This is a genomic window from Nonomuraea sp. ATR24, from assembly GCF_041950485.1.
GTDB classification, from domain to species: Bacteria; Actinomycetota; Actinomycetes; order Streptosporangiales; family Streptosporangiaceae; genus Nonomuraea; species Nonomuraea ceibae.
This window is the reverse complement of the sequence record NZ_JBGNUU010000005.1, coordinates 53,066-107,585: the sequence shown is the minus strand read 5'-3', so window position 1 is coordinate 107,585 and position 54,520 is coordinate 53,066. Positions and strand designations below refer to the sequence as shown.

Annotated in this window: 63 protein-coding genes and 1 tRNA gene (2 of these 64 cut by a window edge); 30 read left to right on the top strand and 34 right to left on the bottom strand. The window is 69.4% G+C overall.

The features are described 5' to 3' along the window. The 4 genes from ACBI99_RS14670 to ACBI99_RS14655 all read left to right on the top strand — a co-directional run. On the top strand, positions 1-237 hold the 3' portion of the coding sequence (locus ACBI99_RS14670) for an MFS transporter (RefSeq protein WP_375072491.1). It extends 912 nt beyond the left edge of the window; the window shows 237 of its 1,149 coding nt (coding positions 913-1,149); its start codon lies off the left edge, out of view; it ends in the stop codon at positions 235-237. A 17-nt stretch (positions 238-254) separates the two neighbouring features. Further along, complete coding sequence (locus ACBI99_RS14665) at positions 255-662, top strand: hypothetical protein (RefSeq protein ID WP_219511766.1); 408 nt, start codon at positions 255-257, stop codon at positions 660-662. A gap of 223 nt (positions 663-885) precedes the next feature. After that, entirely contained in the window at positions 886-1,509 is a 624-nt protein-coding gene (locus tag ACBI99_RS14660; protein ID WP_357584487.1) for a sigma-70 family RNA polymerase sigma factor, read from the top strand. Continuing rightward, positions 1,493-2,251 (top strand): hypothetical protein, encoded by a 759-nt coding sequence (locus tag ACBI99_RS14655; RefSeq protein WP_375072490.1) that lies wholly within the window; start codon positions 1,493-1,495, stop codon positions 2,249-2,251. The genes ACBI99_RS14660 and ACBI99_RS14655 overlap by 17 nt, the downstream gene beginning before the upstream one ends. On the opposite strand, the gene ACBI99_RS14650 is transcribed toward ACBI99_RS14655, so the two are convergent. Further along, positions 2,220-3,050 carry an undecaprenyl-diphosphate phosphatase gene (locus ACBI99_RS14650; RefSeq protein ID WP_308126082.1) on the bottom strand — a complete coding sequence of 277 codons (831 nt, stop codon included), beginning with the start codon at positions 3,048-3,050 and terminating at the stop codon, positions 2,220-2,222. The genes ACBI99_RS14655 and ACBI99_RS14650 overlap by 32 nt on opposite strands. Positions 3,051-3,204: 154 nt before the next feature. On the opposite strand from ACBI99_RS14650, the gene ACBI99_RS14645 reads away from it, so the two are divergent. Genes ACBI99_RS14645 through ACBI99_RS14635 form a run of 3 tightly spaced genes read left to right on the top strand, consistent with a single transcriptional unit; the run spans position 3,205 to position 3,852 of the window. Beyond that, complete coding sequence (locus tag ACBI99_RS14645) at positions 3,205-3,462, top strand: sigma-70 family RNA polymerase sigma factor (RefSeq protein ID WP_308126083.1); 258 nt, start codon at positions 3,205-3,207, stop codon at positions 3,460-3,462. Then, entirely contained in the window at positions 3,459-3,626 is a 168-nt protein-coding gene (locus ACBI99_RS14640; RefSeq protein ID WP_219511776.1) for a hypothetical protein, read from the top strand. Before ACBI99_RS14645 ends, ACBI99_RS14640 begins: the two co-directional genes overlap by 4 nt. Before the next feature lie 28 nt (positions 3,627-3,654). Beyond that, complete coding sequence (locus tag ACBI99_RS14635) at positions 3,655-3,852, top strand: hypothetical protein (RefSeq protein ID WP_375072489.1); 198 nt, start codon at positions 3,655-3,657, stop codon at positions 3,850-3,852. Here the strand turns inward: ACBI99_RS14635 and ACBI99_RS14630 are convergent. Further along, positions 3,837-4,643, bottom strand: a complete 807-nt coding sequence (locus ACBI99_RS14630; protein ID WP_219511779.1) for an NAD(P)H-binding protein — start codon at positions 4,641-4,643, stop codon at positions 3,837-3,839. The two genes, ACBI99_RS14635 and ACBI99_RS14630, sit on opposite strands and share 16 nt — an antisense overlap. Before the next feature lie 74 nt (positions 4,644-4,717). Here ACBI99_RS14630 and ACBI99_RS14625 point away from each other — a divergent pair, with 74 nt between their 5' ends. From ACBI99_RS14625 to lipB, 4 genes are all read left to right on the top strand, one after another. Beyond that, on the top strand, positions 4,718-5,638 hold the full coding sequence (locus ACBI99_RS14625; RefSeq protein WP_219511781.1) for an AraC family transcriptional regulator: 921 nt from the start codon (positions 4,718-4,720) through the stop codon (positions 5,636-5,638). After that, positions 5,635-6,141, top strand: a complete 507-nt coding sequence (locus ACBI99_RS14620) for an HAD domain-containing protein (RefSeq protein WP_308126084.1) — start codon at positions 5,635-5,637, stop codon at positions 6,139-6,141. The genes ACBI99_RS14625 and ACBI99_RS14620 overlap by 4 nt, the downstream gene beginning before the upstream one ends. 62 nt (positions 6,142-6,203) lie before the next feature. After that, positions 6,204-6,386 (top strand): PspC domain-containing protein, encoded by a 183-nt coding sequence (locus tag ACBI99_RS14615; protein WP_049565582.1) that lies wholly within the window; start codon positions 6,204-6,206, stop codon positions 6,384-6,386. A 19-nt stretch (positions 6,387-6,405) separates the two neighbouring features. After that, positions 6,406-7,038, top strand: a complete 633-nt coding sequence (gene lipB / locus ACBI99_RS14610) for a lipoyl(octanoyl) transferase LipB (RefSeq protein WP_219511782.1) — start codon at positions 6,406-6,408, stop codon at positions 7,036-7,038. Positions 7,039-7,066: 28 nt separating this feature from the next. Here the strand turns inward: lipB and ACBI99_RS14605 are convergent, their stop codons facing one another. From ACBI99_RS14605 to ACBI99_RS14595, 3 genes are all read right to left on the bottom strand, one after another. Next, the gene (locus ACBI99_RS14605) at positions 7,067-8,596 is read right to left on the bottom strand and encodes an amino acid permease (RefSeq protein WP_219511784.1); all 1,530 of its coding nucleotides are present in this window, start codon (positions 8,594-8,596) and stop codon (positions 7,067-7,069) included. Between the two features lie 97 nt (positions 8,597-8,693). Beyond that, complete coding sequence (locus ACBI99_RS14600; RefSeq protein WP_357584475.1) at positions 8,694-9,230, bottom strand: type 1 glutamine amidotransferase domain-containing protein; 537 nt, start codon at positions 9,228-9,230, stop codon at positions 8,694-8,696. Positions 9,231-9,239: 9 nt separating this feature from the next. After that, entirely contained in the window at positions 9,240-9,593 is a 354-nt protein-coding gene (locus tag ACBI99_RS14595) for a DUF2809 domain-containing protein (protein WP_357584473.1), read from the bottom strand. Positions 9,594-9,621: 28 nt separating this feature from the next. Between ACBI99_RS14595 and ACBI99_RS14590 the strand changes: the two genes are divergently transcribed. The 6 genes from ACBI99_RS14590 to ACBI99_RS14565 all read left to right on the top strand — a co-directional run bounded on the left by ACBI99_RS14590 (position 9,622) and on the right by ACBI99_RS14565 (position 17,069). Further along, entirely contained in the window at positions 9,622-11,250 is a 1,629-nt protein-coding gene (locus ACBI99_RS14590; protein ID WP_357584471.1) for an ABC-F family ATP-binding cassette domain-containing protein, read from the top strand. A 120-nt stretch (positions 11,251-11,370) separates the two neighbouring features. After that, positions 11,371-13,176, top strand: a complete 1,806-nt coding sequence (locus ACBI99_RS14585) for an ABC transporter substrate-binding protein (RefSeq protein WP_219511791.1) — start codon at positions 11,371-11,373, stop codon at positions 13,174-13,176. Next, the gene (locus ACBI99_RS14580) at positions 13,173-14,219 is read left to right on the top strand and encodes an ABC transporter permease (RefSeq protein ID WP_219511794.1); all 1,047 of its coding nucleotides are present in this window, start codon (positions 13,173-13,175) and stop codon (positions 14,217-14,219) included. Before ACBI99_RS14585 ends, ACBI99_RS14580 begins: the two co-directional genes overlap by 4 nt. Next, a complete protein-coding gene (locus ACBI99_RS14575) occupies positions 14,216-15,097 on the top strand; it encodes an ABC transporter permease (RefSeq protein ID WP_219511796.1) in 882 nt (293 codons plus the stop codon). The genes ACBI99_RS14580 and ACBI99_RS14575 overlap by 4 nt, the downstream gene beginning before the upstream one ends. After that, a complete protein-coding gene (locus ACBI99_RS14570) occupies positions 15,094-16,068 on the top strand; it encodes an ABC transporter ATP-binding protein (RefSeq protein ID WP_219511798.1) in 975 nt (324 codons plus the stop codon). Before ACBI99_RS14575 ends, ACBI99_RS14570 begins: the two co-directional genes overlap by 4 nt. Further along, entirely contained in the window at positions 16,065-17,069 is a 1,005-nt protein-coding gene (locus ACBI99_RS14565) for an ABC transporter ATP-binding protein (protein ID WP_364167518.1), read from the top strand. The genes ACBI99_RS14570 and ACBI99_RS14565 overlap by 4 nt, the downstream gene beginning before the upstream one ends. Here the strand turns inward: ACBI99_RS14565 and ACBI99_RS14560 are convergent. The 3 genes from ACBI99_RS14560 to ACBI99_RS14550 form a co-directional block, all read right to left on the bottom strand. After that, on the bottom strand, positions 17,048-17,884 hold the full coding sequence (locus ACBI99_RS14560; RefSeq protein WP_375072488.1) for an NAD(P)H-binding protein: 837 nt from the start codon (positions 17,882-17,884) through the stop codon (positions 17,048-17,050). The genes ACBI99_RS14565 and ACBI99_RS14560 overlap by 22 nt on opposite strands. Positions 17,885-17,956: 72 nt before the next feature. Continuing rightward, the gene (locus tag ACBI99_RS14555; protein WP_219511804.1) at positions 17,957-18,586 is read right to left on the bottom strand and encodes a maleylpyruvate isomerase N-terminal domain-containing protein; all 630 of its coding nucleotides are present in this window, start codon (positions 18,584-18,586) and stop codon (positions 17,957-17,959) included. A gap of 16 nt (positions 18,587-18,602) precedes the next feature. Further along, complete coding sequence (locus tag ACBI99_RS14550) at positions 18,603-19,367, bottom strand: nucleotidyltransferase domain-containing protein (protein WP_219511806.1); 765 nt, start codon at positions 19,365-19,367, stop codon at positions 18,603-18,605. Positions 19,368-19,460: 93 nt separating this feature from the next. Here ACBI99_RS14550 and ACBI99_RS14545 point away from each other — a divergent pair, with 93 nt between their 5' ends. Beyond that, a complete protein-coding gene (locus ACBI99_RS14545) occupies positions 19,461-20,216 on the top strand; it encodes an SDR family oxidoreductase (protein WP_219511808.1) in 756 nt (251 codons plus the stop codon). A 14-nt stretch (positions 20,217-20,230) separates the two neighbouring features. Here the strand turns inward: ACBI99_RS14545 and ACBI99_RS14540 are convergent, their stop codons facing one another. Then, a complete protein-coding gene (locus ACBI99_RS14540) occupies positions 20,231-21,652 on the bottom strand; it encodes an MFS transporter (protein WP_357584465.1) in 1,422 nt (473 codons plus the stop codon). Positions 21,653-21,752: 100 nt separating this feature from the next. On the opposite strand from ACBI99_RS14540, the gene ACBI99_RS14535 reads away from it, so the two are divergent. Beyond that, positions 21,753-22,247, top strand: coding sequence for a helix-turn-helix domain-containing protein (locus ACBI99_RS14535; RefSeq protein WP_364167501.1), 495 nt, complete (start codon positions 21,753-21,755; stop codon positions 22,245-22,247). 9 nt (positions 22,248-22,256) lie between these two features. Here the strand turns inward: ACBI99_RS14535 and ACBI99_RS14530 are convergent, their stop codons facing one another. Next, positions 22,257-23,195 (bottom strand): ribose-phosphate pyrophosphokinase, encoded by a 939-nt coding sequence (locus ACBI99_RS14530; RefSeq protein WP_219511812.1) that lies wholly within the window; start codon positions 23,193-23,195, stop codon positions 22,257-22,259. Between the two features lie 18 nt (positions 23,196-23,213). Next, positions 23,214-23,840 carry an HAD family hydrolase gene (locus ACBI99_RS14525; protein WP_375072487.1) on the bottom strand — a complete coding sequence of 209 codons (627 nt, stop codon included), beginning with the start codon at positions 23,838-23,840 and terminating at the stop codon, positions 23,214-23,216. A gap of 97 nt (positions 23,841-23,937) precedes the next feature. Between ACBI99_RS14525 and ACBI99_RS14520 the strand changes: the two genes are divergently transcribed. Beyond that, on the top strand, positions 23,938-25,737 hold the full coding sequence (locus ACBI99_RS14520; protein WP_219511817.1) for an alkyl/aryl-sulfatase: 1,800 nt from the start codon (positions 23,938-23,940) through the stop codon (positions 25,735-25,737). On the opposite strand, the gene ACBI99_RS14515 is transcribed toward ACBI99_RS14520, so the two are convergent. Together ACBI99_RS14515 and ACBI99_RS14510 are read right to left on the bottom strand one after the other, a co-directional pair. After that, positions 25,676-26,158: a hypothetical protein gene (locus ACBI99_RS14515; protein WP_219511820.1), complete on the bottom strand. Its 483-nt coding sequence runs from the start codon at positions 26,156-26,158 to the stop codon at positions 25,676-25,678. The genes ACBI99_RS14520 and ACBI99_RS14515 overlap by 62 nt on opposite strands. Positions 26,159-26,182: 24 nt before the next feature. Further along, positions 26,183-27,589 (bottom strand): cytosine permease, encoded by a 1,407-nt coding sequence (locus tag ACBI99_RS14510; RefSeq protein ID WP_219511823.1) that lies wholly within the window; start codon positions 27,587-27,589, stop codon positions 26,183-26,185. Positions 27,590-27,640: 51 nt separating this feature from the next. Between ACBI99_RS14510 and ACBI99_RS14505 the strand changes: the two genes are divergently transcribed. Further along, positions 27,641-29,026 (top strand): MFS transporter, encoded by a 1,386-nt coding sequence (locus tag ACBI99_RS14505; RefSeq protein WP_375072486.1) that lies wholly within the window; start codon positions 27,641-27,643, stop codon positions 29,024-29,026. 13 nt (positions 29,027-29,039) lie between these two features. Here ACBI99_RS14505 and ACBI99_RS14500 read toward each other — a convergent pair whose 3' ends face one another. Further along, a complete protein-coding gene (locus ACBI99_RS14500) occupies positions 29,040-30,008 on the bottom strand; it encodes an NAD-dependent epimerase/dehydratase family protein (protein WP_375072485.1) in 969 nt (322 codons plus the stop codon). Positions 30,009-30,186: 178 nt separating this feature from the next. Here ACBI99_RS14500 and ACBI99_RS14495 point away from each other — a divergent pair, with 178 nt between their 5' ends. Beyond that, a complete protein-coding gene (locus tag ACBI99_RS14495; protein WP_357584454.1) occupies positions 30,187-31,554 on the top strand; it encodes an ATP-binding protein in 1,368 nt (455 codons plus the stop codon). Here ACBI99_RS14495 and ACBI99_RS14490 read toward each other — a convergent pair. Beyond that, complete coding sequence (locus tag ACBI99_RS14490; protein WP_219516898.1) at positions 31,538-33,319, bottom strand: bifunctional UDP-sugar hydrolase/5'-nucleotidase; 1,782 nt, start codon at positions 33,317-33,319, stop codon at positions 31,538-31,540. The two genes, ACBI99_RS14495 and ACBI99_RS14490, sit on opposite strands and share 17 nt — an antisense overlap. 108 nt (positions 33,320-33,427) lie before the next feature. Between ACBI99_RS14490 and mshD the strand changes: the two genes are divergently transcribed. After that, a complete protein-coding gene (gene mshD, locus ACBI99_RS14485) occupies positions 33,428-34,402 on the top strand; it encodes a mycothiol synthase (protein ID WP_308126145.1) in 975 nt (324 codons plus the stop codon). On the opposite strand, the gene ACBI99_RS14480 is transcribed toward mshD, so the two are convergent. The 3 genes from ACBI99_RS14480 to dcd all read right to left on the bottom strand — a co-directional run bounded on the left by ACBI99_RS14480 (position 34,335) and on the right by dcd (position 36,696). Then, positions 34,335-35,339: an inorganic phosphate transporter gene (locus tag ACBI99_RS14480; RefSeq protein WP_219516887.1), complete on the bottom strand. Its 1,005-nt coding sequence runs from the start codon at positions 35,337-35,339 to the stop codon at positions 34,335-34,337. The genes mshD and ACBI99_RS14480 overlap by 68 nt on opposite strands. 4 nt (positions 35,340-35,343) lie before the next feature. Then, positions 35,344-35,961, bottom strand: a complete 618-nt coding sequence (locus ACBI99_RS14475; protein WP_219516885.1) for a DUF47 domain-containing protein — start codon at positions 35,959-35,961, stop codon at positions 35,344-35,346. 159 nt (positions 35,962-36,120) lie between these two features. Continuing rightward, positions 36,121-36,696, bottom strand: coding sequence for a dCTP deaminase (gene dcd, locus ACBI99_RS14470; protein WP_219516870.1), 576 nt, complete (start codon positions 36,694-36,696; stop codon positions 36,121-36,123). Positions 36,697-36,808: 112 nt separating this feature from the next. On the opposite strand from dcd, the gene ACBI99_RS14465 reads away from it, so the two are divergent. Then, a tRNA-Gly gene (locus ACBI99_RS14465) sits at positions 36,809-36,879 on the top strand. A 106-nt stretch (positions 36,880-36,985) separates the two neighbouring features. Here the strand turns inward: ACBI99_RS14465 and ACBI99_RS14460 are convergent. The 10 genes from ACBI99_RS14460 to ACBI99_RS14415 form a co-directional block, all read right to left on the bottom strand. Then, positions 36,986-38,329 (bottom strand): tyrosine-type recombinase/integrase, encoded by a 1,344-nt coding sequence (locus ACBI99_RS14460; protein WP_375072484.1) that lies wholly within the window; start codon positions 38,327-38,329, stop codon positions 36,986-36,988. Continuing rightward, on the bottom strand, positions 38,329-38,535 hold the full coding sequence (locus tag ACBI99_RS14455; protein ID WP_225271124.1) for a helix-turn-helix domain-containing protein: 207 nt from the start codon (positions 38,533-38,535) through the stop codon (positions 38,329-38,331). The genes ACBI99_RS14460 and ACBI99_RS14455 overlap by 1 nt, the downstream gene beginning before the upstream one ends. Before the next feature lie 12 nt (positions 38,536-38,547). After that, on the bottom strand, positions 38,548-40,077 hold the full coding sequence (locus ACBI99_RS14450) for a replication initiator (protein ID WP_375072682.1): 1,530 nt from the start codon (positions 40,075-40,077) through the stop codon (positions 38,548-38,550). Between the two features lie 29 nt (positions 40,078-40,106). Beyond that, the gene (locus ACBI99_RS14445; protein ID WP_219516852.1) at positions 40,107-40,259 is read right to left on the bottom strand and encodes a hypothetical protein; all 153 of its coding nucleotides are present in this window, start codon (positions 40,257-40,259) and stop codon (positions 40,107-40,109) included. Beyond that, entirely contained in the window at positions 40,256-41,665 is a 1,410-nt protein-coding gene (locus ACBI99_RS14440; RefSeq protein ID WP_375072681.1) for an FtsK/SpoIIIE domain-containing protein, read from the bottom strand. The genes ACBI99_RS14445 and ACBI99_RS14440 overlap by 4 nt, the downstream gene beginning before the upstream one ends. 88 nt (positions 41,666-41,753) lie before the next feature. Further along, entirely contained in the window at positions 41,754-42,056 is a 303-nt protein-coding gene (locus ACBI99_RS14435) for a hypothetical protein (protein ID WP_375072483.1), read from the bottom strand. After that, positions 42,053-42,328 (bottom strand): hypothetical protein, encoded by a 276-nt coding sequence (locus tag ACBI99_RS14430; RefSeq protein WP_219516841.1) that lies wholly within the window; start codon positions 42,326-42,328, stop codon positions 42,053-42,055. The genes ACBI99_RS14435 and ACBI99_RS14430 overlap by 4 nt, the downstream gene beginning before the upstream one ends. Further along, positions 42,328-42,741 carry a plasmid replication, integration and excision activator gene (locus tag ACBI99_RS14425; protein WP_375072482.1) on the bottom strand — a complete coding sequence of 138 codons (414 nt, stop codon included), beginning with the start codon at positions 42,739-42,741 and terminating at the stop codon, positions 42,328-42,330. Before ACBI99_RS14425 ends, ACBI99_RS14430 begins: the two co-directional genes overlap by 1 nt. 256 nt (positions 42,742-42,997) lie before the next feature. Then, positions 42,998-43,729, bottom strand: coding sequence for a GntR family transcriptional regulator (locus ACBI99_RS14420; RefSeq protein WP_246646640.1), 732 nt, complete (start codon positions 43,727-43,729; stop codon positions 42,998-43,000). A 184-nt stretch (positions 43,730-43,913) separates the two neighbouring features. Next, positions 43,914-44,204, bottom strand: coding sequence for a hypothetical protein (locus ACBI99_RS14415; RefSeq protein ID WP_375072481.1), 291 nt, complete (start codon positions 44,202-44,204; stop codon positions 43,914-43,916). Between the two features lie 314 nt (positions 44,205-44,518). Between ACBI99_RS14415 and ACBI99_RS14410 the strand changes: the two genes are divergently transcribed. Both ACBI99_RS14410 and ACBI99_RS14405 read left to right on the top strand, forming a co-directional pair. Beyond that, positions 44,519-45,388 carry a DUF5919 domain-containing protein gene (locus tag ACBI99_RS14410; RefSeq protein ID WP_219516828.1) on the top strand — a complete coding sequence of 290 codons (870 nt, stop codon included), beginning with the start codon at positions 44,519-44,521 and terminating at the stop codon, positions 45,386-45,388. Continuing rightward, complete coding sequence (locus ACBI99_RS14405) at positions 45,385-46,209, top strand: inositol monophosphatase family protein (RefSeq protein ID WP_219516826.1); 825 nt, start codon at positions 45,385-45,387, stop codon at positions 46,207-46,209. Before ACBI99_RS14410 ends, ACBI99_RS14405 begins: the two co-directional genes overlap by 4 nt. A 1,035-nt stretch (positions 46,210-47,244) precedes the next feature. Here the strand turns inward: ACBI99_RS14405 and ACBI99_RS14400 are convergent. Both ACBI99_RS14400 and ACBI99_RS14395 read right to left on the bottom strand, forming a co-directional pair. Then, positions 47,245-47,568, bottom strand: a complete 324-nt coding sequence (locus tag ACBI99_RS14400) for a tyrosine-type recombinase/integrase (protein ID WP_375072480.1) — start codon at positions 47,566-47,568, stop codon at positions 47,245-47,247. 44 nt (positions 47,569-47,612) lie between these two features. Next, complete coding sequence (locus ACBI99_RS14395; protein WP_219512632.1) at positions 47,613-47,888, bottom strand: hypothetical protein; 276 nt, start codon at positions 47,886-47,888, stop codon at positions 47,613-47,615. A gap of 617 nt (positions 47,889-48,505) precedes the next feature. On the opposite strand from ACBI99_RS14395, the gene ACBI99_RS14390 reads away from it, so the two are divergent. The 4 genes from ACBI99_RS14390 (at position 48,506) to ACBI99_RS14375 (ending at position 51,779) form a co-directional block, all read left to right on the top strand. Next, positions 48,506-48,847: a DUF5713 family protein gene (locus ACBI99_RS14390; protein ID WP_375072479.1), complete on the top strand. Its 342-nt coding sequence runs from the start codon at positions 48,506-48,508 to the stop codon at positions 48,845-48,847. Between the two features lie 608 nt (positions 48,848-49,455). Further along, complete coding sequence (locus ACBI99_RS14385; protein WP_375072478.1) at positions 49,456-49,932, top strand: hypothetical protein; 477 nt, start codon at positions 49,456-49,458, stop codon at positions 49,930-49,932. Between the two features lie 573 nt (positions 49,933-50,505). After that, positions 50,506-51,096, top strand: a complete 591-nt coding sequence (locus ACBI99_RS14380) for a hypothetical protein (protein WP_219512614.1) — start codon at positions 50,506-50,508, stop codon at positions 51,094-51,096. Between the two features lie 284 nt (positions 51,097-51,380). Then, a complete protein-coding gene (locus ACBI99_RS14375; RefSeq protein ID WP_219512612.1) occupies positions 51,381-51,779 on the top strand; it encodes a hypothetical protein in 399 nt (132 codons plus the stop codon). A 173-nt stretch (positions 51,780-51,952) separates the two neighbouring features. On the opposite strand, the gene ACBI99_RS14370 is transcribed toward ACBI99_RS14375, so the two are convergent. The 4 genes from ACBI99_RS14370 to ACBI99_RS14355 all read right to left on the bottom strand — a co-directional run. After that, positions 51,953-52,573, bottom strand: coding sequence for an SMI1/KNR4 family protein (locus ACBI99_RS14370; protein WP_219512611.1), 621 nt, complete (start codon positions 52,571-52,573; stop codon positions 51,953-51,955). Then, positions 52,570-53,109: a hypothetical protein gene (locus ACBI99_RS14365; RefSeq protein ID WP_375072477.1), complete on the bottom strand. Its 540-nt coding sequence runs from the start codon at positions 53,107-53,109 to the stop codon at positions 52,570-52,572. Before ACBI99_RS14365 ends, ACBI99_RS14370 begins: the two co-directional genes overlap by 4 nt. 86 nt (positions 53,110-53,195) lie before the next feature. Next, the gene (locus ACBI99_RS14360; RefSeq protein ID WP_375072476.1) at positions 53,196-53,615 is read right to left on the bottom strand and encodes a hypothetical protein; all 420 of its coding nucleotides are present in this window, start codon (positions 53,613-53,615) and stop codon (positions 53,196-53,198) included. A 160-nt stretch (positions 53,616-53,775) separates the two neighbouring features. Further along, a protein-coding gene (locus tag ACBI99_RS14355; protein ID WP_246646414.1) for a class I SAM-dependent methyltransferase crosses the window boundary here: on the bottom strand, positions 53,776-54,520 show its 3' portion. 50 nt of this gene lie beyond the right edge of the window; the window shows 745 of its 795 coding nt (coding positions 51-795); its start codon lies off the right edge, out of view; it ends in the stop codon at positions 53,776-53,778.

The window sequence follows — 54,520 nt, the reverse complement described above, 5'->3', positions numbered from 1 at the left end:
TACCGGATCGTCTCCGTCCTGCCGGGCAACGTGCCGGTCGGGCTCGGCCTGCTCTCCTCGGCCCAGTACGCGGGCCTCGTCGTCGCGGGCGTCGCCGGCGGCCTCGCGCTCGACGGGTGGGGCAGGGCCGGGGTGATCGCGCTGGCCACGGCGATCGGGGCCGTCTCGGTGCTGTTCACGCTGGCCACCTACAGGCCCGCCGCCGAACGTGAAAGCGTGCCGCAGACCGTGGGGTGATGGGGAAGAATGTCCCGGTGTCTGATACCCCCGTCCCTCCGCAGACCGACCCACGCGACGAACCCGCCCCGCTCGGGCTGATGGTGCTCCTCACCGGCGGAAGCGCCGTCGTGATCATCCTCGCGGTGACGTTCCTCTCCGGCTCTGCCGGCCTGCGCCCGCTGCTCCTCGGCCCGATCATGCTGGTCGGGTACGAGGTCCTGGTCCACGAGGTGTGGTGGAAGCGCTGGTGGGGGGCCGTCCCGGGGGCGATCGCCGGGCTGGTGACCTACTTCGAGGGACGCGCCATGCTGGCCGACCTCATCGGCGACGCCTGGGCCCATCCGCTGGCCTTCGTCACCGCCTGGGTGCTGTTCGCCGTCGTCTTCTGCCTGGCCAGCCGCTACCCCCGAACGGACTTCACGGCACAGAAGTCCGCTTCCTGAACGGCGCGGGTGCAGAAACCTCCGCTACCGGAGCTGATTTGTAGCAACGCGGCTGACTTCTGTCATGCCGGGCGCTTTCGGCGCACTTCCCGATCATGCTCGTTCTCGCCCACCTTTCTATGTCGGAACCTCATGAACCTCATGAGACATGGACCGAGAAAGGGCGAACGGACATGACATCGACAGCACCAGGCCCGGCGCGTGACCGCCGGGCAGCGACGCGGTGATCGAGCCGCCACGACGTCCCCGGCCGCCGCAGGCCGTTCCAGGGGACGCCCCGGCCACGGCGATGAGCACCCGGGTGCAGGCCATGCGCGCCGACTTCGTCGACTTCGCCGCCCGGGAGCACAGCCGGGTGATCCGCTTCCTGATGCGCGGCGGCGCCTCGCTCGCCGACAGCCAGGACGCCGCGCAGGAGGCGTTCACGCAGGCGTGGCGGCTGATCAACAGCGAGCCGGAGGCGTGGGCGCGGGTGCAGGAGCCGCTGGGCTGGATGTTCAAGGTCGCCGGCCGGTGCCTGCGCCGCCCGCCGGGGGAGAGCCGCCGGCGGGTGAGCACGGTCCCGGTCGCCGACGTCCCGGAGACGGCCGCGCGCGCCGACGATCCGGCGGACCTCATCGGCCCCGCCGTGGACGTGCTGGCCGCCCTGCGGGAGCTGCCGCCGGACCAGCGGCTGGCCATCCGGTACCGGATGGACGACCAGCCCAACTCCGCCGTCGCCGCCGCTCTGGGGCTGACGGAGCAGCAGGCCGCGGACCTGGTCAAGAAGGCACGGGTCGTGCTCAGGTACCGGCTCGCGGAGTATCGGACCCGGAAGGGGGCCGCGTCCCATGACCGATCACCGTGATGACGTCCCCCTGACCGACGAGGAGCTCGACGACCTGCTCGAACAGGCCGACGCCGACCTGCTGGCGTACGTGCGCGCGCACACGGATGTCGGCGGCCTGCTCAACTCCATGCTGGAGGTCCGCCCGGCGGTGCAGCCGCCGCCTCCGGCCGCCGCCGAGCTCTTCCACGCGCGGCTGCGGCTGCGCGAGATCGAGAGGTCCCTGACGCGGGCGGACGCGCACGCCCGGGCCCTGGCCGCGTCGTTCCGCGACACGCGCGCCGACGAGCTGACGCAGGCCGTCGACCGCGCCCTGGACAGCGCCAGGTCGGGCGATCTCAGCCGGACCCCCGACCTGCTCCGGGCGCTCACGGTGGCGTTGGCGCGCGCGGTGGCGGTCGCGCTCGCCTGCTATCCCCGACGCGGGGGCGGCTCGCCCGGCGCCCTGGTGGCACGGCCGCCGCTGAGCACGCTGATCGTGGCGATCGCGCGTGGCCTGTCGGACGCGGGCGACCTCGCCGCCGACCTGCCCGGCGTGGCCGAGCCCGGGGCCGCCCTGGACGTGTCGGGAGCGGATCTGTCCGGCCTGCGGCTGATGTCGCCGGACCTGCTGCACGGCGTCGTCTGGGACGCGGGGACGGTGTGGCCGTCCGGCCTGGGCGAGGTCGTGGGCAGCATGTCGGAGGAGGTGTGCGAGGGGGTCTACCGGGTCGTCTTCGGCGAGGACGTCATCACCCTTGGGCCGGAATCCAGCCCAGGCTGACCGCGAGGATGACGAAGACGCCGAGCAGGATGCGGTAGATCACGAAGCCGGTGAAGCGGTGGGTGCTGATGTAACGCAGGAACCAGGCCACCGCCGCGTAGCCGACGATGAACGAGATCACCGTGGCCAGGATCGTCGGCCCCCAGTCGGGCGCGTCGCCGTTGCCGATCTCGGCCAGCTCCAGCAGCCCCGACGCCAGGACGGCCGGGATGGCCAGCAGGAAGGAGTATTTGGCCGCGGCCTCCCGCCGGTAGTCGAGCAGGAGGCCGGCCGTGATCGTGCCGCCGGAGCGGGAGACGCCGGGGATGAGGGCCAGCGACTGGGCGAAGCCGTAGACGACCGCGTGGGTCACGTTGAGGTGCTTCTCCAGCGTGAGCTTGTTGCGTGCGGTGCGGTCGGCGAACCACAGGATGATGCCGAAGACGATGAGCGTGGTGCCGACCAGGCGCAGGTCGCGGAAGGCGCCCTCGATCTGGTCCTTCAGCACCAGGCCGAGCACGCCGATCGGGATGGTGCCGACGATGACGTACCAGCCCATGCGGGCGGCGAAGTGGTCGCGCAGCTCGGGCTTGAACAGCGAGCGCGTCCAGGTGGAGATGATCTCCCAGAGCTCTTTCCTGAAGTAGATCAGCACGGCCGCCTCGGTGCCGAGCTGGATCACGGCGGTGAACGCCGCCCCCGGGTCGTCCCAGCCGAGGAACGCCGAGACGACGCGGATGTGCGCGCTGGAGGAGATCGGCAGGAACTCCGTGAGCCCCTGCAGCAGCCCCAGCACCACTGCTTCCATCCAGCCGATCACGTGCGCACCTTCCCCAGGAAACACCGGAGTGAACGAGGTGAGGCTAGCGGAAACGGGGACCGCCGGAGGGCCCCGCGGAACGTCCCGGCGAGGAGGACAGCCCATGTTCACCCGACGGTTCACGAAAATTCATGACGAACGGTGTCGGCCGATTGTGGCCACGGCCGAGGACCTGGTGCAGACGGCTCTCGCCCGCGACGTGACGGAGAAGGACGCGCTGTGGGCGGCGATCCGCGGGCTGTCGGACCGGCAGCGGGCGGTGGTCGTCCTGCACTACTTCGAGGGGCTGACGCTGCCGCAGTGCGCGGCGGTGCTCGGCTGCTCGCTCGGCACCGTCAAGACCCAGCTCGGCCGCGCCCTGACGCGGCTGCGGGTCCATCCGGCCGTGCGGCTCACGAGGGCGGGGCGATGACCTACACCGAGGACGAACTGCGCGACCTGCTCGCGGAGCTGACGGCGTACGTGCCTGGAAGGACGGTGGACGTGACGAGGATCGTACGGCGGGGCAGGCGGATGCTGCTGGTGCGCAGGCGGGAAGGCCCGCCACACGTTCCGCGCGGGGGAGCTGCCGCGTGACTGGACGGACCGGAAGCAGTCCGTCCGGGTGTGGGTGTTCCCCCCGACGTCGCTGATCACGGAGGCCGCGCTGGACGGCTGCGCGCTGCCGGAGAAGGACAAGGGCATGTGCGACGGCCGGTACGTCGCCGGGGAGCTGGTCCGCTACGACGTCGCGCTCCAGCTCGCCGGCGAGCTGGGAGCCCGGCCGGGGGCGTGGATGGCCGGCGTCTACGACGTGGACTGAGCCCAGGCCGCGGCGAAGTCGGTGAAATCCCGCGCCGGCCGGCCCAGCGCCTCGCGCACCCCGTCGGCCACGTAGGCGTTGCGCCCGTCGAGCACCTCGGTGAACAGCGTGGTCAGCATGGCGACGACGTCGCCGGGGACCCCGTGCTCGGCGGCGCCGGCCGCGTACTGCTCCATCGTGATCGGGATGTAGGCGATCTCCCTTCCTGTGGCCTTGGACAGCTCGGCCGCCGCGTCGGCGAACGTGAGCAGCCTCGGCCCGGTCAGCTCGTACGTCCTGCCGGTGTGGCCGTCCTCGACGAGCGCGGCCACCGCGACGTCGGCGATGTCGTCGGCGTCGACGAACGGCTCGGCCACTTCGCGCGCCGGCAGCGCGATCGCGCCGTCCAGCACCGACTCCAGCAGGTAGCCCTCGGTGAAGTTCTGCATGAACCAGCCGCAGGTGACGACGGTCCACTCCAAACCCGATTCGCGCACGACCCGCTCGCACGCCTGCGCCTCGGGCTCGTTGCGGCCGGACAGCAGCACCAGCCGCCGCACGCCGGACCGGACGGCCAGCTCGGTGAAGGCGCGGATGTCGTCCAGCGCGCCCGGCACGATCAGGTCGGGCTGGTAGGCGAGGTAGGCGGCGTCCGCCCCCGCGAGGGCGGGCGCCCAGGTGTCACGGTCGGTCCAGTCGAACGGCGGCGTCCCCGAGCGGGAGCCGACCCGGACGGTGTGGCCGAGAGCGGTCAGCTTGTCTGCGATCCGGCGGCCGGTCTTGCCGGTGCCGCCCGTAACCAAGATTGTCATGGCTCCATTAAGCCCGGCCGTGGTGAGACTATCCATGGTTGAGAAGCGCGTTGGCATATGCGATCGTCTAACTCATGGACCATCTGGCAGCGCTGCTCGACGGCCCGCGGGCCCGTGGCGCCTTCCTGCTCCGCTCGATCCTCGACCCGCCGTGGTCGATCCGCATCCAGGACGAGGCCCCGCTGACGCTGGTGGCGATGGTACGGGGCTCGGCCTGGATCGTGCCGTCACGGGGTGAGCTCGTGAGCCTGGCGCCCGGCGACGTGGCGATCGTCCGCGGGCCCGACCCGTACACGGTCGCCGACCGGCCGGAGACCGAGCCGCAGATCGTCATCCACCCCGGCCAGCACTGCACCACCCTGGACGGCGAGTCCCTCTACCAGGCGATGGACCTGGGCGTGCGCACCTGGGGCAACAGCCCCGACGGCGGCACCGTGATGATCACCGGCACCTACCTCATGGAGGGGGAGATCAGCAGGCGGCTGCTGGACGCGCTGCCGCCGCTGCTGGTGCAGCCGGGGGAGCCGCTGATCCCGCTGCTCGGCGCCGAGGTGGTCAGGGACGAGCCCGGCCAGGAGGCGGTGCTCGACCGGCTGCTCGACCTGCTGCTGATCTCGACGCTGCGCTCATGGTTCGCCGAGCACGAGGCGCCGGGCTGGTATCGGGCGAGCGGTGACCCTATCGTGGGCCGGGCGATGCGCATGCTGCACAACAACCCGGCCCACCCCTGGACGGTCGCCTCGCTGGCCGCCGAGGTGGGCGTCTCGCGTGCCTCGCTGGCCCGGCGGTTCACCGAGCTGGTGGGGGAGCCGCCGATGGCCTTCCTCACCGACTGGCGGCTCGCCCTGGCCGCCGACCTGCTGCGCGAGCCTGACGCGACGGTCGGCTCGGTGGCGCGCAAGGTCGGCTACGGCAGCCCGTTCGCGCTGAGCGCCGCCTTCAAACGGGTGCGCGGCATCAGCCCTCAGGAGCACCGGGCCGGGGCCGCCACGTGAAACCGCTGCTGCTCCTGGACGTCGACGGCGTGCTCAACCCCACCGGGCACGCCACGCCAGACTTCCGGCGCTACCGGTGCACGATCGGCGACATCCTCTACACGGTGCACCTCAACCCCAGGCACGGGCCCCGGCTGATGGAGCTCGCCCTGCGCACCGGCTCCGAGCTGGCCTGGGCGACCACCTGGGAGCGGCACGCCAACGAGTGGATCGCGCCCCGGCTGGGGCTGCCGATGCTGCCGGTGGTCCCGCTGGGGCCCGACCGGGGCAGCCGGCACGGCGAGATGTTCAAGACCCGTTACGTGGCGGACTACGTGGGCAGGCGGCCCTTCGTCTGGTTCGACGACCAGGTCTTCAAGGAGGACGAGGAGTATCTCAGGGCTCATCAGGGTCTGGACGACTTCCTGCTCGTCCACGTGCCTCCAGCACGCGGCCTGACCAGCGAACATCTGGCGCTGGCCCGGGAGTGGCTGACCCTTACAGGGTTTTCTCAGGGGCCCTGACGGGATAGGCGGCGCGCGGTCGTCCGTTGGACCAGTCAGAACGTAACCACACGGAGGACACGATGTACCGCTCACGAGAGCACAGGATCCTGGCCGGCGTCTGCGGCGGTCTCGCCGACAAGATGGGCCTGCCGCCCACCCTGGTCCGCATCATCTGGCTGATCCTCTCGCTCTTCCCCGGGCCGATGTGGGTCGTCTACGCGATCATGTGGATCCTCGTCCCCGAGGAGCCGAAGAAGTACTAGTCCCGCCTATGCTCGAAGCATGGCAAGGCCGCTGACACTCATCCAGGACGAGCTCGTCGACTACGACAAGGCGATGGAGCGCATGGCCGACCTCGTCGGCGAGCGCCAACGGGACGAGCGGCCGGACACGCTCTGGCTGCTCAGCCATCCGTCCGTCTACACCGTCGGCCGCCGCACCCCGGCGGCGCACCTGCCCGACCCGTCGCGCGGCATCCCGGTCGTCGAGACCGGGCGCGGCGGGCAGCTCACCTACCACGGCCCGGGGCAGCTCGTCGGCTACCTCGTCGTCAAGCTGGGGGAGGACGAGGGCATCGTCGACTACGTGCGCGAGGTCGAGCTGCGGCTCGTCGACGCGCTGGGCGCGCTCGGCCTGCCCGCCGAGCGCCGCGACACCCCGCCGGGCTCGGAGCTGCTCACCGGCGTGTGGACGTCGCGGACCGGCCGCAAGATCGTCTCGATCGGCATGCGGCAGAGCCGCGGCGTCACCAGCCACGGCTTCGCCCTCAACGTCGACGGCGACCTCACGCCGTGGGACTGGGCGGTCGCCTGCGGCATGCCGGACGTCGACATGACCTCGCTCAAGCGCGAGCTGGGCGACACCGCGATGGACAAGGTCCGCGCGGCCGTGGCCGCCTCCTTCGAGGCGGCCTGACCACGCACTCAGTACGTCATCTCGTACGTCATTCCGCCGGGACCTCGTCGACGGTGCGGCGAGGCCCGGTGAACCAGTGCCGGGCCGACAGCGCCCACCACAGCGCGATGCCGACCAGCACGACCCCGACGGCGATCGGCGCGTAGTTGACCGACGTCCAGGTGAAGTCCGCGTTGCCCGGCACGCCGGCGGGCGAGAACGGCATGACGAAGTACACGCAGACGATGGCGATCTCGACGCAGGCGATCCAGCACAGCGCCTTGTAGCGGCGCCCGAGCGTCCACGGCCCGGGCTCGAAGCGGTCGCCCATCCGCAGCCGCAGCCAGATCGGGATGAGGAACGCCAGGTAGAGCCCGATGACGGCGATCGACACGACGGCGTAGAAGGCGACGGGCGTGGTGAGCCCGGCGGGCGCGTAGAGGGCGGGCAGGGTGATGAGGGCGGCCACCGCGCAGCCGGCCAGGATGGCGTTGACCGGGGTGCGGTTGCGGTCGACCTTGGACCACAGCCGCCAGCCGGGCACTGCGCCGTCGCGAGAGAAGGCGTACGTCATCCGCGACATCGAGGTCACGCAGCTCATGCCGCAGAAGAACTGGCCGATCGTGGAGATCGCGAAGATCGCGGTGGCCAGCGGTGAGGAGAGCGCGGTGGTGAAGATCGCGCCGACGAAGCCGCCCTGCGCGTTGATCTCGTCCACGTTGGTGGCCGCGAACAGGAACGCCAGCAGCAGGATCCAGCCGCCGATCGCCGAGTAGAAGATCGACTGCCAGAGCCCGCGGGCGGCGGCCTTGGCGGCGCCCTGGGTCTCCTCCGACACGTGCGCGCAGGCGTCGAAGCCGGTGATCGTGTACTGCGTGAGCAGGAAGCCGAGCGGCAGCACGTACAGCCAGAAGGGCAGGCCGCCGTCGCCGTCGCCGAACCCGGAGTTGTTGATCGTCTCGGTGAAGACGAAGCCGACGGACTGGTGCTGGGCGGGGGCGAAGACGAGGATGGCGACGATGACCGCGGCGCCGGCGACGTGCCACCAGACGGAGATGTTCTGCAGCAGCGAGATCAGTCGATGGCTGTAGATGTTGATCAGCGCGTGCAGCACCAGGATGATCACGAACAGCAGGAACGCCTGCGGCAGCGTGCCTTCCCAGGCGCCGCCGGTCAGCCGGGTGAGCGTGATGTTGAGGAACGTGGCGCAGCCGTAGTCGACGGACGCGGTGACGGCGATGAGGCCGATGAGGTTGAGCCAGCCGGTGAACCAGCCGTGGATCGGCTTGCCCAGCTTGGCGGCCCACCAGTAGATGCCGCCCGCCGTCGGGTAGGCGGAGACCAGCTCGGCCATGCAGAAGCCGATGATCAGGATGAACAGGGAGATCAGCGGCCAGCCCCACGAGATGGCGATGGGGCCGCCGTTGTTCCAGGCCTGTCCGAAGGTCGTGAAGCAGCCGGCGAGGATCGAGATGATGGAGAAGGAGATCGCGAAGTTGGAGAAACCGCTCCAGGTCCGGGCCAGCTCCTGTTTGTAGCCGAGCTCGGCGAGTCGCCTGGAATCCTCTTCTGTGGTCACTGAGGTCTCCCTGGGGGGCGCGGAGGACGCTCTTTTGGTCTACGTCTAGACCATTTCCCCCGCGCGAGCAAGGAGTTACAGAAGAGTTTCGATCTCGTCAGCCGAACGCGTCGACCGTGGCCTGGCAGAACGCCTTCAGATCGTCCGGTTTGCGGCTGGTGACCAGCTTGTTCGGGCCGCCGGTGCACACGACGACCTCCCGGTCCTCCCAGGTGGCTCCGGCGTTGCGCAGGTCCGTCTGCAGGCTCGGCCACGAGGTGACCGTACGGCCGCGCACCACGTCGGCCTCGATGAGCGTCCACGGCGCGTGGCAGATGGCGGCCACCGGCTTGCCGGCGTCGAAGAAGCCCTTGGCGAACGCGACGGCCTGCGGCACGGTGCGCAGGAAGTCGGGGTTGGCGACGCCGCCGGGCAGCACGAGGCCGTCGAAGTCGGCGGGCGACACCTCCTCCACCGTGGCGTCCACGGCGAACGTGTCGGCCTTGTCGAGGTGGTTGAAGCCCTGGACCTGGCCCGCGCTGGTGGAGACCAGCTTGGGCGTGCCGCCGGCCTGCTTGACGGCCTTCCACGGCTCGGTGAGCTCCACCTGCTCGACGCCTTCGGGTGCCACGAGGAACGCGATGGTCTTGTCCATGCCTGCCCCCTATCCCGCAGGCCGCGATCTATACGCCCAGGTGTGACCGGCCCACGCCAGGGCCGCGCCGATCGCGTACCAGAGCAGGTCGGGCGGGTTGAAGGTGCTGCCGAGCAGCGGGCGCAGCATCGCAGGGATGCCCGCGAGCTGGGCGAACTCGATCGCCCAGCTCAGCCCTGCCGACACCAGGGCGGCGGCCCAGGGGCGGACGCGGGGCAGGGCCAGCAGCACGAGCAGGTAGATCAGCACCGTGTAGAGCGCGTCGCCGGCGTACTTGGGGACCGGGCCGTCCCACAGCATGCGCACGCCGAGGCCCAGACCTATGGTGACCAGCGCGGCGAGGGCGACGGGCAAACGGGACACCGGGCACACACTAGTAGCATCGGCCCACATGAGTGCGACCATGGTGGTGCGGGATCTGGCGGCCGGACACGGGGAGCGGGTGCTGTTCTCCGGGCTGGATGTCGTGGTGGCCCCCGGCGACGTGATCGGGCTCGTGGGGGCCAACGGCGCGGGCAAGTCCACGCTGCTGCGCATGCTGGCCGGGATCGACCGGCCCGAGCAGGGCACGATCCGGCTCAGCCCGGCCACGGCCACCGTCGGCCACCTGCCGCAGGAGCCCGACCGCAGGCCGGGCGAGACGGTCAGGGAGTTCCTGGCCCGGCGCACCGGCGTGGCCCAGGCGCAGCGCGAGCTCGACGCCGCCACGCAGGGTCTGGTCGAGCAGGCGCCCGGCGCCGACGACGCCTACAGCGTGGCCCTGGAGCGGTGGCTGTCGCTCGGCGGCGCCGACCTGGAGGAGCGCACCGAGACGATCGGGCTGACGGTCGGCCTGGACCAGCTCATGACCTCGCTGTCCGGCGGCCAGGCGGCCCGCGCCGGGCTGGCGTCGCTGCTGCTCAGCCGCTACGACCTGTTCCTGCTCGACGAGCCGACCAACGACCTGGACCTCGACGGCCTCGACCGGCTGGAGGGCTTCGTCAACGGGCTGCGCGCCGGCACCGTGCTGGTCAGCCACGACCGCGAGTTCCTGGCCAGGACCGTCACCAAGGTCCTGGAGCTGGACCTGGCCCAGCAGCAGATCCACCTCTACGGCGGCGGCTACCAGGCGTACCTGGACGAGCGCGAGGTCGCCAGGCGGCACGCCAGGGAGCAGTACGAGGAGTACGCGGAGACCCGCGCCCAGCTGGAGGCCCGCGCCCGCACCCAGCGGGCGTGGATGGAGAAGGGCGTCAAGAACGCCCGCCGCAAGATGCCCGACAACGACAAGATCGGCCGCAACGCCCGCGTCGAGGCCACCGAGAAGCAGGCGGCCAAGGCCCGCCAGACCGACAAGATGATCGAGCGGCTGGACGTCGTCGAGGAGCCGCGCAAGGAGTGGGAGCTGCGGATGGAGATCGCCGCCGCGCCCCGCTCCGGCGCGGTCGTGGCGACGCTGCGCGGCGCGGTGGTCCGGCGCGGCACGTTCACGCTCGGCCCGGTCGACCTGGAGATCGGCTGGGCGGAGCGGGTCGCGATCACCGGGCCCAACGGCGCGGGCAAGACCACGCTGCTGGCCGCCCTGCTCGGCCGGACCGAGCTGGACGAGGGGCACGCCGCGCTCGGCCCCGGCGTCGTCGTCGGCGAGGTCGACCAGGCGCGCGGGCTGTTCGAGGGCGAGGAGGCGCTGCTCGACGCGTTCGCCACGCACGTGCCGGAGCTGATGCCGGCCGACGTGCGGACCCTGCTGGCCAAGTTCGGGCTCAAGGCCGGGCACGTGCTGCGCTCGGCGGCCACGCTGTCACCCGGCGAGCGCACCCGGGCCGCGCTGGCGTTGTTGCAGGCCAGGGGTGTTAACCTGCTCGTGCTCGACGAGCCGACCAACCATCTCGACCTGCCCGCCATCGAGCAGCTGGAGTCGGCGCTGGCGAGCTATCCGGGCACCCTGCTGCTGGTCACGCACGACCGCCGGATGCTCGACGCCGTGCACGTCGATCGCCGGCTGCGGGTGGAGTCGGGCGCGGTCACCGAAGCCCGCTGAAAATTTACACCGCGCAAGGAAACGAAGATGAAACAATTCTCCGCCACTCGTTGACATGCGACGTTCCTATGGTGTGCCGTGCTCTACACAGATAACCCCCCGCCTGAAGGTGAGGCACTCATGAGGAAATGGCTCGCGCGCCTGGCTGTGCTGGGCGTCGCGCTGTTGGTAGCCGGTCAGGGCCAGGCGGCCCTAGCGCAGGACCCTGCGGCGGGGAAGAAGATCGTACGTGTGGGCGCCACCCAGGCCGTCGACTCGATGAACCCCTTCCTCGCGGTCCGCCTGGTCTCCACCTCGATCCACCGCTGGATGTACGGGTTCCTCACGGTGCCCGACTCCAAGACGCTCAAGCCGAGCCCCGACCTGGCCGAGTCGTGGACCACGTCCGAGGACGGCCTCACCTGGACGTTCAAGATCCGCCAGACGAAGTGGTCCGACGGCCAGCCGGTCACCGCCGAGGACGCCGCCTGGACGTTCAACAAGATCATGACCGACGACGCGGCCAAGACCGCCAACGGCCCCGCCGTCGAGAACTTCGAGAGCGTCACGGCCAACGGCCAGGACCTGGTCATCAAGCTCAAGGCCCCGCAGGCCTCGATGCTGGAGAACCCGATCCCGATCATGCCCAAGCATGTGTGGGAGAAGGTCACCGACCTCGGCCAGTTCTCCGGCGACCAGTACCCGGCCGTGGTCAGCGGCCCGTACATCGCCGTCGAGCACAAGAAGGACCAGTACGTCAAGCTCAAGGCCAACCCCAACTACTGGCGGGGCGCCCCCAAGATCGACGAGCTTCAGGTCATCTTCTACGACAACCCCGCGGCCTCGATCGTCGGCCTGAAGAACGGCGAGATCGACCTGATCGGCCGGCTCAACCCGCCGGAGTTCGAGGCGCTCAAGGGCGACCCCAACATCGTCCAGTGGAACCAGCAGGGCCGCCGCGCCAACTACCTGCAGATCAACCACGGCGCCACCACCACCGACGACAAGCCCGTCGGCGACGGTCACCCGGCGCTGAAGGACCAGAAGGTCCGCCAGGCGCTGCACTACGCCATCGACAAGGACAAGCTCGTCGCCGAGGTGCAGAACGGCCTGGCCAAGCCCGCCCACGGCTCGATCGTGCCGCCCATGTACACGGACTTCTTCTGGGAGGCGAGCGGCGACACCAAGGTCACCTACGACCCGGCCAAGGCCAACCAGATCCTCGACGAGGCCGGCTACAAGAAGGGCGCCGACGGCGTCCGCACGATGCCCGACGGTGACCGCAAGCTGGAGTTCCGCTTCAGCATCCACACCGACACCCCGATCGAGGACAAGCTCGCCGAATACCTGACCGGGTTCTTCAAGGAGATCGGCATCACGCTGACCACCAAGAAGCTCGACTCCAGCAAGTTCACCGAGGAGACCGGCGTCACCGGCCTGTTCGACATCGCGATCAGCGGCTGGTCGGTCAACCCCGACCCGGAGGAGGTCCTGGCGACGCACCTGTGCAGCCGCCGGCCGACCCCGTCCGGCGAGGGCGGCGGCACCGAGTCGTTCTACTGCGACGAGACCTTCGAGAAGCTCTACCAGGAGCAGCTCAAGGAGCTCGACCGGCCCAAGCGCGCCGAGCTGATCAAGCAGATGCAGGAGCGCCTCTACACCGACGCCCCGGTGATCGCGATCTACTACACCAACGACCTCGAGGGCTACCGCAAGGACCGCATCAAGAGCGTCACCTCGGTGCCCGAGCAGGACGGCATCCTGTACGGCGCCAGCAGCTTCTGGCCGTTCTACTCGCTGGAGGCCGTCGAGCCGGCCGCCGCCGAGGCCGAGGGCGGCTCCAACACCGGCCTGATCGCCGGCGTGGTCGGGGCCGTGGTGGTCATCGGCCTCGGAGCCTTCTTCCTCACCAGGCGGCGTAAGAGTGCCGCGGACGACCGAGAATGACAGCACCTCTCGAAGCAGTGGAACCCGCCGCCTCCCAGGCGGCGGGCCCCGCTGAGGACCATCGCCCCGCCCGCCACGGCATCCTGCGCTACGCGCTGTCGAAGGCCGGCGGGGCGTTGTTCAGCATCGCCATGGTGATCATCGGAACGTTCTTCCTGTTCCGGCTGCTCCCGGGAGATCCCGTACGGGCCCTGGCCCAGGGACGCAACATGACCCCCGAGCAACTGGACATGGAACGCCGCAGGCTCGGCCTCGACGAGCCGCTGATCAACCAGTTCCTCAACTTCCTGGGCGACACGCTCCGCTTCGACCTCGGCATGTCCTACGAGTACAAGCGCCCGGTGCTCGACCTCATCGGGGACCGGATCGGCGCCACGCTGCTGCTGGCGGGCGTCGGCCTCGCGGTCGCGGTCAGCCTCGGCATCTGGCAGGGCATGCGGGCCGGGTGGCGCCACGGCAGCCGGTTCGACCGGTTCTCCACCGGCACCTCGCTGGTGCTGTGGTCGGTGCCGACGTTCTGGCTCGGGCTGCTCCTGCTGCTGGTGTTCGGCGCCTACCTCAAGATCTTCCCGTCGCGGGGCATCCAGAGCGTCGACGCGCCCGACGGGTTCGGCTACGTGCTCGACGTCGCGCACCACATGGTGCTGCCCGTCATCACCCTGGTCGGCGTGGTCTACGCCCAGTACCTGCTGGTCATGCGCTCGTCCCTGCTCGACGAGGTGGGCCAGGACTACATCACCACCGCCCGGGCCAAGGGCCTGCGCGACGACGACGTGCGGCGGCGGCACGCGGTGCCCAACGCGCTGCTCCCGACGGTCACGCTGGTGTTCATGCGCGTCGGCTTCGTCGTGGGCGGCGCGGTCACGGTGGAGACCATCTTCAGCTGGCCCGGCCTCGGGCAGCTCTTCTACGAGGCGGTCAGGGTGCCTGACTTCACGCTGATGCAGGGCACGTTCATGCTCATCACGGTCGCCGTGATCATCATGAACACGCTGGCCGACGTGATCTACCACATCCTCGACCCGAGGGTGAGGTCGGCATGAGCGTCGCGTCGGCACGCAGGCGGCAGTCGCTGACCCGGTTCTGGAAGGACTTCAGCAGGCAGCGGGCCGGCGTCGTGGGCCTGGTCATCCTGGTCGTCGCCGCGCTGCTGGCCGTGGTCGCGCCGCTGTTCATCGACCAGAGCGTCACCGGCGTCGTCAACGCCCCCGGCAAGCCGATGCAGCCGCCCAGCCTGGAGTTCCCGTTCGGCACCGACGAGTCGGGCCGCTCGATCCTGCTCATGGTGTGGTGGGGCTCGCGCACGTCGCTGCTCATCGGCTTCCTCGCGGCGCTGGTCAGCATGCTGATCGGCACCGTGCTCGGCATCGCCGCCGGGCACTTCCGCGGCTGGGTCAGCGCGGTCATCCTGCGGGTGACCGACTGGTTCCTGGTGCTGCCCTCGCTGGTCACGGCCCTGGTGCTGGCGGCCATCATGGGCGGCAGCACGTTCACGATCATCATGGCGATCGGCGTCACCACCTGGCCGACGACCGCCCGGCTGATCCGCGCCCAGACGCTGGCCGTCGAGGCCCGGCCGTACATCGAGCGCTCCAAGGCGCTCGGCGCCGGCCACTGGCACGTCACCACCCGGCACGTGCTGCCGAACGTGGCGCCGCTGCTGCTGGCCAGCACCACGCTGGAGGTCGCCAGCGCCATCGTCACCGAGTCCACGCTGGCCTTCCTCGGCGTCAGCGCGAACAAGACCTCGTGGGGCACGATGCTGCGCGGCTCCTACGACTGGGGCGCGGCCACCGCGGGCGCCTGGTGGTACATCCTGATCCCCGGCCTGTGCATCGTCGCGGTCGTCATGGCGTTCACGCTGTGCGGCCGGGCGCTGGAGGCCGTGCTCAACCCGCGACTGCGGAAGGCGGGCGCATGACCCTCCTCGAACTGGACGACGTCTCGGTGACGTACCGGATCGCCTCCGGCGAGGTCCCCGCCGTGCGCGGGGTGTCGCTGTCGCTCGACAGCGGCGCCGCGCTCGGGGTCGCCGGCGAGTCGGGGTCCGGCAAGTCGACGCTGGCCATGGCGCTGCTGCGGCTGCTGCCGCGGGACGCGCGCGTCGGCGGCCGGATCCTGCTCGGCGGCGAGGACGTGCTGACCATGAAGTGGGGCCGGCTGCGCGCCGTGCGCTGGGCGGAGGCCTCGATCGTGTTCCAGGGCGCGCAGCACGGGCTCAACCCGGTGCGCCGGATCGGCGAGCAGATCGCCGAGCCGATGCTGGTGCACGGCCTGGCCAAGCCCGACCAGGCGGACAAGCGGGTGGCCGAGCTGCTCGGCCAGGTGGGCATGCCCGCCTGGCGGGCGCAGAGCTACCCGCACGAGCTGTCCGGCGGGCAGCGCCAGCGCGTGATGATCGCGATGGCGCTCGCCTGCTCGCCCAAGCTGATCATCGCCGACGAGCCGACGACCGCGCTCGACGTGATGGTCCAGGCCCAGGTGCTGACGCTGATCAAGGACCTGGTCGCCGAGCACGACATCTCCCTCATCATGATCTCGCACGACCTGTCGGTCCTCGCCGACGTGTGCGGGCAGCTCGCGGTCATGTACGCGGGCCGCGTCGTCGAGCACGGCCCGTCGCGCGAGGTGTTCCACGACGCCAAGCACCCCTACAGCAGGGCGCTGGCGGCGGCGTTCCCCACGGTCGGCGACCCGGTCTCCCGGCTGGCGCCCAAGGGGCTCGGCGGCGACCCGCCCGACCCCATGCATCTGCCGTCCGGCTGCGCCTTCCACCCGCGCTGCCCGATCGCGCTGGAGGAGTGCTCGTCGCTCGACGTCGAGCTGTGGCCCGCCGGTGACCGCCGCAGCGCCGCCTGCGTGCACGTACGGGCGAAGGAGGAGGCATCATGACCGAGACCGAAGCACCGGCGGAGACCGTGAGCACGGCCCGCCGCACCCTGCTCGAAGCCCGTGACCTGCGCGTGGAGTTCGCCTCGCGCGGGCGGCGGGCCCGCGCGGTCGACGGCGTGAACCTCGCGGTCGGCGAGGGCGAGATCGTGGCGCTGGTCGGGGAGTCCGGCTGCGGCAAGACGACGCTCGCCCGCACCCTGCTCGGCCTGGAGAAGCCCACGGCGGGCACCGTCCACTTCGACGGCCGGCCGCTGAAGTACGGCTCGAAGGCGCTGAAGGAATACCGCAGGCAGGTGCAGCTCGTCCTCCAGGACCCGACGGGCTCGCTCAACCCGCGGCACACCGTCTACGAGGCGGTGGCCGAGGGGCCGCGCATCCACGGCCTGCCCGACGAGGCCGACATCGTGAACTCGGCGCTGTCGCGGGCCGGGCTGCGCCCGCCGGAGCGGTTCCTGCTGCGCTACCCGCACGAGCTGTCCGGCGGGCAGCGGCAGCGCGTGGTGATCGCCGGTGCGCTGGCGCTGAACCCGAAGGTGCTGATCGCCGACGAGCCGGTGGCCTCGCTGGACGCCTCGGTGCGCGGCGAGATCCTGGCGCTGATGCTCAAGCTCCGCGACGAGCTGGGATTGTCGGCGCTGGTCGTCACCCACGACCTGGGCCTGGCGTGGAACATCGCCGACCGGGTGGCGGTGATGTACCTGGGCCGGATCGTCGAGTCGGGGCCGGTCGAGCAGGTGCTGACGGCGCCGCGCCACCCCTACACGCAGGCGCTGCTGTCGGTGCTGCCCGAGTCGCCCGAACGGGTGGTGCTGACGGGCGAGCCGCCGGACCCGACCCGCATCCCGGGCGGCTGCCGCTTCCACGCCCGCTGCCAGGTGCTCGCCTCCGGCAAGGCGGCCGAGGCCGGCGTGGACGCCCGGTGCAGGGGTGAACTGCTCGACATCCTGCCCGCCTCGGCCGCCGCGCAGGCGGCCTGCTACTACGCGGACGCCACGGGCTGAAAGGCCGCCGCGTTCTCGGCGGCCCACTCGGCGAAGCTCCGGGCGGGCCTGCCGGTGACCTGCTCGACGGTCGGGACCACGGTCTTGCCGACGTCCGGGGTGTTGCCGAGGGCGTCGATGAGGAACGCGATCGTCTCCTCGCCCATGCCGAACGAGCGCCACTGGGCGCGGGCCTCGTCCTCGGTCAGCTCGACGAAGCGGATCTCGGCGCCGAGGGCCTCGCCCAGCAGCCGGACCTTCTCGGCGGTGGTGACGGCGGCGGGGCCGGTCAGCGTCAGGCTCTCGCCGCCGTGCCCGCCCTCGGCCAGCACGGTCGCGGCCACGGCGGCGATGTCGCGCTCGTGCACCATCGCGCTGAGCCGGTCGCCGAACGGCTCGCGCACGACGCCCTCGCTCCTGACGGAGTGCGTCCACCACTTGAGCGTGTTGGACATGAACTCGACCGGGTGCAGCAGCGTCCACTCCATGCCGGTGGCGGCCAGGGCCTGCTCCAGCGCGCCGTCGGCGCGCCCACCGAGCACGGTCACCCGCTTCACCCCGGCCTCGGCCGCCAGCGCGGCGATGCGGTCGCCGTGCTGGAGGGGCGCGTAGTCGTCGCCGGCGAAGTTGATCAGGTGCGCGGCCTCGACGCCGTCGAACGCGGCGGCCAGCGTCTCGGGCCTGGCCAGGTCGCCCTCGACGACCTCGACGCCCTCGGGCAGATCGGCCTTGGCGGCGTCCCTGGTCAGGGCCCGGACGCTGTGGCCGGCGCGCAGGAGCTCCTCCACGACGAGGCGGCCGACGGTCCCGGTGGCTCCGGTGACGAGGAAAGTCATGGCATGCTCCTTCTAGCGATGCGGAACGGAACGTTCTGATCTCAGAATAGCAGAACAGAACGTTTCATTCCACTAGAAGGCGCTGATCGCCGCCGGAGCCCTCTCGGCCCTGCTCAGCGTGCGGATCACCGCGGTCGCGCCGTGCCGGTGCACGGCCAGCCGCGCCAGCATCTCGACGACCGGCTCCACGACCTGCGGCGGCAGCTCGGGAGTCGGCACCCCGACGCTGGCGGCCAGGTCGTCGGCGTGCACCACGAGCTCGATCAGCCGGGTCAGCAGGAAGTCGTCCAGCAGCAGCGACCAGTTCGGCAGGTCGATCACCCGGTCGGCGGGCTCCGCCGCGAGCGCGGCCCGCTGCCGGTCGAGCAGGTCCTCCGTGGACGCCGCCAGGGCCTCGGCCCCACGGGCGGCGGCCTGCTCGCCGCCGCGCCTGATGTTCACGTTGCTCTCGTGGTCGAGGCCCTCCTGCACCCACGGGGAGCGCGTGTAGTGCTCCAGCAGCCGGATCGGCTCCCCGGCACCCTCGCTCGCCAGCGCGCCGTCGACGCGCACGAGCTGCTGCGCCAGGTGCCCGGCCAGCCCGCCGACGCTGAACTCGGTCAGCGCGCTCGGCTTGTCCCAGGCCGCCGCGACGGCGGGGTCCCGCAGCAGCGCCGCCGCCGAAGCGGCCGCCGTCACGTACGCGTTCCTGATCTCCCCCATGGGTGGCGATATCCCCTCATTGCGGTGTCATTGCGGTGTTTTCGCCCAGGTTATCCCTGGCGGTCCGCGTGATCGCGTCCCGGATGAACCGCCGGGCCAGCTTCGCCCTGCGGAACCGGCTCAGCACCGGCGGCGGCGTCCCGTACCGCCTGGCGCGGATGTCGGCCACCACCACGTCCGGCGCGCCCAGCTCGGCCAGCACGTCGAGCGCCTCCCGCTTGGTGATCAGCCGCCCGTCCCGCAAAGTCACCGTCGCCCGCGCCACCGTCACCATGCCGAGGTCCACCCACACCTCGCGCAGCCAGCGACGCCGCCCGCCGAGCTTGACCAGCCAGAAGTCACGCAGATCCGCCCGGACGAAGTCGGCCAGCTCGCCGTCGGACACCGGCGGGATCAGCGCGTCCGGCGGCTCCCCGTACAGCTCCAGCGCCCCCGTCAGCAGCTCGCGGCGGGTGACGGCGGTGACCGGCCGCTCGAACAGCTCCGCCATCGCCCACGTCACGTGCCGCTCGCCCGGATCGGCCAGCCGCGCCACCGGCAGGTAGGAGCAGTGCAACTGCCCGGCCAGCGGCAGGTCGAGCCCCTGGTGAAGCGCCTCCAGCCGGCCGCGCTCCGCGTCGGTGAGCGGCCTCTCCACCACGGCGACCAGGTCCAGATCGCTCCGGCCCGGCTGGTAGTCGCCCCTGGCCAGCGACCCGTGCGCCCACAGCGCCACGAGCGGCACGACCGGCCCGACCTCCGCGAGGAAGCGCGTCAGCAGAAGCTCCGTGGAAGTGTGCATGCTGCCACTGTGAACGATCAGCCGCCGCCCATCCATACGGCGGCCGGTAAAACCGGTTGCCGGGTGCCGGGGGCGCCCGAAACGATCGGGTTCATGACCGCTGAACGCCCGCTCGCCCTGGTGACCGGGGTGGGGCGCACCACCGGCATCGGCGCCGGCATCGCCCTGCGCCTGGCCGACGCCGGCTGGGACCTCGCCTTCACGTACTGGCACCCGTACGACGAACGCATGGCCTGGGGCGTCGAGCCGGGCGCGACCGAGGAGATCGACCGGGAGCTGACCGGACGCGGCGCGGCCACCGTGGCGGTCGAGGCCGACCTCGCCGACCCTGAGGCCGCCGCCCGGATCTTCGACGCCGCCGAACGCCTGGGCCCGGTCACCGCGCTGGTGATGTGCCACTGCGAGTCAGTCGACTCCGGCCTGCTCGACACCACCGTCGAGAGCTTCGACCGGCACTTCGCCGTCAACGCCCGCGCCACCTGGCTGCTCGTCCGCGAGTACGGCCGCCGCTTCCGCGGCGCGCACGGCACCGGCCGCATCATCAGCCTGACCAGCGACCACACCGTGCACAACCTGCCCTACGGCGCCAGCAAGGGAGCCCTCGACCGGATCACGCTGGCGGCCACCCACGAGTTCGCCCACCTCGGGATCACCGCCAACGTCGTCAACCCCGGCCCGGTCGACACCGGCTGGATGTCGGACGAGGTGCGTGACGCCTGCCTGGACGCCACGCCGCTCGGCCGCCTGGGCACCCCGCAGGACACCGCCCACCTGGTGGAGTTCCTCTGCTCGCCGCAGGGCGGCTGGATCAACGGCCAGCTCCTGAAGAGCAACGGCGGCATGGCCTGACCGGCACGCCGGGTTCAGGCCGGCGCCGTGGCGGGCCGGACGCCGGCGCGGCGCCGGAGCCCGAAGGCCGCGATCACCACGCCCGCGACCGCCGCCCCCACCGGGACGAGCAGGGCGAGCCGGAGCGAGTCCAGCGCCGCCTCCGGCGTGGCCGCGCCGCCGAGCGCCGCCACGCTCACGGCGGTCACCGCCGACAGCCCGAGCGCGGTGCCGAACTGGAAGGCCGTGTAGAGCAGCCCGCTCGCCAGGCCGTGCTCGTGCTCGGCGACGCCGTCGGTGGCCGCCATGGTCAGCGGCCCGTACGCCAGCGAGAACGCCAGCCCGAGCAGCAGCATGGTCGGCAGCATCGCCGCGTACGTCCAGTCCATGCCGATCGGCAGGAACAGCGCGTAGCCGAGCGCGGCCACCACCAGCCCGCCGAACAGCACGCGGGCGTTGCCGAAGCGGTTGACCAGCCTCGGGGTGAGCGTCGGGGCCAGGACGGTGTCCATGCCGATCACCAGCATGGCCAGCCCCGTCTGCAGGCTGCTCCAGCCGCGCACCTCCTGGAGGTAGAGGGTGGCGACGAACTGGAACCCGGCGAACGACGCCAGGAACAGCAGCGCGCCCAGGTTGGCCCGCACCAGCGGCCCGGAGCGCAGGATGCCCAGCCGCACCAGGGGGTCGGCGGCTCGCCGCTCGATCAGCACGAAGGCCACCAGCAGCAGGAACCCGGCGCCGAACACGCCGAGCGTGCCCGCCAGGCCGTCACCCGGGTGCTCCAGCCGGACCACGCCGTAGACCAGCAGCAGCATGGCGCCGGTGATGCTGAACGCGCCGGCCAGGTCGAAGCCGCCCGCGGGCCGCCCGGGCGCCGGCGTCTCCTTGATCAGGATCATGGCGGCGGCCAGGATCACCGCCGCCATGATCACCGGTGCGAAGAACACCCAGCGCCACCCGATCGAGGTCAGCAGCCCGCCGGCGACCAGGCCGAGCGAGAAGCCGCCCGCCGCCGTCCCGGCGTACACGCCGAGCGCCTTGGTGCGCTGCGGGCCCTCCGGGAAGGTGCCGGTGATCAGCGACAGCCCGGCCGGGGCCATGAACGCGGCGGCGACACCGGTCACGAACCGGGCGACGAGCAGCATCCACCCCTCGGTCGCGAATCCGCCCAGGCCGGAGAAGGCCAGGAAGACGGCCAGCCAGAACAGGAACATCCGGCGCCGGCCCAGCAGGTCGGCCGCCCGGCCGCCCAGCAGCATGAATCCGCCGTAGCCGAGCACGTACGCGCTGACGACACCGCTGAGCGTGCCGGTGGACAGGCCCAGGTCGGCCCGGATCGACGGCAGGGCCACGTTCAGCATGGCCACGTCGATCCCTTCCAGGAAGACGGCTCCCGCCAGGACGAGGAGCACGCCCCAGGCGCGTGCGTCCATGCGGGTGTGCACAGGTGTGGACACGGTTCCATTCCTCTCGACAGCACGGAACCGGTCACGGTTACTCAACAGCATGCCGGTTCCCTCTTGTAACCAGCAGCATCGTCGAGCACCATGAGGTGTCATGGAAGACGGCACTTCACAGTCCCTCGGTTACTGCGGGGACACCGGCGGCGACTACGACGTCCTGCAGTGGGACACCCGCGAGGACTGCGAGGTCAGGCAGATCCTCGACCGCGTGGCCGACAAGTGGTCACTGCTGGTCATCGCGCTGCTCGACCGGCGCAGCCTGCGCTTCAGCGAGCTGCGCCGGATGATCGACGGGGTCAGCCAGCGCATGCTCACGCGCACGCTGCGCCACCTGGAGCGCGACGGGCTGGTCAGCAGGACCGTGCACCCGACCGTGCCGCCGCGCGTCGACTACGAGCTGACCTCGCTGGGCGCGACCCTGCACTCCACCATCCGCGAGCTGGTCACCTGGACCGAGTCGCACCAGAACGAGATCGCCACTGCCCGCGCCGCCTACGACGCCCGCGTCCTGGCCGAGCAGGAGGCGGCCGAGGCCGACGCGGGCAGGCGGGCCGAGATCGCCCGCAGCGTGCTGACGGGCTCTCGCTAGCCCGAGGCGTCAGGACGTGCCGAACAGGGCGCTGACCGACTCGCCGCAGTGGATCCGGCGCATGGCCTCGGCCAGCGCCGGGGCGACCGACAGCACCGTGAGCTTGTCGCTGGGCTTGGGCGGCGGGACCGTGTTGGTGCACACGATCTCCTCGACCTCGGGCAGCGCGCTGAGCCGCTCGATCGAGCCGTCGGCGAACAGCCCGTGGGTGCACGCCACGCGCACCGAGCGGACGCCGCGCTCGCGCAGCCGGTCGAGCAGCTCGATGACCGTGCTGCCCTTGGCGATCTCGTCGTCCAGGATGATCACGTCCTTGCCCGCCACGTCGCCGATGACCGAGCTGATCACCACCCGGTCGTCGGCGAAGCGCTGCTTGGCGCCCATCGCCACGCCCGCGCCGATCAGGCGGGCGAAGTGCGCGGCCTCCTTGGCGTTGCCCAGGTCGGGGGAGACCACGACGGTGTCGGACAGGTCGTAGCGCCGGAAGTGCGCGGCCAGCTCGCGCAGCGCGTGGAGGTGGTCGACGGGGACGCTGAAGAAGCCGTGCACCTGCGGGGAGTGCAGCGTCATCGTCAGCACCCGGCCCGCTCCGGCCGTCGCCATCAGGTCGGCCACGAGCCGCGCGCCGATCGAGATGCGCGGCGCGTCCTTCTTGTCGGAGCGCGCGTAGGCGTAGTGCGGCATGACCACGGTCGTCCTGGCCGCCGAGGCGCCCCGGGCGGCGTCGAGCATGAGCAGCAGCTCGACCAGATGCTCCTGGGTGGGCGGCACGAGCGGCTGGATCAGGAACACGTCACGCTCGCGGCAGTTGGCCTGGAGCTGGACCTCGATGACGTCGTTGGCGAAGCGGTCGACCTTGACCGGGTGGAGTGGGGTGCCGAGCTGGGCGCAGATCTCCTCAGCCAGCTCCGGGTGTGCACTTCCGCTGAAAACCGTGATGTCTCGCACGATTCCCACACCCTACAGTCAGGCCAGCAGGCCGGGCGTGAGCGAGCCGAGGTCGTCGACGACGCGCCAGGCCAGGGCCAGCGCGTCGGGCGCGGGCGGGTAGCGCGGGTGCGGGACGGCGATCACGCGCATGCCGGCGGCGTCGGCGGAGCGCAGGCCGTTGCTGGAGTCCTCGACGGCCACGCAGTCCGCCGGGTCGACGCCGAGCCTGCGGGCCGCCTCCAGGTAGCCGTCGGGGGCGGGCTTGCCGCGCGCGACCTCCTCGGTCGACACGGTGGCCGTGAAGCAGCTCGTCAGGCCGCTGGCGTCGAGCACCACGTCGATCAGCGCCCGGGGCGAGGAGCTGGCCAGGCCGAGCGTCACGGATGCGGCCAGCCGCCGGACGGCCTCGGTGGCGCCGGGCATCAGCGGCACGCCGTCGCGGTAGCGGGCCGCCATCTGCTCGATCACCCGCTTGGCGATCTCGGCAGGCGGCAGGTCCACGCCGAGTTCGTGCAGGTAGGCGGCCCATTCGCCGGTGCTCATGCCCATGAGCCTGGACTGGGTGTCGTCCTGCCACACGCCGCCGTGGTCGGCGACGAAGGCCCGCCGCACCTCTTCCCACACCGGCTCGGAGTCGACGAGCACCCCGTCGAGATCGAACACGCACGCTTTCATGGGCCCCAGCAAATCACATCCGCCTTTTGTCCGTATTGCCCGACCTTTGGCCCTGTCTGTGGTGATTTTGGGGCATGCACCCGGCATGGCCGACCTTCCATTCCACGATCGCCAGGACTACGAGGACGCGGATCGCGGGTTCATCGCCGGTCTGACCCCGGCCGTGGTCAAGGACGTCGACGGCCGGGTCGTCTGGGACAACGACGCCTACGCCTTCCTCCAGGCCGACTGCCCCGAGACCGTCCACCCCAGCCTGTGGAGACAGGGCCAGCTCTGCGCCAGGCAGGGCCTGTACGAGGTGGCCGACGGCATCTACCAGGTCCGCGGGCTCGACCTGTCGAACATGACCCTGGTCGAGGGCGACACCGGGGTCGTCGTGGTCGACCCGCTCATCTCCACCGAGTGCGCCGCCGCCGCGCTCCGCCTCTACCAGGACCACCGCGGCGAACGCCCGGTCACCGGCGTCGTCTACACGCACTCGCACGCCGACCACTTCGGCGGCGTCCGCGGCGTCACCGGCGGCGGCGTGCCCATCCTGGCCCCCGAGGGCTTCCTCGAACACGCCGCCGCCGAGAGCGTCTACGCCGCGCCCGCCATGACCCGCCGCGCCGTCTACATGGAAGGCCCCGCCCTCGACAGGTCACCGTGGGGCCAGGTCGGCGCCGGCCTCGGCATGGCCTCCTCGACCGGGACGATCTCCCTCATCCCGCCCACCCTGTACGTCAGGCGCACCGGCCAGGAGGAGACCGTCGACGGCGTGCGGTTCAGCTTCCAGCTCGCGCCCGGCACCGACGCGCCACCCGAGATGTCGTTCCTGCTGCCCGACCGCCGGGCGCTCTTCCTGGCCGAGAACGCCACCCACAACCAGCACAACCTGCTGTCGCTGCGCGGCGCCCCGGTGCGCCACCCGCGCCGCTGGACGCGCTGCCTCACCGAGGCCATCACGCTGTTCGGCGACGCCGCCGACGTGGCCTTCGCCTCCCACCACTGGCCCTCCTGGGGCGGCGAGAACATCGTCCGCTTCCTGTCGGAGCAGCGCGACCTGTACGCCTACCTGCACGACCAGACGCTGCGCCTGATGAACCAGGGCATGACCGGCCCGGAGATCGCCGAGCACCTGCAGCTCCCGCCCGGCCTGGAGCAGGTCTGGCACACCCACGGCTACTACGGCTCGACCGGCCACAACGTCAAGGCCATCTACCAGCACTACCTCGGCTGGTTCGACGGCAATCCGGCCCACCTGTGGGAGCATCCGCCCCGGCAGAGCGCGATCCGCTACGTGGAGTGCCTGGGCGGCGGCGCCGCCGTGGTCGCCTTCGCCAGGGCCTACATCGACGCCGGCGACCTGCGCTTCGCCGCCCAGCTGCTCAACCACGCGGTCTTCGCCGACGAGGGCAACAAACCGGCCCGCGACCTGCTGGCCGAGGTCTACACCCGGCTCGGGCACGGCGCCGAGAACGCCACCTGGCGGAACTCGTACCTGATGGGGGCGCTGGAGCTGGCCGACGGGATCGTGCCCGCCACGGCCGCGCAGCCCTCGCCCGACCTGATCGCGGCGCTGAGCGTGAGCCAGATCTTCGACTCGATCGCCATCCGGGTCAACGGGCCACGGGCCTGGCACGAGCGGCTGTCGATCGACTGGCACCTGACCGACCTGGGGGAGCGGCACCGTACGACGCTCTCCAACGGGGCGCTCGTCCACCAGGAGAACCCGCCGGAGGCGGAGGTCGACCTGACGCTCAGGCTCACCAAGGCGCAGCTCCTCGCGCTGCTCACGGGCAAGTGCGTGGAGGGCGTGGACCGGGAGGGCGACACGGGCGTGCTCAGGCGCCTGGTGGCCGTGCTGGACGGCCCCGTGCCCGGCTTCGCGATCGTGACCCCGTGACCGGGCCCGCCCACAGGAGCGTCGCCAGCACCGCTCCGGCCGCCGGACCGGCGAGCAGGGGCGCCGACACGCCGCCCGCGTGCCAGCTCGCCGCCGCCGCGGCCGCGCACGCCAGCACGGTCACGGCGAACGTCGCCGCCCACAGCGGAAGCACGTACAGGAAGGCGAAGAACAGGGGGAACACCAGCCAGGCGAACGGCGCCGACAGCGTGGCCAGGCCCGCCCACGCGCAGGTGAGCGTCACCAGCCAGACCCGCTCGCCGGTGCGGCTCAGACCGCCGCCGAACACCGGCCCGGCCGCGTAGAGGGCGGCCAGCAGCACGCCGGCGACGGCCACGACGGGCCGCCCGTCGCCGCCCACGGCGGCCAGCAGCAGCACCGCCGACGCGCCGTGGACCGCCCACCAGAGCAGCCGCACCATGCCACCGAGGGTAATCCGCGCAGGTCAGCGCCGCCGGGGCGCCACGCTGGTGAAGGCGAGATAGAGCACGCCCGCCAGCACCAGCGCGACCACCACGCCGATGTTGGCCGAGGCGAACGTGCCCGCCTTCAGGTCGTCGCTCATCAGGAAGCCGACCAGGCCCGCGATGTTCGGGTCGGCCGAGCTGATCAGGCCGATGCCGACGAACGAGGCCGCCACCAGCGACACCACGCCCGCCCAGTTGACCGCCGGCGCGCCCGGCCGCAGCAGCCGCTCGTCGTAGGAGCGCCCGCCGTCGCGCAGCCGCCACAGGTCCACCAGGAAGACCGCGACCCAGGCCGCCATCACCACGCCGATGATCGCCAGGAACGCCTGGAACGTGGCCAGGAAGCTGGTCGAGACGAACAGCAGGTAGTAGCCGCCGAGCACCATGAGCAGGCCGTCGATCAGCACCGCGTAGTGCCGCCTGATCGGCACGCCCAGCGCCAGCATCGACAGGCCCGACGAGTAGATGTCCATGATCGCCCCGGCCAGGAACCCGCCGATGGCGGTCAGCAGGTACGGCAGCAGGAACCAGGTCGGCAGCGCCCCCGCCAGCGCCGCCACCGGGTCACCGGCCGCCGCGCCGGCCAGCTCCGGGTCGCCGCCCGCCAGCAGCACGCCGAACACCAGCAGCACCATCGGCGGCAGCGCCCCGCCCAGCGTCGTCCACAACGCCACCCGCGAGGGCCGCGACGCCGACGGCAGGTAACGCGAGTAGTCGGCCCCGCAGTTGACCCAGCCCAGGCCGAGCAGCGTCATCGCGAAGATCACCCCGCCCACCCAGGCGCCCGGCCCCGCGTCGCCGCCCTCCAGCGCGGTGCCCAGGCGCGGCGCCATCAGCACCATGTAGATCACGGTTAGCACGACGAACGCGTAGGTCAGGTACCGCTGCACCACCATGATCATCGCGTGCCCGTACACCCCGACCGCGATCGTCACCAGCGCCGCCACCGCGAAGCACACCGCCGTCGCCGTCGTGGCCGGCACGCCCGGCGCGACCCGGCCCAGGATCGCCGCCCCGCCCTGCGCCGCGAGCGTGACCAGCACGGTCTCCCAGCCCACGTTCGAGACGTACGACAGCGCGGCGGGCAGCTTGTTGCCCTGGTAGCCGAACGGCGCCCGGCCCAGCGTCATCGTCGGCACCCCGGACCGGGACCCGGCGACGGCCACCAGCCCGACCAGGCCGAACGAGAGCGCGTAGCCGACCGCCCCGGTGATGATCGCGGGGACGACGCCCAGCCCGAGCCCGACCACGTACACGCCGAACGCGACCCCGAACAGCGACAGGTTCGAGCCCGCCCACGGCCAGAACAGATCCGACGGCCGGCCGCGGCGCTCCCCTTCGGGGATCGCGTTGATGCCGTTCCGTTCCACCGCCAACGTGTCCATGATCGGACGGTACCCGGGGTACATGAGGCGGAAAAGGGGGATGTGACCGCCGTGACGCCTGACCCGCGCAGGCCCGCGCTGGCCGTCTGCCTCGTGGCGGCGTTCATGTCCGGCCTGGACGTGAGCATCGTCAACGTCGCCCTGCCCTCGATCAGGGAGAGCCTGCACGCCTCCGCCGACGGCCTGCAGTGGATCCTGTCCGGCTACGCGCTGACGTTCGGGCTGCTGCTGGTGCCCGCCGGGCGGCTCGGCGACGCGCGCGGCTGGCGTGACCTGTTCGTCCTGGGCGTGCTGCTGTTCACCCTGGCCAGCGCCGCGTGCGGGCTCGCGCCCAGCATGCCGGTGCTGGTCGTCGCCCGGCTGCTCCAGGGCCTGGCCGCCGGGGTGATCAACCCGCAGGTGTCGGGGCTGATCCAGCAGATGTTCCAGGGCGCCGAACGCGGGCGGGCGTTCGGCGCGCTCGGCGCCACCATCGGCGTGTCCACCGCCGCGGGGCCGCTCATCGGCGGCGCGCTCGTCACCGTGTTCGGCGCCGACCACGGCTGGCGGTGGGTGTTCCTGGTGAACGTGCCGATCGGGCTCGCGCTGCTGCCGCTGGCCCGCAAACTGCTGCCCGCCATGCCGCGCGGGCAGGGACGGCGCGAGAGCATGGACCCCGTCGGCGTGCTGCTGCTCGGCGCGGGCGTCGCCGGGCTGCTGCTGCCCGTCATCCAGCAGCACCAGTGGCAGAGCCCCGCCACCTGGCTCCTCGTCCCGGCAGCTCTGGCCGTGCTCGCCGGCTTCGTCGCCTGGGAGCGGGCCTACGGCAAGGAACCGCTGGTGCGGCTCGCGCTGTTCGCCCGCCGCTCCTACAGCCTCGGCACCACGATCGCGCTGTTCTACTTCGCCGGGTTCACCGGGATCTTCTTCATCTTCACCCTCTACCTGCAGAGCGGGCTCCACTACAGCCCGCTGCAGGCCGGGCTGTCGATCACCCCGTTCGCGCTCGGCTCGGCGTCGGCGTCGCTGCTCGGCGGCCGGCTCGTCGGGCGGGCCGGGCGGCGGGTGGTCGCCGTCGGCCTGCTCGTCGTCATCGCCGGGCTCGCGTCGACCGTCTGGGCCACCGTGCTCGTGCCCGGACCCGGCGTCGGGCTCGCCGCCGCGCTGCCGCTGCTCGTCGCCGGCATCGGCAGCGGGCTCGTCATCGCGCCCAACCAGGCGATCAGCCTCTCCGAGGTGCCCCCGGCCGCCGGCGGCAGCGCCGCCGGGGTGCTGCAGACCGGGCAGCGGCTCGGCTCGTCGATCGGCATCGCCGCCGCCGGGTCGGTCTTCTTCGGGTCGCTGCGCGACGGCTGGCCCGCCGCCTTCAGGCACGGGCTCCTCGTCGTGCTGGCCTTCGTCGGCGTCGCCCTGGCCGCCGCCCTCTACGACCTCGCCAAGGGCCGGGCCGAACGCTGACCCTCCCCGCCCCTCACCTGTTGAGCGGCCTGGCCTCCACGGCCGGATCCAGCCCCACCGAGGGACGATCCGGGCGCATCGGGGCCCGGCCGCCGATGCTCCGCAGCCACTCCCACGTGTCGGCCACCGTCTCCGCCACCGGCCGCACCCTCAGCCCCGCCGCCACGGCCTTGGACACGTCACCCCCGTGCATGAACGCGTGATCCTCGCCCACCAGCCAGATCGGCAGATCGGTCCACGGCCGCACCCCGGCCGCCAGGATCGTCTCCGCGTCCACCCAGCGCAGCTCCGCGTCCGACCCGGTCACCCGCACGGCCGTCTCCAGCAGCTCCGCCATCGTGGTGAACCCGGGCGGGCTCACCACGTCGAACGCGCCGCCGATCCCGCGCCCCGCCGCATCGAGGCACCAGCGCGCCAGGTCACGCGCGTCGACGTACTGGACGCCCAGGTCACGCGGGCCCGGCGCGAGCACCGGGCCGCCCCTGGCGATCCTCGTCAGCCACCACGGCAGCCTGCCGATGTTCTCGTACGGGCCCAGGATCAGGCCCGCCCGCGCCAGCAGCGCCCGGTCGCCGAACGCCGCCGTCGCGCCCTCCTCGCCGCCCGCCTTCATCGCGGCGTAGCCCTCGTCGCCGGCCTCCACCAGCGGCGCGCTCTCGTCGGCCCCGTAGGGCACCGGCGGCGCGTAGACCGAACGGCTCGACACGTACACGTAATGGCCCGCCCGGCCGGCCAGCAGCGCCGCGGACTCGCGCACCGCCGACGGGGCCCACGACCACGTGTCGACCACCACGTCCCACTCGCCGCGCGCCAGCGCCTCCAGCCCGCCCTCCCGCGTGCGGTCGCCGCGCAGCGCCGTCACCCCCGGGGGCGGCTCGTGCGTGCCCCGGTTGAACATCGTCACCCGCCAGCCGAGCGCCTGGGCCTGCTCGACGAACGCCCGGCCCACGAACTCGGTCCCGCCCAGCAGCAATACGTCCATGGGACCCCACTGTGCCCGCCCGCCCCCGCCCCGCCCAGGGGCCCACGCCCGCAGCGGAATCGCGAGGAGCGAAACCCATGCCCCACCCGTCCGCCGTCCTCCTGCTTCCCGCTCACTGGATTTGTGGCGGGAACGCTGTCGAACGTCATGAATGTCCGGTTCAGGGTAGGGGTCGGACGTGCTCATACCTCGCTCGATCCGCGGGCGTCTGACGACGATCGCGGTGCTGGTCGGGGCGCTGATCTTCGGCACGTCGTCCGCGGTCGCCGTGGTCACCGTGCCCGACAATCTGCGTGACCAGGTGGACGCCAGGGTCGAGCTGGCCGTGCGCCGCACCGCCAGCGACGCGCGCCTGGGCACGCTCAAACCGAAGATCGAGGTCCCGGCCCGGATCCAGTTCGTGCAGGTGGTCGGGGCCGACGGCCGGGTGCTGTCGGCGGGCAGGCTGGGGCAGCGGCGCCTGGTGACCGGGTTCGACCCGCCCGAGCCGGAGCACGTCTACGCCATCGACCGCAACATCACCGGCCTGCCGCCGCACGTCGATCCCGGCGGCGACTACCGCGTCATGGCGATGACCGTGCGCAGCCCGTCAGGCCCGGTCACGGTGTACGGGGCGGCGTCGCTCGGCGACGTGAACCGGGCGCTGAAGTGGATCTACGGCATCGTCTTCGTCGGCACCCCGCTGGTGCTGCTCATCATCGGGCTCATCACCTGGTTCACGGTCGGGCTCGCGCTGCGTCCGGTGGAGCACATCCGGGCCCGGCTCGCCGCCATCACCGGCCGGGATCTCAGCCGCCGCGTCCCCGTGCCCGACACGGGTGACGAGATCACCAGGCTGGCCGTCACCACCAACAGCACGCTCGACCGGCTCGAACGTTCGGCCGAGACCCAGCGCCGCTTCGTCGCCGACGCCTCGCACGAGCTGCGCAGCCCGATCGCCGCCCTGCGCACGCAGCTCGACTACGCGACCGCGTACCCGGAGGAGACCGACTGGTACGACACGGGCATGCGCGCGATGGCGGCGACGGACCGGCTCGCGGCCATCATCGACGAGCTGCTCATGCTGGCCCGCCTGGACGCCGGGGCCGTGGCGCCCCGCTCCACCGTCGACCTCTGCGACCTGGCGCGGGACCAGGCGGAGCGCCGCCGCACCGGCCGCGTGCCCGTCCGCATGCGGCCGTGCGCGCCCGCGCCCGTCCTCGGCTCCCAGACGCAGCTCGACCGCGTGCTGACGAACCTGCTGGACAACGCCGTACGGCACGCTGACACCCGCGTCGACCTGGACGTCTCGCTGGACGGCGAGCACGTCGTCGTCACCGTCACCAACGACGGCGACAGCATCGCGCCCGAGGACCGCGAGCGCGTCTTCGAGCGGTTCACCCGGCTGGAGGCGGGCCGCACCAGGGACCGGGGCGGCAGCGGCCTGGGGCTGGCGCTCACCCGCGAGATCGTCACCCGGCACGGCGGCGCCATCACGGTCGCGGACCACGAGCCGGGCACCCGGTTCGTGGTCCGCCTTCCGCTGCGTCCTAACCCGTCACCGTGATCCGGTTGGTTGCGGGGGGCGCGATCGGGTTGTTCTGCCCCAGGTAGGCGACGAACGCGTCGATGTCGAGCGGCCCGCTCCACAGGTCGGTGCCCTCGGTGAACGCCTGGAACGCGTCACCGCCGCCGACCAGGAAGTTGTTGGCCGCCACCCGGATCGCCTGCGTGTCGGTCACCGGCACCCCGTCGATCTTGATGTCGGACACCTTGGCGCCCCAGGCGGCGCCGGTGCTGTAGGTGTAGGTCAGGTTCGCCGAGGGCTGCAGGATCTTGGTGAACGCCTGGTTGTTCGGCCCGCCGGTGAACTGCTGCTCCAGCACGGTCTTGAGTTGGGCGCCGGTCAGCGTGACGACCTGCATGAGATTGTTGAACGGCTGCACGGTGAACGCCTCGCCGTACGTGACCGTCCCGTCGCCCTCGCCCGCCGGGGAGCTCGCGTACGACAGGGAGGCGCGCACGCCGCCCGGGTTCATCAGCGCGATCTGCGCGTTGCCGCCCTCCCGGGTGGCGGCGAGCTGGGCGTCGGCGATGAGGTTGCCGAGCGCGGACTCGCCGGACGGGGCGGCGGCGTTGGTGATGTCGGCGGTGATCGTGCCGACGGGCCGGTTGGCGACCGGGGCGACCCGGTCCTTCCACGTCTGCACGAACGCCGAAATTTCGGCATCCGGGGCGACCGTCCGGGTCACCACGTGGTTGTCCGCCACGACCGAGGAGCGGTCGACGTCCCGCGTCCGCACGTCCACCTTCAGGTCCACCTGCGTGATCACGCGCCCGAACGAGCCGCCCTGCGAGTAGAGCCGGTCACGCCCCGCCGGGTCCTTGACCACGCACTTGTACGCCTGGTGCGAGTGGCCGCTGAGCACCAGGTCGATCTCGGGGTCCACCTGCGTGGCGATGCGGTTGCCGGCGCCCGGGATCGCGGCGCAGGCGTCGGGCGACCGGCCCGCCGTCACCTGGTCGCCCTCGTGCACGAGCACGACCTGGGCCTTCACGCCCACCAGCCGGAGCAGCCTGGAAGCCACGTTCGCGGCCTTGACCTCGTCGACGAACTTGAGATCCTTGATGCCCTCGGCGGTGACGATGTTCGGCGTCGTCTTCGTGACCAGGCCGATGAAGCCGATCGGCACGCCGTTCATCCACTTCACGCTGACCGGCGGCAGCGCGGGCACGCCCCAGTCCTTCAGCAGCTCGCCGAACCTGCTGCTGTCGCCGAGGGCGGCGAGCGCGTCGGTCCGCTCGTCCCGGTTCTTGAACAGCACGTTGGCGCCCACGTAGTCGAACGTCGCGCCCTTCCACGGCCCGGCGGGGGAGCAGCCGTCCACCGGGTGGCAGCCGCCCTTCATGATGCGCCGCAGCTCGGCGTAGCCCTCGTCGAACTCGTGGTTGCCCACCGCCGCCACGTCCAGCCCAAGCTTGCCCAGGAACTCCACCGACGGCTCGTCGTGGTAGGCGGCCGAGAGCAGCGGCGTGGCCCCGATCAGGTCACCCTGGGCGACCGCGATCGTGTTGCCGTCGGCCAGGGCCTTCATGTGCGTCGCCACGTACGCCGCGCCGCCGGCCTCGACCGTGGCGCCGTGCTCGTCGACCATCCGCCCGGAGGACCCGGTCGGCGGTTCGAGGTGGCCGTGGAAGTCGTTGAGAGCGAGCAACCGGACCGGAACGGTCCTCGGTGCCTTGCTCGCGTCCGCCGGGAGGCCGGCGAGCAGGACGCCGCCTGCGGCGACGGCTCCGGCCATCGTGAGCCGGAGGAGGGAACGGGACGTCATGGCCCAAGAACATACGTCCGCAAGCCATGCAGCCAATGGCGCAAAGGTAACGATTCATCGCGCCCGGACATGGCGTCATTTGCCAGTCGTACGCCTAGAGTTCGATCTGTGAGCGAGAGTGTGAAAGTCCGGGAACGGCTTGATGACCAGGAAATCGCCGGGGTGCTGTCCGTCGTCGAGGCGGCGACCGAGACCGACGGCGTCCGCCCGCTGAACGAGCACGTGATGCTCCACCTGCGCTACGGCGGCGATCCGAGGGCCCGCTCCCTCCTGCTCTACGACGGCGCCGCCCTGGCCGGCTACGCCCACGTCGACCCCACCGACGAGGTCGAGGGGCCCAGCGGCGAGCTCGTCATCCACCCCGCCCAGCGCCGCCGCGGCCACGGCGCGCGGCTGCTGCGCGCCGTGCTCGACCTGACGGGCGGCAGGCTGCGGCTGTGGGCGCACGGCGACCACCCGGGCGCGGAGGCGCTGGCGGCCTCCTCCGGCCTCGAACGGGCGCGCTCGCTCTGGCAGATGCGCCGCTCCCTGTTCGCGCCGCTGGCCCCGTACGAGGTGCCGGAGGGCGTCAGCGTACGGACGTTCGTCCCGGGACAGGACGAGGAAGCCTGGCTGAAGGTGAACTCCGCGGCCTTCGCCCACCACCCCGAGCAGGGCGCGTGGACGATGGACGACCTGCTGCTGCGCGAGCGGGAGCCGTGGTTCGACCCCGAAGGGTTCTTCCTGGCCTTCCGCGGCGACCGGCTCGCCGGATTCCACTGGACCAAGATCCACGGCTCCGACGAGCACCAGGAGCACGGCCACGAGCCGCTGGGCGAGGTCTACGTCGTCGGCGTCGACCCCTCCCAGCAGGGCACCGGCCTGGGCAAGGCGCTCACCCTGGCCGGCCTGGCCCACCTGCGCTCGCGCGGCCTCGCCCAGGCCATGCTCTACGTGGACGAGGCCAACACGGCCGCGATCAGGCTGTACGAGTCCCTTGGCTTCAGCCGCTGGGACGTCGACGTGATGTACGCCGCTACTCCACCAGGAAGTGCAGCGCGTAGTACGACAGAGCAGCCACCAGAGCCGCTGCCGGAATCGTGAGGACCCAGGCGGTCACGATGTTGCCCGCCACACCCCACCGCACCGCCGACAGCCGCTTGGTCGAACCCACGCCCATGATCGCCGAGGTGATCGTGTGCGTGGTGGAGATCGGCGCCCCGAACCCGATCGCCGCGCCGTACAGCACCGTCGACGCGGCGGCTTCCGCGGCGAAGCCCTGCGGCGGGTCGAGGGCGATGATGCGGCGGCCCAGCGTCCGCATGATCCGCCAGCCACCCGCGTACGTGCCGAGCGAGATCGCGCCCGCGGCGGCCAGGATGACCCACTGCGGGATGGGGTCGGCAGGAGCGGCGTAACCGCCGACGACCAGCGCCAGGAAGATGACGCCCATCGTCTTCTGCGCGTCCTGGAGGCCGTGGCCGAGCGCCATCGCCGCGGCCGAGACCGTCTGCGCGTAGCGGAAGCCCCGGTTGGCCTTGCCCGGTTGCGCGTTCCTGAAGATCCAGTAGATTGCGATCATGATCCCGGCCGCCAGCGAGAAGCCGACGAGCGGTGAGATGATCATGGGGATGACGACTTTGGCCACGACGCCCTCCCAGTGCACGACGCTGGCCGAAGCCAGGGCCGAGCCGATGAGACCGCCGATCAGCGCGTGGCTGGAGGAAGAGGGCAGGCCGAAGTACCAGGTGATGAGGTTCCAGACGATCGCGCCGATCAGGCCGGCCGCCACGATCACCAGTCCATGTGTGCCGTCAGGCGCGTCGATGATTCCTTTGCCGACGGTCTGCGCGACCTGGGTGCCGAGGTGAGCACCGATGAAGTTCATCGCCGCCGCCATGAACAGCGCCGCCCTGGGCGTGAGGGCCCGGGTGGAGACTGAGGTCGCGATGGCGTTGGCCGCGTCGTGGAAGCCGTTGGTGTAGTCGAACACCAGGGCGACGACGACCACGCCGATGACGAGGGCGAGCGTGAGGTCCACTGAGTTAGCTTTCCTTGACCGCGATCGACTCGATCGTGTTGGCCACGTGCTCGAAGGCATCGGCCGCCTCTTCCAGGGCGTCGATGACCTCCTTCATCTTCATCACCGTCAGCGCGTCGTACTCGCCGCTGAAAAGCTTGGCCAGCAGCCGGCGGTAGACCTGGTCGCCCTGGTTCTCCAGGCGGTTGACCTCGATCCAGTACTCGTTGAGGTTCTTCATCGAGCGCAGCCTCGGCATGGCCTCGGCGGTCAGCTCGGCGGCCCGCTCCAGGACCTCCACCTGCCGGACGACATCTTTGGGGAGATGATCGATCTGGTAGAGGACGATGAGGTCCGACGCCGCCTCCATGGCGTCCATCACGTCGTCGAGGTTGGAGGCCAGCCGGTAGATGTCCTCGCGGTCGAAGGGAGTGATGAAACTCTCGTTGAGCCGGTTCATGATCGCGTGGGTGCGTTCGTCCCCGGCGTGCTCGCAGGCGCGCATCTTCTCGGCCAGGGCCTCCCGGTCCGAGCCGTCGCTGATGATCTCTACGAGCAGGCGTGATGCTGTGACCAGGTTGTTCGCCGAGTCGGCGAACAGGTCATAGTAGCTGTCCTCACGTGGCGTGAGACGCAGGCGCACGTCGTTCTCCAGATGTGCGGGGATGGTCCGTGGAAGAGGGTACGGCTTACCAGGCAAAATGCGAACTTCATGTCCCCTTCTCCTAGTCGCTACCCTCCGTATGCTGTACGACACCGCGGCCCAGAGTACTTTGAGTGCCTTTTTGTCACACAGGCGGGGCTAGATCCGGGTGCGATGAAAGTTGCGGAACGACCGCGACGGAGTCGGCCCACGCTGCCCCTGATAACGGGACCCGTACTTCTCCGACCCGTACGGGAACTCCGACGGAGAGCTGAGCCTGAACACGCAGAGCTGCCCGATCTTCATCCCCGGCCACAGCTTGATCGGCAACGTGGCCACGTTGGACAGCTCCAGCGTGACGTGCCCGCTGAACCCCGGATCGATGAAGCCGGCCGTCGAATGCGTGAGCAGACCCAGGCGGCCCAGCGAACTCTTGCCCTCCAGCCTGGACGCCAGGTCGTCGGGCAGCGTGATCACTTCGTAGGTGGAGGCGAGCACGAACTCGCCCGGATGCAGGATGAACGGCTCGTCCCCCGACGGCTCGACCACCCGCGTCAAGTCAGGCTGCTCGACACTGGGATCGATGTGCGGATACCTGTGGTTCTCGAACACCCGGAAAAAGCGGTCAAGCCGGACGTCGATGCTGGACGGTTGGATCATGTCACGATCGAACGGGTCCAGCGCGAGCCGCCCGGAGTCGATCTCGGCCAGGATGTCGCGGTCAGATAGCAGCACGGTCAGCAAACTTACCTGGTGATCCAAAGTGAGGCTCGAAACTGGGGCTCGGTTGGCTTGGTGAAGTGGGTGCGGTTTCCGGTACAGTGGTGGCCGCGGCTTCGGGCCGTACGCGGGTGTAGTTCAATGGCAGAACATCAGCTTCCCAAGCTGACAGCGCGGGTTCGATTCCCGTCACCCGCTCTCAACGTGAAAGCCCAGGTCGACCGAGGGATTCGGTACCTGGGCTTCGTTGTTTCCTAGAGCTGTTGATCTCCGCGTGCCATTAGCGTGCCATTAGGGCTCGTGGTCATCCGGCCGGAACCAGCAGGCCCGGCGGGTCGTCGTCGTCCTCGTCGCGTGCCCGTTCGTGCCCGATGAGGTGCTTGTCGATGGCTTCGGTGATCAGCTTGTCCGCGCCCCGGACGGCGTGCTGGTAGATCATCGCGGCGCGGACGTTGTCGTGTCCCATGCGTGCCATGAGGTCCTTGAGACCCGCGCCCGAGTCCGCTGCGATCATGTTTCCCGTGTGACGGAGATCATGGAAGTGCAGTTCCGGAACGCCGATCGCTCGGACGGCCTCCATCCAGCCAGAGAGCTTGTTGAAGCCGCTCCGACGCATGGGGCCGCCCTTGATCCCAGCGAAGACCAGCGCTCCGGCCTCGGGCTTGACGTAGAGCCGCAGATGCTCCTTCAGGGCGGGGATGATCGCCTGCGGGATACCGACGATGCGCCTACCGGCCTTGGACTTGGGCGGACCAAGTACCAGTTCCCCGGTGGAGCGTTCCACGTAGGCCAAGCGTACGCGGACCGTACCCGCGTCGAGGTCGAGGTCCGCTCGGGTCAGTGCGGTGATCTCGCCCCATCGCAGGCTCGCGAACGTGGCCAGGAGCACGAAGCCCCGGTAGCGCCGATCGTGCGTGCAGTCGGCCTGCCCGGTGTCGATCATCCGCCACAGCGCCCGCTCGGCTTCTGCTCTCGTCGGAAAGACCTCCGGGTAGGTCCGCATCTCGCCATATCGTTGGAACCGGATGCGGTGCCCCTCACCTCTCTTGAGCCCTCGGATGCTGCCCACTGGGCGGCGCCCGACCTTGTCCGCCAGTTCGAAGACCTGCCCCACGGAGAGGACCGGTCGTTCCTCGGCGTGCTCGTCGCCGGCCCCGCGGATCCGGCACGGGTTGCGGGAGATGATCCGGTCGTCCTCGGCCGCCGTCATGAGCACGGCCCGGAGGAGCCGGTAGGCCTTGGCCGCCATGCTGACCGAGACACCCTTGCCGAGCAGGTCCGCCCGCCACTGCCGAATCATCGCCGTGGAGAGCTTGCCGAGCGAGACGTTGCCTAGATACGGCGTGATGTGCTTCTTGAGCAGCCAGCGATAGAGGTCGATCGTTCTCGGTCGAAGCCCCGCACGCTGGTCGATCCAGGTTGCCGAATACTCTGCGAGCTTGACCTTGGCCCGCTCGGGGTCGGTCCACGTCCCGGCGAGGATCTTTCCTTCGATCAGAGTCAGCGCCCGGTCGGCGTCGCCTTTGCGCTCGTAGGTCTCCTCACCAGTTCTGATGCGCCCGTCAGGTCCGGGGTAGCGGATCTGGAACCGCCCCGAGGGCAGCTTGCGAATGTTGCCGAAACGACGGTGGTTCTCCTTGTTCGCCATCAGGCGGCCCTCCCGGTTGCGTCGAAGGTCGTCATGGGTGCGACGGTCCCGGCGACGACGAAGGCGATCAGTGCGGACTCTCGGATGCGGACGTGCCGCCCGACCTTGACGAACTCGATCCGGCGTTCGGCGATCAGTCGGCGGACGAAGCGAACCGAGGTGCTGAGCAGTTCGGCCGCTTCCGGGACGGTGAACAGTTGGTCCAAGATCTCCTCCTCTCAGGCTGCCTGCGGAGTTGCCGAAAGTTCTTCGAGGCGTCTCAGGTGGGCGCGCCATCGCTGCCGTTCGGCGATGGACCTGAGGAGCCGGACGCCGATCGGAGCGACCTCGGGATCGCCCGGCCTGACCGGTTGCCAGACGTAGCGGTGCGGGTCGGTGGGCTCGTCGGCCTGGCCGAGCGCTTCCAGGACCCACGTACGGCGGTCCTGCTTGTGTTCGGCGAGCGTCTTATTGCTCCACTTGCGGGAGACGAGGACCCGGCGACCGGCGTAGCCGAGGTGTTCGGGCTTGTGGGCCTTGGACCGGCAGCAACCGGGAACCATCCCCGGCTTGGCGTTCTTGGGCTGCACGCCGTACCGAAGCCAGTTCGGGCAGGTCGGTGAACACGGCTCGTAGCGCAGGGCATCGACGAAGCGGGCCGCGTGTTCCCGCTGAGCCTGACCGTCCAAGGTCTCGCCGAGGCTCTTCGTCAGGTACTTGGACAGGTACCGGATGCACTGGTCGGCGTCCGGCGACCCGGCGAGCACCCCTTTCACGTCCACCTGATCGCCGAAGCGGATCACGTGCATGGGCTCGTCGCCGAGCTGGTCGAGAGCCTCGTCCCAGGTGGGCAGGACCTCGCCCGTGTCGGGGTCCACGTAGCCGTCGTTCCAGATGGGCAGGCGGTCACCCTCGAAGCGGGCTTCATCCGCTTGAGGCCACCAGACCTGGTGATAGGTGGCCGCCGCGATCTGCTTCATCTCGGCGCGCGGCAGGGTGCCCCGGACGGCCATGTGCAGGTGCGGAGCGAGCCGCTTCTGAGGCTCCACCGTGGCGAAGTACTGCACGTCATAGCCAGCGACCCGGCGAAGGTTCTGCACGAACCGGTCCACGAGCTTGGAGAAGTGCAGCGCGTCACGAGCCGCTCGAACGTAGTCGTACATGTCCGGATCGACGGGAGCGCCGTTCATGACCTTGCCGTAGCTCGGCAGGGTGAGGGTGACGAACAGAGAAGGCCGGTAGGTCCTGCCGTCCGCCGCCTCGAAAGTCCGGCCCAGAGTCGTGCTGTCCATCTTCCGCTTGGGCAGGTCGGGCGCGTCCTGGCGGCGCTTGGTGGAGCGGACGCGCTTGGACGCTGTACGACCGAGCACGTTGCCGCGCATCCCGGCCTCGTTGATCTCGATGTCGAGCCCGGTGAGCACGGCGTCCAAGTCGGAGGTGTCGCCGCTGGCCTTTTCCTCCGTGTCGCGCTTGGCCTGCATGTCGGCCCGGAACTCGACGAGGCAGCGCTGCCCATCGGTCGCCTCGTCGGGCGTGATGATCGGCTCCTCATCGAGGTGCCATCCCTCCCGGCACTGCGCCATCCGGAGCTGCCGGTTGCGCTTGGCGCACGGAGGACACTTGCTCTCCAGCGGTGAGCCGCACGGGACATCGACGACCTCGGACTTGCCGGTCGTCATGTCCAGCCGCCTGAGCGCGACGGGCCGGATGCAGACGCCGTGAAGCTTGGCAATCTCCTCGGCCACGTCGCGGGCGAGCGGCTGGGCCATGCGGACAGCGCGCGGGGTCTTGCGGTCGGTCAACGGACCTCCTCTGCGATCTCGGGGAACGTGAGCGCGGTCTGTCCGCACTCGGCGCACTCGACCAGGCCACGCATCGGGTCGAGCCACAGGGCATTCAGCGCGGCGCACGAAGCGCAGCGAAGGCCGTCGAGGAAGTGAGCCAGTGTCATCGGACCTCACCGACCATCGCGCGGATGTCGTCGTCGGAGACGTACGCGGCGCGGACGCGGATCGGATCGGGACTGGCCTCCAGCCGCACGTATCCGACGCCAGCGCCACGTTCCGGACGAGGAGAGATGCGGTCGGCCAGGGCACCGTGATCTCGTGCGCCGTCACCGAGCACCATGTCCACCTGCTCCGACTCGTCGAGCCGGAGGGCGATCTTGTCCGGGAAGAGGTTGCGGATGTTCATGACCTCCTTGCGAGGGTCCTGGAGAGCCGCCAGGACGCCCACGCCGACTGCGCGTCCCTGAGTGGTCAGCGTGGCCAGAGCAGCGGAGATGCGCTGCCTGAGCTGCCTGTCGGACTGGTAGGCGGTCAGGAACGCCACCTCGTCGACCACGACCAGGACGAAGGGGTCGTCGAGAGTAGGTGTGTGGGACCGCTGGACCCCGGCGAAGCGAGCCGCACGCTTCTGCATGACGCTCACCGCCTCGTCGAGCAGGTCAGCGCAGTCGGCAGGATCGGCCGCGTACCGTCCGCCGAAGAGAGCCTTGCCGTACGACAGCTCCATCAGCTTCGGGTCGAGCGCCCAGATCTCGACCAGGCCCGCGTGGATCGCGGGTATGAGCCCACGAATCGCCGACCAGATGATGGAGCCCTTGCCTGCGCCTGTGGCCCCAGCGACGAGGACATGAGTCCCATGCAGTCGGAGGAGCCACGGCGAGCCGTCCTCCTGCCTGCCGATCTCGACCGGTCCGACCGTCGGTGTGTCCGGGATGGGAAGCGCAGCCATCGGCGTGGCAAGCGGATCGTGACGTGGAAAGGTCAGCACGAGCTGACCGGCCTTGGCCACCGCCACCCGGCAACTCTCCGACCCGAAGCCGTGGGACAGGTTCTCGATCCTGTCGGACCAGTCCTTGGCCGCCTGGCCGTCGAGCATGCGGACCGTGAGCCTGTCGGCCCAGGAGTTCGAGGTCACCTTGACCAGCCGAGGAACGTACTCCCGTCCGCGTATGTGCCGGGCCAGCCCGGCGACGGTCATGACCGGCTGCCAGTGTCGCCGGTAGATCCAGAACCAGCGCGCGAAGGCGAGCAGTCGCCAGCCGATCCATCGCACGAATGTCGGCCGGTCGAGGACCGCCCAGGCGCCCAAGGCGACGAGAGCCGGAACGACGAGCAGCAGCGCAGCACGCCAGCCGTACACCAGGCAGAGACCGGCGGGAACCGCGATCACCGCCAGAGCGATGGGGTGCCGCCAGGTCAGCCGGAAGAGGCCGGCCACGAACCGGGCGATGAAGATGACCAGAGTGATGACGGCCGGGGTCTGCACCACGGCCGGTTTGAAGACCACCGCCGTGTCTGGCGTGGTCGAGACGATGCGGTGCGGCTCGTCGCCGGGCATCCTCTTGAACATTAGGGTGAAGTCCTTCCATGCATGTCGCGTGTGTGCGGAAGACCGAGGGGCCGCCGGAAGTTGCCGCTTCCTGCGGCCCCGCTGAGCATCAGGCCGCCTCGCCATCGTTGGCCTCGTGTGACTCGCCGCCGTGAAGTCGCTCGCAGTCGGCCAGGTACCGGGCGGCGGCGTTGAAGATCGTGCGAGCAACGGTCAGGTCGTCGTCGGTCACCGGCCCGGAGGTCGAGACGGTCACCGAGGCGTCTGAGGTGTCGAGGTCGAAGCAGGGCTTGCCGTTCTCCCCGAGCCAGGCACGCGCCCGCAGCTCCGCCGAGCAGAAGGCGATGCTGAACCGCGACGGCTTGTCGGGACGCATGGAGACGGTGACGTAGGTGTACGGGCTGAGCGTCATCGACCCGCCACCCCCAGCCCGTTCGGCAGGCCGTGGAACATGCGCTCCACCGCTCCGGCGAACATGGCGGCCTCTCGCGCCAGAGTCCGAGCGAACTCGACGTCGTCGAGGGTGACGTGATCGGTGGCCGACGTGGTGACGAGCACCTGCGTACCGCCGAAGACGAGCCCCAGGACCGGTGAGCGCTGCGGATACGGATGGTTCCGCACGTCAGCGCCCTGGCCGACCTTGAGCGCGATCGTGCTGCCCGGACGAGCCTTCTGCCGCCTCATCACGCCGCGTCCTTCGCAGCGGCCTGCGCCTTCCCGGCCGGACGAGGAGCACGCATCTCGCGAACCTTGATCGAGTACGCCAGCCGTCCGGCCTGGTTGACGTAGGGCGTTGCGGTCATGTGGTCGAACTCGACCGGCGTGAACGGCAGCCCGGCCATCGGAGCCGGAGGAACCGGCTGCACCGGGCTGAGGATCTTGACGGACACGGTCTTCTGAGCCGCCTTGAGCGTGGGGTCGGCGTCCATGACGCTGACCTGCCAGACAAGCTCGGCACTCTGCTTGTCGCGGGTCTGGACGAAGCGCCCGTTGGTCGAGGCGTCGAAGTCCTTGACGGGCTCGACCTCACCCACGACGTAGCAGCCGTGCGGGAAGACCATGTCGAACGTGACGGGGATGGGACCTTGCAATGCCATGAGGCTTCTCCTAGCTGGTCGTCTTGTCGCTAACTCGTCTTGTCGAGTTGTCATGAAGGTACCCGCAGCTCAGGGACTTGACAACACGAGTTAGCGGGATTTCTTCAAGATCTTTATAGCGCTAGGAGAAATGCGCACATAAGCCACGTGGCGAACCGGATCAATTCATGACATAGCAAGGAAAGCAGTAATGCGGAGAATGTCCCGGCTTAGGCCGAGTGTTGCGAAATGGGGGAGCTGTGGGGCAGGTTCTGAATCAGAGCGAGTAGGAGTCTTCCAACTCGTGAAGATCGCCCGGCAGCACTAGATCCACGACAAGCACGGGCCGTCCGCCGCCGTTGAACACGCTGGCCAGCACTCCGAGAACCGGCGCGCTCTTGCGTATCTCCATGAGCTTGGCTTCGTCCGTCGAGGGGTGCCGAGCGCTCAGCCGTTCGACGACGTGTTGCAGCTTGAGACCCTTGCTCTCTCGGAGATGTTCTCTGATGCCGGCGTGAAGAGGCTCCGCCTCGCCGAGCTGCGTTCCCTCAGCCTGATGCACCGGACACCACACGGTGAACAGGTCTGTCGGACGCTCGTCATCGCGGAAGAGAACACGGCGCCGTACGACCGTGGATCCCTCCGGCACGTCCAGCAGTTTGGCGACTGCCGCAGAGGCCGCCACGGGTCCAGCGTCGATGACCGTGCTGTTCTCGTCGGCTTCCACGCGATCCAGGACGGCCCGTCCCGGACGGGGGTTCTGGCTGGACGCGCCCGGTGGAGCCGCCTTCACGAAGGAGCCCTTGCCATGCTCCCGCTCGATGACGCCACGGAGCTGGAGAACTTGGAGGGCGCGTACGACCGTTGGACGGCTCACCTTGAAGTCTCGAACAAGCTGCGTCTCAGAGGGCAGCAGAGAGCCAGGCGGATAGGTCCCGTCCGCGATCTTCTGCCTGATCGTCTGCACGATCTGGGCGTACTTCGGTGGCGCGAACTCTTCAGAGGACATGACGACCATCCAACAACTCGACTTGTCGTAAAGCCTAGTTGGAGTTGGACAGCCTGTCGCCCCCTCTGCCATAGGAAGCGTACGGACTGGTGGAGGGACTGTCCGACTGCGCTACGGCAAGCCCCTCCACCAGTTCCAGGCACGACGGTTCAGCGCCCCTGAACTCGCCTCCCGTCGTGCCCGCTTATTGAGCCCCGCCGTCGAGAAGGGCGGCCCAGACTTCACACGCTTCCTGATAGCGCCAGCGATAGGTCTCGTGAACCTGCTGCACGACGCCGTCACGGCGCTCGGTCCGGAGGATGTAGAAGAGACCGGCCTCACGACACAGCTCGTAGACCACGTCCTCGCAATCGCAGGTGTACGCGATCACGCGCAGGGAGTCCTGCTCCAGTGCGGTCTCCCGCCATACCAAGCGCATACAGTCCGTCCGTGGTGGGGCGACATGAGGAGCGAGGCAGCCGACGTAGATGTTCACAGCAGCGCACCCGCCTGTCCGGTCCCGTTGCACCGCCAGCAGTCGTCCCGGTGACGCTCGTCGATGGCGGCGTCGGACGGATACTCAGCCGCCACAACGCTCTGGCGAAGGCTGACGTACTTCCAGCCCCGTCCTGAGCAGGAGCTACATGGCGCAGTCATGCAACGAGGATTGCCCGAGGACATGTCGCGTCTCGATCGCTCCCGGATACCGTCTGTGATCGACTCGTTTCTTCTCGTCTCCTCTTTGTCTCGTCCGAGCCCGTCTCTGTCGCTAATCTGGCCTCATATGGCACCCAGCCCGAGGCGCGGATCATGACTGACCAGCCGATCCTGTTGAAGACCCTCCTGACGCAACGCCATTGGCAGACGTACAGCACGTTTTGTAAGGAGTACGACAAGGCGGCCAAGAAAGTGGACCCGTCGTTGCAGGGCGGCTGGCCGAGCCGGGCGCAGCTCCACCGCTGGCTTAACGGAGAGCTCAAGGGCTTGCCGTACTCGGGCCACTGCCGTGTCTTGGAGGCGATGTTCCCGGGCAGGTCGGCGCATGACCTGTTCGCCGCGACCGCCGTCGAGATCCCCGCGCAGAGATCAGATCCGGAGCCAGCGAGAAGCGCCGGCCCCGCAGCCGCCTGTGCCCTGCCACAGATGGCTGATGTGACTGCCGTCTTCAGTAGCCGCTCGGCCTTCTCCTCTGCTTACCCGGCTTCGTCGCTGTTCGACGACGCGAAGGAGATCAACGCGGCAGGCCTCTCGCTCAACATCCTGTGCCAGAGCTACCCCGATCACCAGCTCAAGCGTCTGCTCGACTCCGGCACGCGCATCCGCTGCCTCTTCCTCGACCCGAAGGGCCAGGCGATCCGCGCCCGCGAGGCGGAAGAGGGCTACACCGACAGCACGCTGACGACCCTCACAGCGCTCAACATCAGCATGCTCACCAGGTTGCGCGATCGACTGGACACCACGTCGGCCCAGCGCCTTGAACTCCACGTCTACGATGAGACGATCCGATTCAATTTGATCATCGTGGACCGGGCGCTGTGTGTGGTCCAGCCGTACCTACCGCAGGCACGCGGAGTCGATTCACCTACGTTTGTGATCACGGACAACACCGCTGAAGAAGGGCTGTTCCCAATCTTCGACCAGGTTTTCAGGGATATGTGGGAGCGGAGCAAATCTGTATGACCATCGACGCCCGGACTCTCCTCCCCATCGCCGAACGAGCCGTGTCGATCGCCAGCGAGATCATCCGTACCAAAGCTCCCGGTGTCGTCACGGCCAAGGGCGATCGGGACATGGCGACGGAGGTGGACTACGCCGTAGAACAGGCCGTACGGGAGTTCCTGTCCCGCGAGACACCCGAGATCGGATTCCTCGGCGAGGAGGAAGGCGTCAGCCACATGGGCGACGGCCTGATGTGGGCGCTGGACCCCGTGGATGGAACCGCCAACTTCCTGCACGGCATCCCGCTCTGCGGTGTCTCTCTCGGGCTGATCGACAAGGACACGCCGGCACTGGGATTGATCGACCTGCCGTTTCTCAACCTTCGCTACTCGGCAGCCGAGAATGTTGGCGCTAGCGCCAACGGATCTGCCATCAAGGTGAGCGACGCCCGCGAGTTGCAGACCGCGATCGTGGCCCTCGGTGACTATGCCGTAGGGGACAACGCCGATGAGCGGAACCGGCCACGGCTTGCCCTGACTCAAGAACTCGCCGCTCGCGTCCAGCGCATCCGGATGTTCGGCTCAGCCGCGATCGATCTCGCCTGGGTGGCGGACGGCAGGATCGACGCCAACATCATGCTCAGCAATAACCCGTGGGACACCGCAGCAGGAGTCGTCATTGCCCGAGAGGCAGGAGCGACAGTGGTTGATCTCGACGGTAGCCCACACAGCGTGACCGCTTACGCGACCATCGCAGCAAGTCCCAAACTCGTGGCCGACCTCGTGGAACTCATCGCTGAGGCCCGCAAGGCCGTGGCGCTCGACCGGAATATTGCCGAATAGCTCTTGTAGGTATCAAGGGCGGCGCTGCGCGCCGCTGCGCGCCGCCACGCGGCCCGCGCACGCCCGCACGCTGCGCGTGCGGCCTGGGGGCCGTTCTCGCGCGCGGACGTGCGCGGGCCGCTCTCAGCCCTCAACAACTCGCCAAAACTCCAGCCAGTAGCCCTGGCCGCTCGTATCCTCCGCCACATCCGCGAAGACATCGCCACGCACCTCGATAGTCCAGATCTCCCGTTCCGGTCCAAGGTCCGCCCGACACCGCGGACACTCCTCAAGAGTCCCCTGAATCGAAACGCGCCCGAGCCCTGGCTGCCCTTCCTTTCGTCCCCGGCTCGCCCAGTCCACGGGGTCGCCGATCTCGTAATCCGTCAAAGTGAGAGCCCCGAACCGGAACTGGAGCCACCAGCGATCCCGCACCCCACAAGCGGGGCACTCAAGCTGATCAGGAAGTCGTAGGCGGTTGAACATCCCCATAACGCGACATGATCACACGATCAGCTCTCCTCCGAAAGCCGTAAGCCTCCGGCGGGGGCCGCTCTGGCTCCGGGGTGATCGCCGCGCAGACCTGAGGCCCGAGAGTGGCTGAGGAGGAAGCCTGATCACCCCGCCCGCCATCGACCCGGGACAAGCCGAGCAGACCAGGGCCACGGGTACCAGATCGTTCGTCCAGTGGGGCGCTCCATCTGGTACCCGTGGCCCTGGCCCGCTTCCCCTTCGGGCGGGACGACGGCAGACGGGGTGATCAGGCGGGCAGGGTGCGCGCGGCGCGCAACAATCCCCAAGTCATGGGCTGAGGTCGTGCCATTAGCGTGCCATTAACCCCGGCAATGAGGGGTCAACCACGGTCACTCACGACCACCCCGGCAACTCCGTTGACCAGGCAACCCGGGGTCCAGCGCCCGTGATCGCTGCAATTCCCAAGCTGACAGCGCGGGTTCGATTCCCGTCACCCGCTCTCCGAACGAAAAGCCAGGTCAGGGATGGGTTCCCGACCTGGCTTTGATCGTTTCTAGCACCGTTTTCGATCTTCCGTGCCCGTTACGTGCCCGATCCGTCTGGATCTTGTTCTTCCGGCTCGGGCTCTTCCGGCTTCAGTGCCTCCTCGGCGAGCTTGCCGAGAGCGTCGGCGATGGCTCGGTCTCGCTCCATCGCGGTGTGCTGGTAGATCAGCGCCGCCCGGGTGGACGAGTGTCCCATGCGGGTCATCAGGTCCCGTAGAGTCGCGCCGGACTGTGCGGCGAAGGTGTTGCCCGTGTGACGAAGGTCATGGAAGTGGAAGCCGCTGAGCTTGGCCTTCTTGAGCGCCGCCGCCCATGCGCGGGTGAAGTTCGCGCGTCGGAGCCCTGCGCCCCCACACCGCATGCGCCGAACGCGCCGACCGAACGCCGCACCGCCGCGTGACCAGGTCAGTCGTCTACATCGAGCAGCCCGGATGCCTCCGGGAACGCCTTCAGAAACTCGCGAAACTCAGGCTCAGACTCCGACTCCGCCCTCTCGCGGATCAGCGCGATCAATCTGAGTCGATCCTCGGCCGGCAGCTGACTGAACCTGTGGCTCATCCACTCCAACTGCTCCAGCGCGTCATCAGGATCGACAACCGAGTCATCCGCCGATTCCAGGAACCACGCCAGATCCACAACCAGCCCGGCCAGATTTCGGACCAGCGTCTCGTCTCCGTGCATCAGGTGATCATCTCCGAGAATGCGTTGCCGGACAATACGCCTCCGGCGGGGGCGCTCCGGCTCCGGGATGATCGCCGCGCTACTGGGCGGGGGCCGTAGGTGGCTGAGGTGGAAGCCTGATCATCCCGCCCGTCATCGACCCGGGACAAGCCGAGCAGACCAGGGCCAGGGGGTCAAGGTCGTCCGTCCAGTGGGGCGCTCCACCTTGCGAGGGGCAACCACGGTCACTCGCGACCGGTTTCAGCCCAGCTCAGAGCCCTCGCGTGCGGTGATCCGTGCAGTTCCCAAGCTGACGGCGCGGGTTCGATTCCCGCCACCCGCTCTCAACTGCTTCGTCTTCGCTTGTCAGGCGCTTCGCGCCTCATGCTGCTCAGGCTGTGTTTCATGGGGCTGCGCCCCTGGTCGAAGGGCTGCCGCCCCTCGAGCTCCCCGGGCCGTTGACCGGTCGCCTGGGGTCATCTCGTATGGGCCCGCTGGATAGGTGTCCGGCAACCGCATGGCCATTCGGCCTGCGCACGCCACGTTGCCATCGTGCTGCGGATCGATGAGCAAGCCCTCGTTGTCGGTGGTGTGGTGCAGTATCAGCACACCGAATGACGGCGAGACAGGAGATCAGGGTGCCGCCCACCAACCAGCAGATAGCCGGCCACGCCTTTCTCAAGGGCATGTACCAGGACGGCTACTACCCCGACCACGTCGTTGACAAGGGCAGAGGGATCCTGCTGCGGTTGTGCGAGCGCATCGAGGCCGATGGGCCATCAGATCTCGCGGCGCTGTACGCACTTACCCATGCGGCGACAGAGGAGTTCAACGAACTGGAGTCGGAATTCGAGGCGGCCGACAGCGAGATCGAGACCGTGGCTCGCGAGGTGATCGCCGAGGACTTCTGGTTTGTGGCGACGGCCTACGGCTTCGCGGACGCGGACGTAGAAGAGTTGATCGCGACCCGCGATTGGTGACGCAGCAGCCCCCGGCCAGGGCGCATTCAGGAGTGGACACCGAGGTCCCACAGTAGAGGTCGAGCGCGTCGGACCAGTGCCGGCCGCGAAGGCCGCGTAGAGGACGACGCTGTACTAGAGCGGATAAGAGCCTCCAACTCGTGAAGGTCGCCGGGCAGCACCAAGTCCCACAACGAGCGCAGGTCGCCCTCCGCCGTTGAACACGCTTGCCAGCGCCCCAAAGACTGGTGCGGTCTTGCTGACGCTGAAGGGTGTCGGGCACTTAGGCGTTCGACGACATGTTGAAGCTTGGTGAGTCGAGTGGCTTCGCAACCGGGGCGGGCAGGCCAGAGGCCCAGCGTCGATAACTGAGCAGTTCTCCTCAGCTTCCACGCGGTCTGGGACAGCCCGTCCAGGCCGAGCGCTCTGTTCTGCCGAGCCGGGTGGGGGCGCCTTCACAAAGGATGCCCTTGCCATGCTCCCGCTCGAGAAGCCGAGCAGACCAGGGCAACGGCAGACGGGATAATCGGTCGGGGCGGATGCGCGCGGTGCGCGGGCGATGCTTCCGTTCCCAAACCGTGTCATGAGAAGCTGCGCTGATGATCCGAACCGGGACGTAGGAGTCGATAGTGCGCAGGAGGTCGCAGCAGGGGCCGCCACCCAGCGACGCTGAGACTGCCGAGTACATGCGAAGCCTGGCTGAGCTCTTTGTGGAGCACACACGCGAGGACGGATACTCCTTCGATTGGGATCCAGCGTACATTCACCACCTCGACAACTACTGCACCGAGTTCGCCGCCTCGAAGCCGCCTCCTGAGGTGATCCACAGCGTGATCATGAGTGCGGGGGCGTATCTGGGTGAGATGATCGTCCGAAACAGCGACTGGAAATGGGTGTACTGCACGGACGAGAGCGCCGCGGCCGTGGAGAGCCTTGAGGAACTTCGGGGCTATCCGCATAACAAGGTCGCTAAGCGGATCCACAACGGGAGCGAGCATGACCTTGAGGCGTTCTTCAAGTACGCCATGACAGGCGAGGTGCCGCGCGGCACAACCGCCCGAGTCATCAAGCCTTCATGGTGGCGACGATTGAGGTCGAAAGCCTGATCGTCGTGCCATTAGCGTGCCATTAGGGGCGGCAACGAAAGGCCAACCACGGTCACTCACGACCGGCCTCAGCCTTGGGTCAATGCCCTACGAGGCGTTATCTGTGCAATTCCCATGCTGGCAGCGTGGGTTCGAATCTCGTCACCCGCCCTCCGTTGCGTCGCCTTCGTGGTCTCGACTGTGGACACGTCTATGGAAATCCTCTGGGCTGATGTTCTTGTGGCATCAACTACTTTGCGCCCGCACGACACGGCCGAATAGTTCTTGTAGGTATCAAGGCGGCGGCGCGGCGCGCTGTCGTACCCCGCACCTCAGCCCGCCCGCCATCCGGGCGTACAGCCTGGGGGTCGGTCCTGAACGGCAGCGGGACATTGGGCCGGGCACCGCACGCCAGCCCCGTCGTACCAACCGAACGCACCGGCCGGGGTTGCGGTGCCACCGCACCCATATACCCGGCGCGGTCGCAGCACGTACTCGGGGCCGATCCCGGATCCACCCAGCATTCCTCACCGCAGCTCACTGGAGAAGCTGAAAGGGTGTTTCTCCCCTGGCAGCTTCCGCGACAATCATCACGTGATCGATCATTACCGCAATCTCTTCAATCAGCAGCAGTGGTTCGAAAGCGGACTCTGCTGGACCGTGGTGCAACCCCTCGACGAAGAGATCACAGTGGACGACCTCCTGTGGAGGCTGAACGGAGGTCGTGACCCCGAGGAACGCATCATGGCATACCCCCGAGAGGAGGCCGGCGAAGAATTCCTGCCCGTGCTTTTCGTCTACGAGGGTGAAGGAGCCTGGGGTTTCCTCGAGTTCTCCCACGGCTTCGCCACGCCCGACCACGTCCTCACCGAACTCAGTAGGAAATCACGTGTGTGGATGACGACCTGGCACTTCAACGGGGGATACACGATCCTCTACGCGGCCGACGGAAAGATCAGAGCGCGGATGCGCAACTTCGTCTTCGCCGAGCACATCATCGAGGAGGGCGATCCGAGTATCCTGGCCGAATTCCGAGCCATGCTCGACCGCCTCGACCCGGAGGATTACCGCGGCAAGCTCAGCGCGGCATTCGCGTTCATCGAGGCGTCCACCGGCATGGGTATCGAAGCCGAGTGGCTGGATGTGGAAGAGGCGCCCGTCATCGTCCTCGACAACTGGGAATGAGGTCTGAACCGCAGTGTTCGACCCCAGCACTGGTAAACGTCAAAGCCACGCCTCCGGCGGGGACGCTCCAGCTCCGGGATGATCGCCACGCGTCACGCCGGGCTCGTAGGCGGCTGAGGTGGACGCCTGAGCATCCGCCTACCAGGAGCCACCTGAGACGCCATCAAAGGTAGCTTCCATGCCTTGAACAGCACTAGTCGAGTGTGATCTCCGGGCCCCTCGCCGCCGACCAGCACGCCATCATGGACGGGGACATTGACAAGTCCCAAGTAGCTTGGGGTCCCGTGGAGGAAAAACATCCGCAGGAAACGCGGGTTCGGTGGCCAGAGCGACGTGAAGACGTGCTCGATGCACTACGAGCCTTAGGCGACCGCGACTACCAGAACCAGCAATGGCGATCCGAGAAGGGGTGGCCGGATCTCACTGCTGCCGTGCACTGGCTCATCGACGACACCTTCATCGACCAATACGGCGCACGAGCATTGATCCCTCACCTTTTCGTTGATCAGCGAGAAGCCGACCTCGTCCAAATGGTGGTCGAGGCCCTCTTACGCGTCCTCGATGACCTCGGCCCTACCGCTCCAGACAACGCATATCTCGATCATCCTGAGTGGATCAACGTCCTGGACTCGGCCGGCGTCGCCTACCTTGCCTTGTCCTCCGGAAAGCCACGGTCGGGATGAAGCTTGCGCGAGAGACGCCAGGTCGTGGGCTGATTGCCGGGCCAGTAGCGGGCTAATTGGAGAGCGGCGGGGTCGACCTCGGTCACTCAGGATCAGGACTCCACCCAGCTCGCCGCCCAAGCGACGGTCTCCAGAGCTGGGCCCCGTGCTCGCGTACCAAGCCAACCAGTGAGTCATCGGGACATGTGACGGCGCGCCCAGGTGCCGGGCTTCCTGCCCTTCACCCATACAGGCGGTGACCACCTGCACGGATCCTCCTCCGCTTCTCCGGTGATGCTCACCACTATTTCTGCACCATCTTGCGGCAAGACCTCGAAGTAGCCGTCATAGAACGGTTCGGCGAATTCGCGGCCGATCGACTCCGTGAGCCACGAAGCGAAGGTGATGTTCTGAGGGAAGAGTGCGTGATCCAGGCAACACAGATTGGGATCCCATCCCCACATCGCGCCCTCGGGATCGCGGCAATCCAGCAGTGACGCGATTGCACACCCCCAGTCCAACAACTGGATCATTCCTGCGCGTCGTCCGTACGGCTCGGTTCTAAACGCCAAGGCCGATTCAGTTATATCCGCGAAGATATCGCTTTTCCAGAAGTCGTAGCCTCGTACACCGATGATGCCACCGCGAGGACCGAAACCTCCGTTCCCCACCTCCAGATACAACCGCCGTAGCAGCGAAGGAAGCGGGTATCCGATGGCCTCTTCAGCCTCAGCGACCGCCTGGGGCGAGGCCACCGCCAGTACATCGGGCCCAGGGGCTGACCGTACCGCTTCGAAGATCTCATCTTCGGTCATGATCTGCTCCGTGCGAGCTCCGAGGAGAGGCGGACCTCACTCTCCGACTGAAAGCCAATCCGACAGAACATGTCTCCCTCGACGACCAATCCGTCGGCATTGAGAGCGTTCCCATGCGGGTTGGTCAAGCACGTACCACTGAGCGGGATGGTGCTGCCGGTGAGGTTCACCGACCGAACTGTCGCTTCGTCCAGGCATATCGGCTTGTCGAAGCTGCACTCCCGCAAAAGCAGTGGAGCTCTTACTTCCGCGTAGGCCAACGACAGGTCACCGATCACTCGGGCTCCCGCCAGCCGCAGTATCGCTACCCGGCCAGGATCCGGCTCCACTGCCGCGAGCAGCAACGCGACGATGAGCTCGGCCCGCACCTGCCGCTCTCTGCCCCACTCCGCGCTGCGCTCGGGATCGTCCTTCTCCCGATCCCCCGTCCTCAGATCGAGAAGGTCGCCCCCTAAGAACATGTCGCATAGCCGGCGCTCGACCTCCGAAAGCTCTCCCAGGCTCGAATCGGAGGTGAAGGGAAGCCTCTCGTGCATAGGCTTGATTGTCGTCGAATCAGCCGTGACCCGCTTCCCTTTGCCCCGATGCGGACAAGGTCGCAAGCCGAGCGTTCACGCGACCACTAGCCAGACGGCACGTGGCCCTCGGGCGCCCGATCAGTGGGCTGAGCGGTCTCGGCGATGATGGAGGCCGTTACATAGAAGCCGTCCGGGGCGATCTGCGTCACTCCGTCGAGGCGGACTTTCCGCTCATCCGCAGTGATCACGTGGGCCTCGAAGTGGGAGTACCTGAGATCCTGCGACCAGACCCGTTCGAGCTCCGCGGCGAGCTCCGCCGTCGAACACTCCGGCACCGCCTGGCACGTGGCAGCGATCAGGCTGCTCCTGTCGCCGGTACGGCGAACCGACACCTCGTTGATCAACGGCGACTGCCACAGGTAGGCGTCGAAGTCCATCGCCATGCCATCCAGGTCGTCCCCGGCGCTCGGGAAGGACTTGCTCATCACCGACTGCTTCACCGCGGCGAACTCCGCAAGGTCCATCGAGGAAGTGTCCCATCTCCACGTCACGCCGTGATCACCGTGAGATCGGCCAGTGTGACCTCGGCGGGGAACGGACCGTACGGCGGATCGGATGGCCAGGTCCGATGAGGGGGAAAGGCCACCTCCCGGTGGGAGGTGGCCTGCACGCGAAAGGCGGTGGTCAGGCTCGGGCGGTCACCAGGGTCGCCGCGGTCTCCGAGTGGACGCCGGTCTCGTCCGTGCAGTGCGCCAGATTGGCGCGTACGGCGGCCGTGAGGTCGGCGCGGCGCGAGCCGATGTACGGGCTCACCGCGGAGAAGTCGAACAGGCAGCAGATCGCGTCGGGCCCGCCGGCAACGGTGACCGGCAACGTCCATTCACGCAGCTCGACGTCGGCGAAGCCCGCCTCCCTCGCCAGCGTGGCCACCTCGGCTCCGGGCAGGGACCACGGCTCCTGGAAGAGGTCGGCCTTGTCGGGGCCGAGGACCGAGGCCACAGCGTCGTGCAGGGCGCGGAAGAGCGGGTTGCGGTGCAGCGGCTGCCAGGTGGCGATGGCGATCCGCGCGCCGGGGCGGGCGGCCCGTCGCATCTCGGCCAGCGCCGCGCCGCGGTCGGGCACGAACTGCAGGACCTGCTGCATGGTGATCAGGTCGAACGCCTGGTCGGAGACGTGCAGCAAGGTGGCGCCGCATTCCGCGTACTGGATCGGTGCGCCGTCGACGGGAGGGAGTTCGGCGGCGAGGGCGAGCATGGCGGGGTTGAGGTCGGTGCCGACCACGGCGCCGGTAGGGCCGGCCGCCTTGGCCAGCGCCCGGGCGACGGTGCCGGGTCCGGTGCCGACGTCCAGTGCCTTGGTGCCGGGGGCCGGCGCCAGGGCCTCGACCAGGTGCTCCGCCCACGGCTGGAAGATCGACGGGAGCAGGATG

Excerpts from the sequence above, each read along its gene's own strand:
- ACBI99_RS14655 (WP_375072490.1), top strand. The coding sequence starts at position 1,493 with ATGACCGATCACCGTGATGACGTCCCCCTGACCGACGAGGAGCTCGAC.
- ACBI99_RS14640 (WP_219511776.1), top strand. The coding sequence starts at position 3,459 with ATGACCTACACCGAGGACGAACTGCGCGACCTGCTCGCGGAGCTGACG.
- ACBI99_RS14630 (WP_219511779.1), bottom strand. The coding sequence starts at position 4,643 with ATGACAATCTTGGTTACGGGCGGCACCGGCAAGACCGGCCGCCGGATC.
- ACBI99_RS14625 (WP_219511781.1), top strand. The coding sequence starts at position 4,718 with ATGGACCATCTGGCAGCGCTGCTCGACGGCCCGCGGGCCCGTGGCGCC.
- ACBI99_RS14615 (WP_049565582.1), top strand. The coding sequence starts at position 6,204 with ATGTACCGCTCACGAGAGCACAGGATCCTGGCCGGCGTCTGCGGCGGT.
- lipB (WP_219511782.1), top strand. The coding sequence starts at position 6,406 with ATGGCAAGGCCGCTGACACTCATCCAGGACGAGCTCGTCGACTACGAC.
- ACBI99_RS14600 (WP_357584475.1), bottom strand. The coding sequence starts at position 9,230 with ATGGACAAGACCATCGCGTTCCTCGTGGCACCCGAAGGCGTCGAGCAG.
- ACBI99_RS14590 (WP_357584471.1), top strand. The coding sequence starts at position 9,622 with ATGAGTGCGACCATGGTGGTGCGGGATCTGGCGGCCGGACACGGGGAG.
- ACBI99_RS14585 (WP_219511791.1), top strand. The coding sequence starts at position 11,371 with ATGAGGAAATGGCTCGCGCGCCTGGCTGTGCTGGGCGTCGCGCTGTTG.
- ACBI99_RS14580 (WP_219511794.1), top strand. The coding sequence starts at position 13,173 with ATGACAGCACCTCTCGAAGCAGTGGAACCCGCCGCCTCCCAGGCGGCG.
- ACBI99_RS14575 (WP_219511796.1), top strand. The coding sequence starts at position 14,216 with ATGAGCGTCGCGTCGGCACGCAGGCGGCAGTCGCTGACCCGGTTCTGG.
- ACBI99_RS14570 (WP_219511798.1), top strand. The coding sequence starts at position 15,094 with ATGACCCTCCTCGAACTGGACGACGTCTCGGTGACGTACCGGATCGCC.
- ACBI99_RS14565 (WP_364167518.1), top strand. The coding sequence starts at position 16,065 with ATGACCGAGACCGAAGCACCGGCGGAGACCGTGAGCACGGCCCGCCGC.
- ACBI99_RS14560 (WP_375072488.1), bottom strand. The coding sequence starts at position 17,884 with ATGACTTTCCTCGTCACCGGAGCCACCGGGACCGTCGGCCGCCTCGTC.
- ACBI99_RS14555 (WP_219511804.1), bottom strand. The coding sequence starts at position 18,586 with ATGGGGGAGATCAGGAACGCGTACGTGACGGCGGCCGCTTCGGCGGCG.
- ACBI99_RS14550 (WP_219511806.1), bottom strand. The coding sequence starts at position 19,367 with ATGCACACTTCCACGGAGCTTCTGCTGACGCGCTTCCTCGCGGAGGTC.
- ACBI99_RS14545 (WP_219511808.1), top strand. The coding sequence starts at position 19,461 with ATGACCGCTGAACGCCCGCTCGCCCTGGTGACCGGGGTGGGGCGCACC.
- ACBI99_RS14535 (WP_364167501.1), top strand. The coding sequence starts at position 21,753 with ATGGAAGACGGCACTTCACAGTCCCTCGGTTACTGCGGGGACACCGGC.
- ACBI99_RS14520 (WP_219511817.1), top strand. The coding sequence starts at position 23,938 with ATGGCCGACCTTCCATTCCACGATCGCCAGGACTACGAGGACGCGGAT.
- ACBI99_RS14515 (WP_219511820.1), bottom strand. The coding sequence starts at position 26,158 with ATGGTGCGGCTGCTCTGGTGGGCGGTCCACGGCGCGTCGGCGGTGCTG.
- ACBI99_RS14510 (WP_219511823.1), bottom strand. The coding sequence starts at position 27,589 with ATGGACACGTTGGCGGTGGAACGGAACGGCATCAACGCGATCCCCGAA.
- ACBI99_RS14500 (WP_375072485.1), bottom strand. The coding sequence starts at position 30,008 with ATGGACGTATTGCTGCTGGGCGGGACCGAGTTCGTGGGCCGGGCGTTC.
- ACBI99_RS14490 (WP_219516898.1), bottom strand. The coding sequence starts at position 33,319 with ATGACGTCCCGTTCCCTCCTCCGGCTCACGATGGCCGGAGCCGTCGCC.
- ACBI99_RS14460 (WP_375072484.1), bottom strand. The coding sequence starts at position 38,329 with ATGGCGAACAAGGAGAACCACCGTCGTTTCGGCAACATTCGCAAGCTG.
- ACBI99_RS14450 (WP_375072682.1), bottom strand. The coding sequence starts at position 40,077 with ATGGCCCAGCCGCTCGCCCGCGACGTGGCCGAGGAGATTGCCAAGCTT.
- ACBI99_RS14445 (WP_219516852.1), bottom strand. The coding sequence starts at position 40,259 with ATGACACTGGCTCACTTCCTCGACGGCCTTCGCTGCGCTTCGTGCGCC.
- ACBI99_RS14440 (WP_375072681.1), bottom strand. The coding sequence starts at position 41,665 with ATGTTCAAGAGGATGCCCGGCGACGAGCCGCACCGCATCGTCTCGACC.
- ACBI99_RS14435 (WP_375072483.1), bottom strand. The coding sequence starts at position 42,056 with ATGACGCTCAGCCCGTACACCTACGTCACCGTCTCCATGCGTCCCGAC.
- ACBI99_RS14430 (WP_219516841.1), bottom strand. The coding sequence starts at position 42,328 with ATGAGGCGGCAGAAGGCTCGTCCGGGCAGCACGATCGCGCTCAAGGTC.
- ACBI99_RS14425 (WP_375072482.1), bottom strand. The coding sequence starts at position 42,741 with ATGGCATTGCAAGGTCCCATCCCCGTCACGTTCGACATGGTCTTCCCG.
- ACBI99_RS14420 (WP_246646640.1), bottom strand. The coding sequence starts at position 43,729 with ATGTCCTCTGAAGAGTTCGCGCCACCGAAGTACGCCCAGATCGTGCAG.
- ACBI99_RS14410 (WP_219516828.1), top strand. The coding sequence starts at position 44,519 with ATGACTGACCAGCCGATCCTGTTGAAGACCCTCCTGACGCAACGCCAT.
- ACBI99_RS14405 (WP_219516826.1), top strand. The coding sequence starts at position 45,385 with ATGACCATCGACGCCCGGACTCTCCTCCCCATCGCCGAACGAGCCGTG.
- ACBI99_RS14400 (WP_375072480.1), bottom strand. The coding sequence starts at position 47,568 with ATGCGGTGTGGGGGCGCAGGGCTCCGACGCGCGAACTTCACCCGCGCA.
- ACBI99_RS14395 (WP_219512632.1), bottom strand. The coding sequence starts at position 47,888 with ATGCACGGAGACGAGACGCTGGTCCGAAATCTGGCCGGGCTGGTTGTG.
- ACBI99_RS14370 (WP_219512611.1), bottom strand. The coding sequence starts at position 52,573 with ATGACCGAAGATGAGATCTTCGAAGCGGTACGGTCAGCCCCTGGGCCC.
- ACBI99_RS14365 (WP_375072477.1), bottom strand. The coding sequence starts at position 53,109 with ATGCACGAGAGGCTTCCCTTCACCTCCGATTCGAGCCTGGGAGAGCTT.
- ACBI99_RS14360 (WP_375072476.1), bottom strand. The coding sequence starts at position 53,615 with ATGGACCTTGCGGAGTTCGCCGCGGTGAAGCAGTCGGTGATGAGCAAG.